At 64.9% G+C, this 54781-nt stretch carries 60 protein-coding genes and 1 tRNA gene (2 of these 61 cut by a window edge); 30 read left to right on the top strand and 31 right to left on the bottom strand.

Features of this window, described 5'->3' with window-relative positions:
- Positions 1–820 carry the 5' portion of a LysR family transcriptional regulator gene (locus tag LRX75_RS19170; RefSeq protein ID WP_231816254.1) on the bottom strand. It extends 62 nt beyond the left edge of the window, so 820 of the gene's 882 nt are visible here — the first part of the coding sequence; the start codon lies at positions 818–820; the stop codon falls past the left edge of the window.
- 118 nt (positions 821–938) lie between these two features.
- On the opposite strand from LRX75_RS19170, the gene LRX75_RS19165 reads away from it, so the two are divergent.
- Positions 939–2435, top strand: a complete 1497-nt coding sequence (locus LRX75_RS19165) for a CoA-acylating methylmalonate-semialdehyde dehydrogenase (RefSeq protein WP_231816253.1) — start codon at positions 939–941, stop codon at positions 2433–2435.
- 176 nt (positions 2436–2611) lie between these two features.
- A complete protein-coding gene (gene rirA / locus LRX75_RS19160; protein ID WP_113149105.1) occupies positions 2612–3091 on the top strand; it encodes an iron-responsive transcriptional regulator RirA in 480 nt (159 codons plus the stop codon).
- Between the two features lie 70 nt (positions 3092–3161).
- On the opposite strand, the gene LRX75_RS19155 is transcribed toward rirA, so the two are convergent.
- Both LRX75_RS19155 and LRX75_RS19150 read right to left on the bottom strand, forming a co-directional pair.
- Entirely contained in the window at positions 3162–3551 is a 390-nt protein-coding gene (locus LRX75_RS19155) for a response regulator (RefSeq protein ID WP_113149104.1), read from the bottom strand.
- Positions 3552–3635: 84 nt separating this feature from the next.
- Positions 3636–4355 (bottom strand): helix-turn-helix domain-containing protein, encoded by a 720-nt coding sequence (locus LRX75_RS19150; protein WP_231816252.1) that lies wholly within the window; start codon positions 4353–4355, stop codon positions 3636–3638.
- A gap of 436 nt (positions 4356–4791) precedes the next feature.
- Between LRX75_RS19150 and LRX75_RS19145 the strand changes: the two genes are divergently transcribed.
- The 9 genes from LRX75_RS19145 to LRX75_RS19105 all read left to right on the top strand — a co-directional run bounded on the left by LRX75_RS19145 (position 4792) and on the right by LRX75_RS19105 (position 13346).
- On the top strand, positions 4792–6387 hold the full coding sequence (locus LRX75_RS19145; RefSeq protein WP_231816251.1) for an ABC transporter substrate-binding protein: 1596 nt from the start codon (positions 4792–4794) through the stop codon (positions 6385–6387).
- A gap of 84 nt (positions 6388–6471) precedes the next feature.
- Positions 6472–7476, top strand: coding sequence for an ABC transporter permease subunit (locus LRX75_RS19140; protein WP_113149101.1), 1005 nt, complete (start codon positions 6472–6474; stop codon positions 7474–7476).
- Between the two features lie 12 nt (positions 7477–7488).
- Positions 7489–8412, top strand: coding sequence for an ABC transporter permease subunit (locus LRX75_RS19135; RefSeq protein WP_231816250.1), 924 nt, complete (start codon positions 7489–7491; stop codon positions 8410–8412).
- Positions 8412–9428, top strand: coding sequence for an ABC transporter ATP-binding protein (locus LRX75_RS19130; protein ID WP_231816249.1), 1017 nt, complete (start codon positions 8412–8414; stop codon positions 9426–9428). The genes LRX75_RS19135 and LRX75_RS19130 overlap by 1 nt, the downstream gene beginning before the upstream one ends.
- Complete coding sequence (locus tag LRX75_RS19125; protein ID WP_231816248.1) at positions 9425–10423, top strand: dipeptide ABC transporter ATP-binding protein; 999 nt, start codon at positions 9425–9427, stop codon at positions 10421–10423. Before LRX75_RS19130 ends, LRX75_RS19125 begins: the two co-directional genes overlap by 4 nt.
- A gap of 82 nt (positions 10424–10505) precedes the next feature.
- On the top strand, positions 10506–10808 hold the full coding sequence (locus LRX75_RS19120; protein ID WP_231816247.1) for a PepSY domain-containing protein: 303 nt from the start codon (positions 10506–10508) through the stop codon (positions 10806–10808).
- Positions 10809–10893: 85 nt separating this feature from the next.
- The gene (locus LRX75_RS19115; protein WP_231816246.1) at positions 10894–11568 is read left to right on the top strand and encodes a response regulator transcription factor; all 675 of its coding nucleotides are present in this window, start codon (positions 10894–10896) and stop codon (positions 11566–11568) included.
- Positions 11565–12929 carry a sensor histidine kinase gene (locus tag LRX75_RS19110; RefSeq protein ID WP_231816245.1) on the top strand — a complete coding sequence of 455 codons (1365 nt, stop codon included), beginning with the start codon at positions 11565–11567 and terminating at the stop codon, positions 12927–12929. The genes LRX75_RS19115 and LRX75_RS19110 overlap by 4 nt, the downstream gene beginning before the upstream one ends.
- Positions 12930–13001: 72 nt before the next feature.
- Positions 13002–13346 (top strand): RidA family protein, encoded by a 345-nt coding sequence (locus LRX75_RS19105; RefSeq protein WP_092932278.1) that lies wholly within the window; start codon positions 13002–13004, stop codon positions 13344–13346.
- 176 nt (positions 13347–13522) lie between these two features.
- Here LRX75_RS19105 and LRX75_RS19100 read toward each other — a convergent pair whose 3' ends face one another.
- Positions 13523–13903, bottom strand: coding sequence for a hypothetical protein (locus LRX75_RS19100; RefSeq protein WP_338110340.1), 381 nt, complete (start codon positions 13901–13903; stop codon positions 13523–13525).
- A gap of 148 nt (positions 13904–14051) precedes the next feature.
- Between LRX75_RS19100 and LRX75_RS19095 the strand changes: the two genes are divergently transcribed.
- Positions 14052–14222: a hypothetical protein gene (locus tag LRX75_RS19095; protein WP_092932282.1), complete on the top strand. Its 171-nt coding sequence runs from the start codon at positions 14052–14054 to the stop codon at positions 14220–14222.
- Between the two features lie 218 nt (positions 14223–14440).
- On the top strand, positions 14441–15568 hold the full coding sequence (locus LRX75_RS19090) for an AI-2E family transporter (protein ID WP_231816244.1): 1128 nt from the start codon (positions 14441–14443) through the stop codon (positions 15566–15568).
- Positions 15569–15576: 8 nt separating this feature from the next.
- Here LRX75_RS19090 and LRX75_RS19085 read toward each other — a convergent pair whose 3' ends face one another.
- On the bottom strand, positions 15577–16380 hold the full coding sequence (locus tag LRX75_RS19085; RefSeq protein WP_113149092.1) for a response regulator: 804 nt from the start codon (positions 16378–16380) through the stop codon (positions 15577–15579).
- A gap of 213 nt (positions 16381–16593) precedes the next feature.
- On the opposite strand from LRX75_RS19085, the gene LRX75_RS19080 reads away from it, so the two are divergent.
- Positions 16594–16779 (top strand): NepR family anti-sigma factor, encoded by a 186-nt coding sequence (locus LRX75_RS19080; RefSeq protein ID WP_231816243.1) that lies wholly within the window; start codon positions 16594–16596, stop codon positions 16777–16779.
- Between the two features lie 96 nt (positions 16780–16875).
- On the opposite strand, the gene LRX75_RS19075 is transcribed toward LRX75_RS19080, so the two are convergent.
- The 3 genes from LRX75_RS19075 to LRX75_RS19065 are packed head-to-tail and all read right to left on the bottom strand — an operon-like array spanning position 16876 to position 17590.
- A complete protein-coding gene (locus tag LRX75_RS19075; RefSeq protein WP_092986760.1) occupies positions 16876–17124 on the bottom strand; it encodes a glycine zipper domain-containing protein in 249 nt (82 codons plus the stop codon).
- Between the two features lie 55 nt (positions 17125–17179).
- Positions 17180–17335 (bottom strand): DUF3309 family protein, encoded by a 156-nt coding sequence (locus LRX75_RS19070; protein WP_082477169.1) that lies wholly within the window; start codon positions 17333–17335, stop codon positions 17180–17182.
- Positions 17336–17371: 36 nt separating this feature from the next.
- On the bottom strand, positions 17372–17590 hold the full coding sequence (locus LRX75_RS19065; protein ID WP_231816242.1) for a hypothetical protein: 219 nt from the start codon (positions 17588–17590) through the stop codon (positions 17372–17374).
- A 163-nt stretch (positions 17591–17753) separates the two neighbouring features.
- Here LRX75_RS19065 and LRX75_RS19060 point away from each other — a divergent pair, with 163 nt between their 5' ends.
- A complete protein-coding gene (locus LRX75_RS19060) occupies positions 17754–18722 on the top strand; it encodes a PRC-barrel domain-containing protein (protein WP_231816241.1) in 969 nt (322 codons plus the stop codon).
- A gap of 99 nt (positions 18723–18821) precedes the next feature.
- Here the strand turns inward: LRX75_RS19060 and LRX75_RS19055 are convergent, their stop codons facing one another.
- A complete protein-coding gene (locus LRX75_RS19055) occupies positions 18822–19022 on the bottom strand; it encodes a hypothetical protein (protein ID WP_113149089.1) in 201 nt (66 codons plus the stop codon).
- Between the two features lie 325 nt (positions 19023–19347).
- On the opposite strand from LRX75_RS19055, the gene LRX75_RS19050 reads away from it, so the two are divergent.
- From LRX75_RS19050 to LRX75_RS19040, 3 genes are all read left to right on the top strand, one after another.
- Positions 19348–19515, top strand: a complete 168-nt coding sequence (locus LRX75_RS19050; protein ID WP_113149088.1) for a DUF1328 domain-containing protein — start codon at positions 19348–19350, stop codon at positions 19513–19515.
- Between the two features lie 178 nt (positions 19516–19693).
- Positions 19694–20950: an NAD(P)/FAD-dependent oxidoreductase gene (locus LRX75_RS19045; protein ID WP_231816240.1), complete on the top strand. Its 1257-nt coding sequence runs from the start codon at positions 19694–19696 to the stop codon at positions 20948–20950.
- Positions 20951–21123: 173 nt separating this feature from the next.
- Positions 21124–21324 carry a hypothetical protein gene (locus tag LRX75_RS19040; RefSeq protein WP_231816239.1) on the top strand — a complete coding sequence of 67 codons (201 nt, stop codon included), beginning with the start codon at positions 21124–21126 and terminating at the stop codon, positions 21322–21324.
- Positions 21325–21348: 24 nt separating this feature from the next.
- Here the strand turns inward: LRX75_RS19040 and LRX75_RS19035 are convergent, their stop codons facing one another.
- From LRX75_RS19035 to LRX75_RS19010, 6 genes are all read right to left on the bottom strand, one after another.
- Entirely contained in the window at positions 21349–21756 is a 408-nt protein-coding gene (locus LRX75_RS19035; protein ID WP_231816238.1) for a TIGR02588 family protein, read from the bottom strand.
- 7 nt (positions 21757–21763) lie between these two features.
- Entirely contained in the window at positions 21764–22603 is an 840-nt protein-coding gene (locus LRX75_RS19030) for a TIGR02587 family membrane protein (RefSeq protein ID WP_231816237.1), read from the bottom strand.
- A 134-nt stretch (positions 22604–22737) separates the two neighbouring features.
- Positions 22738–23223: a BON domain-containing protein gene (locus tag LRX75_RS19025; protein WP_231816236.1), complete on the bottom strand. Its 486-nt coding sequence runs from the start codon at positions 23221–23223 to the stop codon at positions 22738–22740.
- 327 nt (positions 23224–23550) lie between these two features.
- Positions 23551–24063, bottom strand: a complete 513-nt coding sequence (locus LRX75_RS19020) for a hypothetical protein (protein ID WP_231816235.1) — start codon at positions 24061–24063, stop codon at positions 23551–23553.
- A 179-nt stretch (positions 24064–24242) separates the two neighbouring features.
- Positions 24243–24500 carry a hypothetical protein gene (locus LRX75_RS19015; RefSeq protein WP_231816234.1) on the bottom strand — a complete coding sequence of 86 codons (258 nt, stop codon included), beginning with the start codon at positions 24498–24500 and terminating at the stop codon, positions 24243–24245.
- A gap of 161 nt (positions 24501–24661) precedes the next feature.
- Positions 24662–24735, bottom strand: a tRNA-Gln gene (locus LRX75_RS19010).
- Positions 24736–25252: 517 nt separating this feature from the next.
- On the opposite strand from LRX75_RS19010, the gene LRX75_RS19005 reads away from it, so the two are divergent.
- Together LRX75_RS19005 and LRX75_RS19000 are read left to right on the top strand one after the other, a co-directional pair.
- Positions 25253–27196, top strand: coding sequence for a Ppx/GppA phosphatase family protein (locus LRX75_RS19005; protein ID WP_338110339.1), 1944 nt, complete (start codon positions 25253–25255; stop codon positions 27194–27196).
- A complete protein-coding gene (locus LRX75_RS19000; protein WP_231816233.1) occupies positions 27193–27975 on the top strand; it encodes an RlmE family RNA methyltransferase in 783 nt (260 codons plus the stop codon). Before LRX75_RS19005 ends, LRX75_RS19000 begins: the two co-directional genes overlap by 4 nt.
- Before the next feature lie 215 nt (positions 27976–28190).
- On the opposite strand, the gene LRX75_RS18995 is transcribed toward LRX75_RS19000, so the two are convergent.
- Positions 28191–29615: an MFS transporter gene (locus LRX75_RS18995; protein ID WP_231816232.1), complete on the bottom strand. Its 1425-nt coding sequence runs from the start codon at positions 29613–29615 to the stop codon at positions 28191–28193.
- Positions 29616–29990: 375 nt separating this feature from the next.
- On the opposite strand from LRX75_RS18995, the gene LRX75_RS18990 reads away from it, so the two are divergent.
- Positions 29991–30986 carry an MBL fold metallo-hydrolase gene (locus LRX75_RS18990; RefSeq protein ID WP_231816231.1) on the top strand — a complete coding sequence of 332 codons (996 nt, stop codon included), beginning with the start codon at positions 29991–29993 and terminating at the stop codon, positions 30984–30986.
- A gap of 13 nt (positions 30987–30999) precedes the next feature.
- Here the strand turns inward: LRX75_RS18990 and LRX75_RS18985 are convergent, their stop codons facing one another.
- Complete coding sequence (locus LRX75_RS18985; protein WP_231816230.1) at positions 31000–31308, bottom strand: ATPase inhibitor subunit zeta; 309 nt, start codon at positions 31306–31308, stop codon at positions 31000–31002.
- Between the two features lie 322 nt (positions 31309–31630).
- Here LRX75_RS18985 and guaB point away from each other — a divergent pair, with 322 nt between their 5' ends.
- The 3 genes from guaB to LRX75_RS18970 all read left to right on the top strand — a co-directional run bounded on the left by guaB (position 31631) and on the right by LRX75_RS18970 (position 34644).
- Positions 31631–33127, top strand: a complete 1497-nt coding sequence (guaB, locus tag LRX75_RS18980) for an IMP dehydrogenase (protein WP_113149060.1) — start codon at positions 31631–31633, stop codon at positions 33125–33127.
- Positions 33128–33350: 223 nt separating this feature from the next.
- The gene (locus LRX75_RS18975) at positions 33351–33761 is read left to right on the top strand and encodes an MAPEG family protein (RefSeq protein WP_231816229.1); all 411 of its coding nucleotides are present in this window, start codon (positions 33351–33353) and stop codon (positions 33759–33761) included.
- Between the two features lie 100 nt (positions 33762–33861).
- Positions 33862–34644 (top strand): 3-hydroxybutyrate dehydrogenase, encoded by a 783-nt coding sequence (locus tag LRX75_RS18970; RefSeq protein ID WP_231816228.1) that lies wholly within the window; start codon positions 33862–33864, stop codon positions 34642–34644.
- A gap of 13 nt (positions 34645–34657) precedes the next feature.
- Here LRX75_RS18970 and LRX75_RS18965 read toward each other — a convergent pair whose 3' ends face one another.
- Positions 34658–35557: a hydrogen peroxide-inducible genes activator gene (locus LRX75_RS18965; RefSeq protein ID WP_231816227.1), complete on the bottom strand. Its 900-nt coding sequence runs from the start codon at positions 35555–35557 to the stop codon at positions 34658–34660.
- Positions 35558–35853: 296 nt separating this feature from the next.
- Between LRX75_RS18965 and katA the strand changes: the two genes are divergently transcribed.
- The gene (katA, locus tag LRX75_RS18960; protein WP_231816226.1) at positions 35854–37350 is read left to right on the top strand and encodes a catalase KatA; all 1497 of its coding nucleotides are present in this window, start codon (positions 35854–35856) and stop codon (positions 37348–37350) included.
- Between the two features lie 339 nt (positions 37351–37689).
- Here the strand turns inward: katA and LRX75_RS18955 are convergent, their stop codons facing one another.
- Together LRX75_RS18955 and LRX75_RS18950 are read right to left on the bottom strand one after the other, a co-directional pair.
- A complete protein-coding gene (locus tag LRX75_RS18955) occupies positions 37690–39087 on the bottom strand; it encodes a nucleobase:cation symporter-2 family protein (protein ID WP_231816225.1) in 1398 nt (465 codons plus the stop codon).
- A 354-nt stretch (positions 39088–39441) separates the two neighbouring features.
- Entirely contained in the window at positions 39442–40392 is a 951-nt protein-coding gene (locus LRX75_RS18950; RefSeq protein WP_231816224.1) for a LysR substrate-binding domain-containing protein, read from the bottom strand.
- 197 nt (positions 40393–40589) lie between these two features.
- Between LRX75_RS18950 and LRX75_RS18945 the strand changes: the two genes are divergently transcribed.
- On the top strand, positions 40590–40880 hold the full coding sequence (locus LRX75_RS18945; RefSeq protein WP_231816223.1) for a DUF1127 domain-containing protein: 291 nt from the start codon (positions 40590–40592) through the stop codon (positions 40878–40880).
- Between the two features lie 173 nt (positions 40881–41053).
- Here LRX75_RS18945 and LRX75_RS18940 read toward each other — a convergent pair whose 3' ends face one another.
- From LRX75_RS18940 to LRX75_RS18905, 8 genes are all read right to left on the bottom strand, one after another.
- Positions 41054–41881: a DUF937 domain-containing protein gene (locus tag LRX75_RS18940; protein ID WP_231816222.1), complete on the bottom strand. Its 828-nt coding sequence runs from the start codon at positions 41879–41881 to the stop codon at positions 41054–41056.
- 98 nt (positions 41882–41979) lie between these two features.
- Positions 41980–43353 (bottom strand): glutamate--cysteine ligase, encoded by a 1374-nt coding sequence (locus LRX75_RS18935; RefSeq protein WP_231816221.1) that lies wholly within the window; start codon positions 43351–43353, stop codon positions 41980–41982.
- A 144-nt stretch (positions 43354–43497) separates the two neighbouring features.
- Positions 43498–44235, bottom strand: a complete 738-nt coding sequence (locus LRX75_RS18930) for a 16S rRNA (uracil(1498)-N(3))-methyltransferase (RefSeq protein WP_231816220.1) — start codon at positions 44233–44235, stop codon at positions 43498–43500.
- A gap of 9 nt (positions 44236–44244) precedes the next feature.
- Positions 44245–45750, bottom strand: a complete 1506-nt coding sequence (locus LRX75_RS18925; protein WP_231816219.1) for an inorganic phosphate transporter — start codon at positions 45748–45750, stop codon at positions 44245–44247.
- A gap of 282 nt (positions 45751–46032) precedes the next feature.
- Positions 46033–46542, bottom strand: a complete 510-nt coding sequence (locus tag LRX75_RS18920; RefSeq protein ID WP_420851236.1) for an NUDIX hydrolase — start codon at positions 46540–46542, stop codon at positions 46033–46035.
- A 295-nt stretch (positions 46543–46837) separates the two neighbouring features.
- Positions 46838–47623, bottom strand: coding sequence for a FadR/GntR family transcriptional regulator (locus LRX75_RS18915; RefSeq protein ID WP_231816218.1), 786 nt, complete (start codon positions 47621–47623; stop codon positions 46838–46840).
- Between the two features lie 130 nt (positions 47624–47753).
- Complete coding sequence (locus LRX75_RS18910; protein ID WP_420851238.1) at positions 47754–48368, bottom strand: L,D-transpeptidase; 615 nt, start codon at positions 48366–48368, stop codon at positions 47754–47756.
- 308 nt (positions 48369–48676) lie between these two features.
- Positions 48677–49483, bottom strand: a complete 807-nt coding sequence (locus LRX75_RS18905; protein WP_231816217.1) for a L,D-transpeptidase — start codon at positions 49481–49483, stop codon at positions 48677–48679.
- Between the two features lie 219 nt (positions 49484–49702).
- Here LRX75_RS18905 and LRX75_RS18900 point away from each other — a divergent pair, with 219 nt between their 5' ends.
- Positions 49703–50344, top strand: a complete 642-nt coding sequence (locus LRX75_RS18900) for a DNA-3-methyladenine glycosylase I (RefSeq protein ID WP_231816216.1) — start codon at positions 49703–49705, stop codon at positions 50342–50344.
- Between the two features lie 3 nt (positions 50345–50347).
- Here LRX75_RS18900 and LRX75_RS18895 read toward each other — a convergent pair whose 3' ends face one another.
- The 3 genes from LRX75_RS18895 to LRX75_RS18885 form a co-directional block, all read right to left on the bottom strand.
- Entirely contained in the window at positions 50348–50536 is a 189-nt protein-coding gene (locus LRX75_RS18895) for a hypothetical protein (RefSeq protein ID WP_231816215.1), read from the bottom strand.
- 96 nt (positions 50537–50632) lie between these two features.
- Complete coding sequence (copM, locus tag LRX75_RS18890) at positions 50633–51031, bottom strand: CopM family metallochaperone (protein WP_420851235.1); 399 nt, start codon at positions 51029–51031, stop codon at positions 50633–50635.
- 32 nt (positions 51032–51063) lie between these two features.
- Positions 51064–51420, bottom strand: coding sequence for a hypothetical protein (locus tag LRX75_RS18885; protein ID WP_231816213.1), 357 nt, complete (start codon positions 51418–51420; stop codon positions 51064–51066).
- Positions 51421–51587: 167 nt separating this feature from the next.
- Here LRX75_RS18885 and hisS point away from each other — a divergent pair, with 167 nt between their 5' ends.
- The 3 genes from hisS to hisG all read left to right on the top strand — a co-directional run.
- Complete coding sequence (gene hisS, locus LRX75_RS18880) at positions 51588–53072, top strand: histidine--tRNA ligase (protein ID WP_231816212.1); 1485 nt, start codon at positions 51588–51590, stop codon at positions 53070–53072.
- A 271-nt stretch (positions 53073–53343) separates the two neighbouring features.
- Positions 53344–54489 carry an ATP phosphoribosyltransferase regulatory subunit gene (locus tag LRX75_RS18875; protein WP_231816211.1) on the top strand — a complete coding sequence of 382 codons (1146 nt, stop codon included), beginning with the start codon at positions 53344–53346 and terminating at the stop codon, positions 54487–54489.
- A protein-coding gene (gene hisG / locus LRX75_RS18870; RefSeq protein ID WP_231816210.1) for an ATP phosphoribosyltransferase crosses the window boundary here: on the top strand, positions 54486–54781 show its 5' end (the start). The gene runs 406 nt beyond the window's last position; the window shows 296 of its 702 coding nt (coding positions 1–296); the start codon lies at positions 54486–54488; its stop codon lies beyond the right edge, outside the window. Before LRX75_RS18875 ends, hisG begins: the two co-directional genes overlap by 4 nt.

The raw sequence follows: 54781 nt of genomic DNA, 5'->3' as shown, positions 1-54781 counted from the left end.
CGCGCAGCAGGTCCCGCGCACTCTCGTGATAGGTCGTCCAGTAGGCCCGCCGGATCGTCGCCTCGGGCAGGATGCGGCAGAGTTCTCCATGCTGGCGCGCGATATAGTTGTGGAGGATGCCGATGCCGGCGCCGGACCGCACGGCCTCCGTCTGCCCCGTGGCACTCGAAATCTCGAAGCCTGCATCCCAGTTGCGCATCACCTCGCCGGTGAAATCGAGCGAGGCCGTCCAGAGAAGATCCTCGACATAGCCGATCCGCCGATGCCGCTTCAGCGCCTCGATGCTGTCGGGCGTGCCGTTCTCCTTTAGGTAGGCGTCGGACGCGTAGATGCCGAGCGTGTAATCGGTCAGCTTGGACGAGACGAGCCGCCCCTGCTCGGGACGCTCGAGCGTGATGGCGATATCCGCCTCGCGCTGCGACAGCGAGAAGGAGCGCGGCACCGGCACGAGCTGGATGCGCAGGGCCGGAAAACGCGCCGTCAGCCGCCCGAGGCGCGGCGCGAGGAAGGAGACGCCGAAACCGTCCGGCGCGCCGATCCGCACCGTGCCGGCGACCGCGGTATCGACCCGGCCGACATGCGCCTGCGCCGCCAGCATCTCCGTCTCCATCCGCTCGGCGGCGTGAAAGAAGACCTCGCCCTCCGCCGTCAACTCGCAGCCATTGGTCCGCCGCACGAGAAGCCGCGTCTTCAGCGCCTCCTCCAGCGCCGTCACCCGCCGGCTGAGCGTCGCATGGTTGACGCCCAGCCGCTTGGATGCCGAGAGGATCTGCCCCGTTCGGGCGACCGCGAGAAACATCCGCACATCGTCCCAGTTCACGGCATCCACCTGTCTTGTGTCGATTTCCGCACAACAGTTCCTGAATTTCGCACGTTGATTTGTGCAGACTGTAGTGCGATCGTCCTCCCAACAGCAACGACAATCTGGAGGAGACAGCATGTACGAGATCGGCCATTTCATCGGCGGCAAGACGGCTGCCGGCACGAGCGGACGCACGAGCAACATCTTCAACCCGGCAACCGGCGAGATCCAGGGCAAGGTGGCGCTGGCCAGCGACGCCGAACTGGCGGCAGCCGTCGAGAACGCCAAGGCGGCCCAGCCGAAATGGGCGGCCACCAACCCGCAGCGCCGCGCCCGCGTCTTCATGAAGTTCGTCCAGCTACTGAACGACAACATGGACAGCCTGGCCGAGACGCTTTCACGCGAGCACGGCAAGACCATCGATGACGCCAAGGGCGATATCGTCCGCGGCCTCGAGGTCTGCGAGTTCGTCATCGGCATCCCGCATCTGTCGAAAAGCGAGTTCACCGAAGGTGCCGGCCCGAACATCGATATGTATTCGATCCGCCAGCCGGTCGGCATCGGTGCGGGCATCACGCCGTTCAACTTCCCGGGCATGATCCCGATGTGGATGTTCGCCCCGGCGATCGCCTGCGGCAATGCCTTCATCCTGAAGCCGTCGGAGCGCGATCCCTCCGTGCCGATCCGCCTGGCCGAACTGATGATCGAGGCCGGCCTGCCGGCCGGCATCCTCAACGTCGTCAACGGCGACAAGGGCGCGGTCGATGCGATCCTGACGCATCCCGACATCTCCGCCGTCTCCTTCGTCGGCTCCACGCCGATCGCCCGCTACGTCTATGGCACGGCGGCGATGAACGGCAAGCGCGCCCAGTGCTTCGGCGGCGCCAAGAACCACATGATCATCATGCCGGATGCCGATCTCGACCAGGCGGCCAACGCCCTTATGGGCGCCGGCTACGGCTCGGCCGGCGAGCGCTGCATGGCGATCTCCGTTGCCGTTCCCGTCGGCGAGGAAACCGCCAACCGGCTGATCGAGAAGCTGACGCCCATGGTCGAGAGCTTGCGCATCGGCCCCTATACCGACGACAAGGCCGACCTCGGCCCGGTCGTGACCCGGGAAGCGCGCGACCGAATTCTCGGCCTCATCGACAAGGGCGTGGAAGCCGGCGCCGATCTCGTGGTCGATGGCCGCGGCTTCAAGCTGCAGGGCTACGAGGACGGCTATTTCGTCGGCGGCTGCCTGTTCGACAATGTCACGCCGGACATGGACATCTACAAGACCGAAATCTTCGGCCCCGTCCTCTCGGTCGTCCGCGCCAAGACCTACGAGGAAGCGCTCGATCTGCCGATGAAGCACGAATACGGCAACGGCGTCGCGATCTACACCCGCGACGGCGATGCGGCCCGCGACTTCGCCTCGCGCATCAATATCGGCATGGTCGGCGTCAACGTGCCGATCCCCGTTCCGCTCGCCTACCACTCCTTTGGCGGCTGGAAGTCCTCGTCCTTCGGCGACCTCAACCAGCACGGCACGGATTCGATCAAGTTCTGGACCCGCACCAAGACGATCACCAGCCGCTGGCCTTCCGGCATCAAGGACGGCGCCGAATTCGTCATGCCGACGATGAAGTAACACCGGTCTTTGCGACTGTCGTGGAAAGGGCCGTCGCAAGGGGCCCTTTTTTCATGAGCATCTTTCTCGACAATTCGTCTTTTTGGAATTGTTCCAAACTGGCAGGCGTTCTATATGTGGGCGAGACAGGGAGTGGCGATCTGGGATTCGCCTGCGTCCGAGCATCGGAGTGAAGAATGCGCCTGACCAAGCAGACCAATTACGCCGTTCGCATGCTGATGTATTGTGCCGCAAACGAGGGCCATCTGAGCCGCATTCCGGAAATCGCCAGGGCCTATGGCGTGTCCGAACTGTTCCTGTTCAAGATTCTTCAGCCGTTGAACAAGGCCGGCCTCGTGGAAACCGTGCGCGGCCGCAATGGCGGCGTGCGCCTGCCCAAGCCCGCCTCGCAGATCACGCTGTTCGATGTCGTCAAGGTGACGGAAGACAGCTTCTCGATGGCCGAATGCTTCGATGCCGGCGAAGTGGATTGCCCGCTGGTCGACAGCTGTGGCCTGAACACCGCCCTGCGCAAGGCGCTGAACGCCTTCTTCGACGTGCTCTCCCAGTATTCGATCGACGATCTGGTCAAGGCGCGCCCGCAGATCAACTTCCTGCTCGGCCTCGACCCGCTTCCCTACGTCGCTCCGGCAGCGCAGCCCCAAACGGCGGCTTGAAAGACGGCCTTCCCGGTCGATATGCTTGAATGAGGAACGACGCGTCTCCCGCAGACGCGTCGTTTCCGTTTCAGGATTTCACCAGATATTCCTGCAGCAGGAATTCGATGGCGGTGGGATCGAGTTCGGCCTTGTCGAGCCGGAAATCGACGCCGTATTCCTGGAAGGATTGGAAATAGGCGTCGTCCAGCGAGCCGGAGATCACGCCGACCGGGCCGATGAAGCCCTTCTGGCGGATCTGCGGCACCGTCTCGCGGAAATCGCCATGCGGCGGCAGCCGGTTATCGACCAGCACCATGGACACCGGCGTGCCTAGATCCATGAGGTAGAGTGCGGACTCGATCGTCTCGCAGTAATGCAGCTGGATGGCAAAGGCCTGAACCTTGCTCATCAAGCGCCGGAGGATCACATGCTCGGCGGGTTCGTCGTCGATCAGGAGAACGTGGACAGGTGTGGGCATCGGTATGAATGTTCCATTATCTTTAAATATTTAAAATAATCGCAGTTTTATGTCGTTCGGGCGTTCGATCGACGCCCAATACGGTCATTGGATAATTTGTTCCCGAATGGCTTTGGCAACCATTTGCGTCCGATTGACGACATCGAGTTTCTTCAGGATCGTCGCCGTGTGCGAGTTGATCGTGTGTTCGGAAACCGAGACGATGAGGGCAATTTCGCTCGCCGTCTTTCCATGTGAAATCCACCGGAGAATTTCCGTTTCGCGCGCCGTCAGCCCCATTCCGGCCCGTGTCGCCAGCACGAAGCGGTAGAAATAGTCGAATGCCGTGATCGAGTTGTAGCAGAGCTCGACATGGCGGGTACGATCGATGTCGTCGTTATCCCCGAAATACAACACGACGTAGCGTGTACCTACGATGCTGTGGACGGGAACGCAGGCGACGAGATCGAAGCCGATCTGCGCGAGAAAATCCGTCCCGGCATTCGCGCTCGCCGCGTCGTCCAGGGAGGCCGACCAGACGGAGGGCACGGTGGAGGCGTGGAGGCTCTTGAGCAGAAGGCACTCGGAAAGTCGGTAGCGCCGGTCGTACTCTTCCGTCAGCCCGGGCGGAAGGTCGTGCAGCACCAGCCGGTTGGTCAGAAGGGCGGGCTCCGCCTCCTGGCCGAGCTGCAACACGCCGAAGTGATCGAACCCGGCACCGAGCGCCAGCATGTGGAAGATCCGGAAGAAATCGACGCGGTTCAACGCCTTCTCGAGATCCTTCTGGAAGTCGTAGCGTCTGCAACTGTCCAGCAACGCGTCCACGTCGATGAGGCCCTCCCTGCTCCGGAATACGAGCTTAGCGGGCATTCTGCGCTTGGCAACTCCCCTAAAAAAGGTAGTTCCTGTGCAAAATCGGAAACGCAATGCGCTTTCGCGGCAAGAGGCTCCCGGCCGGTAGGGCGCTCTCCGTCGGAGCGGAAACCGGTGACGGCCGGCCGGACAGCCGTTCCGAAGCGTGAGAGATCCGAAAGCCCGTGCCGCAAAGCCCGCGCAGAACAGACGCGGAAATCCGGAATGACATAGCGTAGATGTCTTATATCTTGGATAAATTTTCCAACTGGACAAAAGAATGGAGCTGGTTATTGCATTGCCGCGGCAAATGTCGTTCCTTTCCGGTCTGACCGGTTGCGGCTGCGATCCGGATCATTTGCGAATAAGAATGTTTCAAGAGAACACAAGAAAACTGGGAAAAACGGTGATGAAAAAGCTCTCTACTCTTCTCGCGGCGACGGCTGTCGCGACGCTGATGGCCGGCAGTGCCTGGTCGAAGACGCTGGTTTATTGCTCCGAGGGCTCGCCCGAAGGTTTCGACTCCGCGCTCTACACGGCCGGCACCACGTTCGATGCCTCCTCGCGCACGGTCTACAACCGCCTCGTCGAGTTCAAGAAAGGCAGCACGGAAATCGAGCCGGGTCTGGCCGAGAGCTGGGACATGTCGGCTGACGGCACCGAATATACCTTCAAGCTGCGTCCCGGCGTCAAGTTCCAGACCACCGACTTCTTCACGCCGACCCGCGAGCTGAATGCCGACGACGTCATCTTCTCGTTCGAGCGCCAGTACAAGACCGACAATCCCTGGAACAAGTATGTCGCCGGCGGGACCTACGAATACTTCAGCGGCATGGGCTTTCCCGAGCTGATCAAGTCCATCGAGAAGGTCGACGACCTCACCGTCAAGTTCGTTCTCAACAAGTCGGAAGCCCCTTTCCTCGCCAATCTCGGCATGGACTTCGCCTCCATCTATTCCAAGGAATATGCCGACAAGCTGCAGGCCGATGGCAAGATGGAGCTGATGAACCAGCAGCCGCTCGGCACCGGGCCTTACACCTTTGTCGCCTATCAGGCCGACGCGGCCATCCGCTACAAGGCCAACCCCGACTACTGGGGCGGCAAGCAGAAGATCGACGACCTCGTCTTCGCCATCACGACGGATGCCGCCGTGCGCGCGCAGAAGCTGAAGGCCGGCGAATGCCACATCATGCCGTATCCGAACGCCGCGGACGTGGCCGAACTGCAGAAGGATGAGACCCTCACGGTCCTCAAGGAAGAAGGCCTGAACGTCTCCTACCTCGCCTACAACACGCTGGTTGCACCCTTCGACAAGCCGGAAGTGCGCAAGGCGCTCAACATGGCCGTCAACAAGCAGGCTATCGTCGACGCCGTCTTCCAGGGCGCCGCGACCGTTGCCAAGAACCCGATCCCGCCGACGATGTGGTCCTATAACGACGCCGTCGAGGACGACAAGTACGATCCGGAAGCGGCCAAGAAGATGCTGGGAGACGCCGGCGTCTCCAACCTCAAGATGAAGATCTGGGCCATGCCCGTGTCGCGTCCCTACATGCTGAACGCCCGCCGTGCGGCCGAGCTCATGCAGGCCGATCTGGCCAAGATCGGCGTCGAGGTCGAAATCGTGTCCTACGAATGGGCCGAATACCTGAAGCTCTCCTCCGACAAGGCCCGCGACGGCGCGGTCATCCTCGGCTGGACCGGCGACAACGGCGACCCGGACAACTTCCTCGACACGCTGCTCGGCTGCACCGCGGTCGGCGGCAACAATCGTGCGCAGTGGTGCAACAAGGAGTTCGACGATCTCGTCAAGAAGGCCAAGCTGACGCCGGACCAGGCAGAGCGCACCAAGCTCTACCAGCAGGCCCAGCTCGTCTTCAAGAAGGAAGCCCCCTGGAACACGATCGACCATTCCCTGGTCTTCATGCCGATGAGCAAGAAGGTCTCGGGCTTCGTTCAGGATCCGCTTGGCATCCACCGCTTCGACGGCGTTGATATCGCCGAGTAATATCGCCACACCAGCCGCATCCGCGGTGTCTCCGGCGGTCCGATTGTTTTCGGGCCGCCGGTTTTGCAATCTTACGGAACGCTCATGCTGCGCTTCATTCTCGGGCGGCTCGCCGTCCTCGTCCCCACCTTCGTCGGGGTGTCCATCATCGCCTTCTCCTTCATCCGCCTGCTTCCCGGCGATCCCGTCATGCTGCTCTCCGGAGAGCGCGTCATGGCGCCGGAGCGGCATGCGCAGATCATGGCGGAGCTCGGGCTCGACCGGCCGATGTACGTCCAGTATTTCGACTATCTGTTCGGCCTGCTGCAGGGTGATTTCGGACGTTCCATCATCTCGAAGCGACCTGTCATCGATGACTTCATGACGCTGTTTCCGGCGACCATGGAGCTGGCGATCTGTGCCATCATCCTCGCGGTCTGTCTTGGGATCCCGGCAGGCGTGGTGGCGGCGGTCAAGCGCGGCACCTGGCTCGACCAGACCATCATGGGCACGGCGCTCGTCGGCTACTCCATGCCGATCTTCTGGTGGGGCCTGCTGCTGATCATCTTCTTCTCGGGAACGCTCGGCTGGACGCCCGTCTCGGGCCGTATCTCGTTTCTCTATTTCTTCCCGCCCGTCACCGGCTTCATGCTGATCGACAGTCTCCTGTCCGGCCAGAAGGGCGCGTTCGGCTCCGCCGTCAGCCACATGATCCTGCCGACGATCGTGCTCGCCACCATTCCGCTCGCCGTCATCGCCCGCCAGACGCGGTCGGCCATGCTCGAAGTTCTCTCCGAGGACTACGTCCGCACCGCCCGCTCCAAGGGCATGTCGCCCTTCCGCATCATCGGCGTCCACGCGCTGCGCAATGCCATGATCCCGGTCATCACCACCATCGGTCTGCAGATCGGCGTGCTGCTCGGCGGCGCGATCCTGACCGAAAGCATCTTCTCCTGGCCGGGCATCGGCAAGTGGATGGTCGATAGCGTGTTCAAGCGCGACTACGCCGTCGTGCAGGGTGGCCTCATGATGATCACGCTCGTGATCATGTTCGTCAATCTGATCGTCGACCTTCTCTACGGTTGGGCGAATCCCCGCATCCGGCGATAGGAGACGCGACCGATGTCATCCGTCGAAACCAAATCCGTATCCCCCTCAGCGGCCACCGCCGCCCCGTCGGCGCCGCCCTCCGGCTTTGCCGAATTCTGGTTCTACTTTTCCAGCAATCGCGGCGCCGTGCTGGGTCTCGGCATCTTCGTGATCATTCTTCTGATGGCGATCTTCGCGCCGCTGCTGACCACGCATGATCCGATCATCCAGAACCGCGACGTTCTCCTGCTGCCGCCGGTCTTTGCCGAAGGCGGTCGCGCCGAATATCTTCTCGGCACCGATCCGGTCGGCCGGGATATCCTGACGCGTCTGATGTACGGCGCGCGCTTTTCGCTGTTCGTCGGCCTCATCGTCGTCACCCTGTCGGTGGTCGTCGGCGTGCTCGTCGGCCTCGTCGCCGGTTTTTTCCGTGGCAAGGTCGACACCATCATCATGCGGCTGATGGATATCATCCTCGCCTTTCCGTCGTTGCTGCTCGCGCTCGTTCTCGTCGCCGTGCTCGGCCCCGGTCTGGTCAACGCCATGATCGCCATCGCGCTCGTCAACCTGCCGCATTTCGTGCGCCTGACCCGCGCCTCCGTCATGACGGAGCGCAACAAGGACTATGTGATCGGCAGCCAGGTCGCCGGCGCCGGCACGCTGCGCATCATGTTCGTCACCATCCTGCCGAACTGTCTGGCGCCGCTGATCGTGCAGGCGACGCTCGCCTTCTCCGCCGCCATTCTGGATGCCGCCGCTCTCGGCTTCCTCGGCATGGGCGCCCAGCCGCCGACACCGGAATGGGGCACGATGCTCGCCGAAGCGCGCGAATTCATCCAGCGCGCCTGGTGGGTCGTGACCTTTCCCGGCCTTGCCATTCTCATCACCGTGCTCGCCATCAACCTGATGGGTGACGGCCTGCGCGATGCGCTCGATCCCAAACTGAAGAGGTCCTGATGCCGCTTCTCGATATCCAGAACCTCACCGTCGAGTTCCAGACCTCCACCGGCACCTTCCGTGCGGTGGATGGCGTCTCGCTCACCTGCGACACCGGCGAAATCCTGTCGATCGTCGGCGAAAGCGGCTCCGGCAAGTCGGTTTCCATGCTCGCCGTCATGGGTCTTCTGCCCTGGACCGCGAAGATCACCGCCGACCGCATGGCCTTCAACGGCCAGGACCTCTTGAAGCTCTCGCCGCGCAACCGGCGCAAGATCATCGGCAAGGACATGGCGATGATCTTCCAAGAACCGATGTCGAGCCTCAATCCGTGCTTCACGGTCGGCTTCCAGCTGGGCGAAAGCCTGCGCATCCACATGGGTCTCGACCGCGCGGCGCGGCGCGCGCGCTCGATCGAACTCCTGCAGCTGGTCGGCATTCCCTCGCCGGAAGACCGCCTGTCGAACTTCCCGCACCAGATGTCGGGCGGCATGAGCCAGCGCGTCATGATCGCCATGGCGCTCTCCTGCAATCCGAAGCTCCTGATTGCCGACGAGCCGACCACGGCACTCGACGTGACCATCCAGGCCCAGATCCTCGACCTGCTCGTTCGCCTGCAGAGGGAAAACGGCATGGCGCTGGTGCTGATCACCCACGACATGGGCGTGGTCGCGGAAACGGCCGAGCGCGTGCAGGTGCAGTATGCCGGCCAGAAGGTCGAGGAGCAGCCGGTCAAGGCGCTCTTCCGCGATCCGCATCACCCCTACACCGCGGCTCTTCTGGCCTCGCTGCCCGAACGCGCGCAGATCGGCGAGCGGCTTCCGTCCATTCTCGGCGTCGTGCCGGGGCAGCACGATCGCCCGCAGGGCTGTCTGTTCTCGCCGCGCTGCGCCTTCGCCACGGATCTCTGTTCGCGCTCCGTCGTCGGCCAGGGCCCGGAGCTCGGCCGCGCGCTGTGCAACTATCCGCTGATCCAAGGCATTCCGCAGAACCACCCGACGATGTCCGTCGAACTGGCAGGGGAGGGCACCCGATGAGCGAGACCGTGACGGCACAGAGGCCGGTCCTCGAAGGCCACGACCTCCAGCGCTTCTATTCCGTTTCCCGCGGCATGTTCAAACCGGCGGCGACCGTGCGGGCCTTGAACGGCGTGTCCTTCTCGCTGCATTCCGGCCGCACGCTGGCGGTGGTCGGCGAAAGCGGCTGCGGCAAGTCCACGCTCGCCCGGCTCGTCACCATGATCGAGGATCCGAGCGGCGGCGAACTGCTGATCGACGGCAAGCCGGCCCGCGTCGGCGATGCTTCGCTGCGCAGCCTCGTGCAGATCGTCTTCCAGAATCCCTATGGCTCGCTCAATTCCCGCCAGAAGGTCGGCTCCCTGCTGGAAGAGCCGCTGAAGATCAACACCGCCGACGACGCCGCAACGCGCCGCGCGAAGGTGGAGGAGATGATGCGCAAGGTCGGCCTGCGGCCCGAGCATTACGATCGCTACCCGCATATGTTCTCCGGCGGCCAGCGCCAGCGCATCGCCATCGCGCGCGCGCTGATGCTGCGGCCGAAGGTGCTGGTGCTGGACGAGCCGGTGTCGGCGCTCGATCTGTCGATCCAGGCGCAGGTGCTGAACCTGTTGATGGACCTGCAGAAGGAGATGGGTCTTGCCTATCTCTTCATCTCCCACGGCCTCTCCGTCGTGCGCCACATCGCCGACGACATCATGGTCATGTATCTCGGTCGCCCAGTGGAAACGGGAACGGCCGAGAGCGTGTTCACCAACCCGCAGCACCCCTATACCGCGGCCCTCCTGTCGGCCACCCCGGTCGCCAATCCGGAAGGCCAGCGACAGCGCATCCAGTTGCAGGGCGAGCTGCCGTCGCCGCTGAAGCCGCCGAGCGGCTGTCCGTTCAACCCGCGCTGCTGGCGCGCGACGGATCTCTGCCGCGAAAAAATGCCCGCGCTCGATGGCCCGGTGGACCATCGTTTCGCCTGCTACCACCCGCTCGATGACGCGCCGCCCTCCGCACCGGCCGCGTGACGCGCATTTCGCGCGTCGGCCGACAGCCGGATGACGGCAAGAGATCGGCATATCTCCAGGCGTCCGGCCCTGGAGATTGCTGATGCGCCGCCTGCTCTGTCTTGTGCTTCCTCTTCTGCCCCTCGCACTTCCCGCAGGGACGGCGCTTGCCGGCGGCCCGAGGGCGGAGTGCACGCGCGAGCCGCAGGCGCACTGGATGAGCCGCGAGGCGATCTCGCGCAAGGCCGTGGCCGCGGGCTATCCCGATGTCCGTCATGTCGAGGTCAACGGCTCCTGCTACGAAATCGAAGCCCTGACGGCGCGCCGCCTGCAGGCCGATGTTGTCATGGACCCGATGACCGGTGATGTCGTCGCGGCCTCCATGGGCAACGACCCGCAACGATGATGCGGCAGGCGCTGTCGTCGGCTGCAAAAGCTGATACGGTCCGCCTGTGTTCCGCTTCGCCTTTCCAACCTGTGAGACATGATGCATGCGGCTGCTGCTGGTTGAAGACAGTCCCCGGCTCGCCGAGCTACTGGGCGAAACCGTCCGCGAGGCCGGCTGGCGGCTCGATGTCGTGACGACGATCGCCGACGCCACGGTGACGCTGACCTTGCGCGAGCACGACCTCATCCTCCTCGATCTCGGCCTGCCCGACGGTAACGGGATCGAGCTGCTGCGCCAGATCCGCAAGACCTACAGGGACCTGCCGGTCCTCGTCATCACCGCGCGCGGCTCGATCGAGGAGCGGATCGAGGGGCTGGATGCGGGGGCGGACGATTATCTCGTCAAGCCGTTCCACCACCGCGAGTTTCTCGCGCGCTGCCGCGCCATGCTGCGGCGCAGCCCGACATCGCTGCAGCCGGTGCTCGAATGCGGCCACCTGCGCTATGACCCCGCCATGGCGGAGCTTTCCTGCAGCGGCACCATCGTCGCGCTGCCGCCGCGCGAGCGGGCTCTGGCCGAATTGCTGATGCGCGATGCCGGCCGGGTGGTACAGAAGCGCAAGCTTGAGCTGGCGCTGTCGGAATTCGGCGAGGAGATGACCGCCAACGCGCTGGAGCTTGCCGTGTCGCGGCTGCGCAAGAAACTGTTGCCGTTCGATGCCGGCGCCGATCTCGTCACCGTGCGTGGCGTCGGCTACATGCTGCAGGCCGCACCATGAATCCGGTGCGGGATCGCTCGCTGATTGGCATCGTCTCGCTGCGCATCGTGACCTTCACGGTGCTCGCCATGATGCTGGAGTTCGGCATCGTGCTCGCCGAATACTGGTCCAACGATGCGGATCTGGGTGGCTTCCTGATCGGTCAGGAGGCGGAGACGCTGGCCGAAGGCATCGTCGTCGCCAAGGACCGCATCTCCTTCCAGATGCCGGCGGCCTCGGCCGAACGCTATACGATGCGCGAGAATGAGACCGACGGTGACATCTTCGTCCGGGTCCGCACCTCCACCGGCGAAGTCCTCTTCTCCAACTGCGAGGCGCTCTGCCAGCGCCATTTCCTGCCGATCGAGATCAATCCGCCGACCTTCTGGCAGCGCGAGATCGCGCCGGGCAAGCCGCTCAGCGTCGCCGGCGGGCGCTCGTTCCGCTTCGGCACGCAGGAGGTGTTCGTGGAGCTTGCGGTCCTGCGCGATCCCCACGGCTTTGTCACCAGCGTGCTGCTGCACGAGCTGCGCGACCATCTGATCATCCCCATGCCGCTGATGTTCGGCCTCGTCGCCGGTGCCACCATTCTCTCCGTCCGGCGCGCTCTGAAGCCTGTGGTCGAAGCCGGCAAGGCGGCGGACCGCATCGATCCCCGCGCCGCCTTCAGCCCGCTCTCCACCGAAGGCATGCCGCGGGAGATCGCCAATTTCGCCAATGCGGTCAATCGTCTGCTGGTGCGGGTGGCGGATCTCATCCAGGCGCAGAAGATCTTCTCCACCTCCATAGCCCACGAAATCCGCACGCCCGTCGCCGTCGTGCGCATGGAGCTGGAGCGGATCGACGATCCGCGGGCGCGCAAGGCCGAGAAGGACCTCGAGGCGCTGACCCATATGCTGGAGCAGCTGACCTCGCTTGCCAAGCTCGATGTGGTCGATGCCGCCTCGTTCAAGCCGGTCTCGCTGGCGGGGCTGGCGAGCGATGTCGTCGCCCAGCTCGCGCCCTTCGTCTTCAACAGCGGCCGCACGCTCGAATTCGTGGAGGAGGGCGGCGGCGAGATCCGCGCCGTGCCGGCGCTGGTCGAAAACACCATCAGCAATCTTGTCGAGAACGCGGTCAAGCATACGCCGAAGGGAACGCGCATCTCGGTACGGACCGCGCAAACGGGCCTTCTGGAAGTGGCCGACGACGGCCCCGGCTTCGGCCGGTCCCCGAGCCACATCCTCGACGGCGGCCGGATCAAGAGTTCGGATGCGCTCGGCGTCGGCCTCAAGATCGTGGAGCGCATCGCCGAGCTGCACGATGCCGCGCTGACGGTGGACTCGCGGCCCGGGGAGGGGACGCGCGTGCGGCTCGAATTTCCCGCCGGACGGTTTTCCTGAAGCCCGTTCTCCTGTAAGCCCCGGGGCGTCTGCGCTTCGGCGTCAACGCATTCGAGCAAGAGGAATTTCACGATGGACATCACACGCTTCGAGACCGGCCCGCGCATGAGCCAGGCCGTCGTTCACAACGGCACCGTCTATCTCGCCGGCCAGGTCGGCAATGCCGGCGACGACGTCGCGACCCAGACGAGCCAGGCGCTGGCCTCGGTCGATCGCCTGCTGGAACAGGCCGGCACCGACAAGACCCGCATCCTCAACGCCACCATCTGGCTGGCCGACATGGCCGACTTCCCCAAGATGAACGCCGTCTGGGACAAATGGGCACCGCAGGGCAACACCCCGGCTCGCGCCACCGGCGAAGCCAAGCTCGCGACCCCGGAATACCTCGTCGAAGTCATCGTCATTGCCGCGCTCTAGACTTCGTCAGGGATAACGTGGAATGCGGTTATCCCGAAGAGACAAACGATGACAACGGGATCGAGAGTCTGGCTGGTTCGGAATGCACCGGACACGCCCTGAAAAAGACGCACCGGGCGACAATCGTCGCCCGGTCGCCATCGCGGCAAGCCCTTAGGTCGTCAAAAAAGGTACCGTCAGTTCCCGATCCGCGCGACGCCGCTCTCGCCATTGTCGCGCACCCACTTCACCTTGTCGGCGCCGGTCGCGGTCAGGTCGAAGCACATCTTCGCACCCTTGTACCAGGTGTTGAACTGCTGGCAGAGCTTGTCGTCGGCGATCCACCATTTGCCGGTGTCGCTCGGCTGGATCAGCTTGCCGATCCCGAGCGCCTTTCCATCCCCGTCGACCACACCCGACGTGCGATAGTTCAGCGGAAACTCGCCACCCATCGGGGCTTCGAGATAGATCGTGTGTCCGATGATCTTCTCGCGGATCTCGGCCTCGGTCATGCCGGCAGCGAATGCCGCCGTTCCGAAGCTGAAGGAGAGTGACATGGAGAGAAGCAGTCTGTGCATGGCGCGGGCTCTCGGTTCTTCGTTCGCGGAGACGTACGGCCCCAAAAATGCCCCGGATCACAAGCCTCGCGAAAGCTTGGGAACAATTCGCCGAATCGCGCCGTTGTTAGGCCAGAATTAACGTTTCCAGACATCGAAGGACGCTCCCATGCTTTACTGGCTGCCCAGGCTCGGCCTGATTCTGCTCGTCTGCGCCGCACTCGCCGTCGGCGTCGTCTCCGCTACATCCGACGACGTGGCGAACACGCTGCTCGTCGTTCTCCTCGGTCTCGGCCTCTTCTCCCTGACCCTGCGCATCTTTCCGCCGGAAAAATACTGAGCGACTCAGCGGCTCAAGACCTGTAGAAAAACACCATTTTTGGTGGAAAATGACGGGCGATCATGGCGTTACGGGAACTTTTCTTCCGCGCCCGAATTGACTGACATCCCGCCTAGCCGCTCAATGCAACGCATATGTTGCAAGACGGCGGATCGCCGGGGCGAGGCAAGATACCGCGGCAGCTTTCGGCCCGCGCTCGTTGCGAGTGGAGGTCCATCATGAATGCTGCCATACCGGAGCGAGCCCTGTTCAAGGCACGGAAGAAAGCGCAGATCGAAAACCCACCCCCATCCGAGGCGACCGCGCTCGTCGATCCGAAGACCGGCCTCGATCTCGTCGTCGCCTGGAGCATCGTCGGCACCTTCGTCATTCTGATGTCCGGCGTGATCTACACGCTCGAATCGATCCTCATGCCCGTCACGCTGGCAATCGTGGTCGGCATGGTGCTGGGTGTGGCGGCCGACCGGCTGTCGCGCTTCGGTCTGCCGCCGATGCTCGGCGGCTTGTTCTTCGGCGTCGTGTTCGTGGTGCTCGTCTTCTTCCTCGTCAACGCCCTGATCGAGCCGATCTCGACGCTGACCGCCAAGGCGCCAGCCATGCTGGAAGATGCGGTGCAGCGTTTCCTACCATTCTTTGAGCGGTTCGAATGGGTGAAGCGCGCCATCAACGGGGCGAACGAAAAGGCGATCTCGGACATGGTCATGGCCAATGCCGGCGCCATGCTGGGGCTGGTCGCCACGGGCCTTACCCCTGCCTTCGTCCAGACGCTGATCTTTCTGGCGGCGCTCGGCCTGTTTCTGATCGGCCGCACGCATCTGCGCAAGACGATCATCCTCGCCTTCGCCACGCATGAGCGCCGTCTCACGGCCATTCGCGTGATGAACGCCACGGAAAGCGCTGTCGGCTTCTACTTCTCCACCGCCAGCCTCATCTATATCTCGCTCGGCACCATCACCGCCCTGATCGCCTTTGCCGGCGGACTGTCCGGCGCCGTTCTCTGGGGCCTCTTCGCTTTCGTGTCGAGCTTCATTCCCTATCTCGGCGTGACCGCCATGACGATCGCGCTCACCTGCGCCGGCCTGATGACGCATGACAGCATGATCATGGCGCTGCTGCCAGCCGCCTGTTTCTTCCTGCTGCATCTGGTCATGGAAAATCTGGTGACGCCGGCGATCCTCGGGCATCGCCTGGAGATCAACCCGTTCCTGATCTTCATCGCCATCATCTTCTGGACATGGATGTGGGGTGCCGTCGGCGCGATGCTGGCCATGCCGCTCGCGCTCATCGGCCTCACCATCTTCAACGAGGTCCGCACCCGGCCGCCGGAACGGCAGCTGCCGGGCTGAAAACCCGCTCAGGCCTCGCCGGCGTGGGCGTTCTCATCGAAGAACAGCGCCTGGCTGATCAGCGCCTTGACCATGTCGGGGTTGAACGGCTTCGTGACGAGGAAGGCGGGCTCGGGCTTTTCGCCCGTCAGCAGGCGCTCCGGAAACGCCGTGATGAAAATCACGGGCACGGTCGTCGTCGCAAGAATTTCGTTCACCGCATCGATACCCGAACTGCCATCCGCCAGCTGGATGTCGGCCAGAACCATCTTCGGCGATGTCCGCTTGAACAGCTCGACCGCTTCGCTGTGCGTGCGGGCAATGCCCGCCACGCCGTGACCGAGGCTGCGCACCATATCCTCGATGTCCATGGCGATCAGCGGCTCGTCCTCGATGATGAGGATGTCGGTCACGACCTGCCGGGCGATGTCCGCCGACGCCTGCTGGATCAGCCCGGCGACCGCATCCGGCGTGACGTCGAGAATTTCCGCCGTCTCATCGGTGGTGAAGCCCTCGACGGAAACGAGCAGGAATGCCTTGCGCGCATCGGGCGAGATCCGCGCCAGATTGGCGGCAGCCTTCTTTTCCCATGCATAAGGCGAGTTCACCGCGTCCTCATCGATCTTGATGGTGATCGTCTCGAACAGCGAGCAGTAGAGCTTGAAGACGCTGACCCGGTCGCTCGACGCTTTGGGAAACAGGTCGATATTGGCGATCAGCGCTTCCAGCACGGCCGCCACATAGGCGTCGCCCGATGTCTGCGAGCCCGTAATGGCGCGGGAGAAGCGGCGGACATAGGGAAGGTGAGCGGCGATCCGCATGGAAAGTGACATGAAAGACGTCCTTCGATATATTGGCGCCGAAACCGGACAGTGTTTGATCGTTCGACGAGTCGAAACAGGGACGTTTGACCATGTTTCCCGTCGTGTGGAAAGTTTGATCGGCAAGAATTACAAAGCATGAGGTCGACGTGATCATTTTGAGGATGCTGACGGGTCGCGCCGGGACGCGGGCGGCCGGATTTCGGACGAAACGGACCTGACATCATGGCAGAGAGGACAGATTCCAAGCCCCGCCCGGTTCTGCAAGGTGGAGAGACCATCGACCCGAACAGCCAGATCGTTTCCAAGCTGAGAGCGTTTTACGACGCCGTCGAGCAGGAGCCTCTTCCCGACGTGTTCCTCGATCTGCTGCAGCAACTCGATAGCGTCGAGAAGACACGCAAGGGCTGACGGACGATCACGAGATCGAGCACGAGCCGGACGGTGGACACAAAAAAACGGGCCGAGGCCCGTTTTTCCGTTTTCGTCGATGACCGATCAATCCGATCAGCACGATGCCGTGTAGCGACGGCCGTTCCGGTCGCGATAGATGCAGCGGCCCGGTTCGTTTGCCTGGCCGATGAGCGCGCCGGCAAGGCCGCCGACGCCTGCGCCGATCGCTGCGCCACGGACGTTGCCTGTGGCCACGCCGCCGATGATGGCGCCCGATGCGGCACCGATGCCGGCGCCGCGTTCCGTCTGGGTGCAGGCTGCAAGCGGCATGATCAGGGCGACGGCGAGAAGAGCTTTTTTCATAATGGTATCCTCCGGTTCAACGTAGTGTGGATGGCCCTCTGGGAAAGCCGGGTTTTTAAATGCGTCCCATAAGGACCAACACAAGAAGGATAACGACCACCAGGCCCAGTCCACCGGAAGGTCCGTAGCCCCAGCTGCGGCTGTGGCCCCACGTCGGCAATGCGCCGATGAGCAGGAGTACGAGGACGATCACGAGAATGGTGCCGAGCATTGGCGGTTCCTCTTTGGGTTCATTCGGAATGCGGAGCTACAACGCGCGTTCCTCGCTTTTGTTCCAGACGGTCATCGACACCGGGTCCAAGGCCGTCGTCCCGGTCTCGCGGAACAAAAGCCGCTCTGCCTGCGTTTTTGAGGCTGTGTGGATGAAGGGATAGTGTGGTGTGGCTGCTGACGGCGCGAGACCAGCGACGTTTCCAGTGTCACGGACGGGCCGGAACGATCGGCCCTGCGACACGAAGTCGGCCATGATGGCCGCCGGTACGCGTTTTAAGATGCGTTTCGCCCTTCACACGGTCTTCCAGCTTTCAACCCGGCGAGACGCGACATCCGACATGGTGTCCTCCGCGCTTCGCAACCCCGGCCCGTCATCCGACCTTCTCCCATCTTCTCACGTTCCAAGGAGCAATCCGATGCTGAAAACTCTTCTGGCAAGCACCGTTCTTGCTGCCGCGCTCGCCGGTACCGCACTGGCGCAACAGACGCCGGCAGCACCGGCAGCCACAGCCCCGGCAGCCACGGCCCCGGCGGCTGCCGCGGCCGGAGACGATATGCTCGCCTCCAACGTCATCGGCAAGACGGTCTATACCGGTGTCGATGAGGAAGGCGAGGCGATCGGCGAGGTCAAGGATGTCGTGATCAACGCGGCCGGCGCGACCGAAGCGCTCGTCGTCGGCGTCGGCGGCTTTCTCGGCATCGGCGAAAAGGACGTGGCCGTCAATTTCGACCGCGCCTCGTGGTCGGAGCGCGATGGATCCAAGATCCTCGTGGTGTCGATGACCAAGCAGGACTTGGAAGCCGCCCCGGCCTTTCAGCGCAAGGCCGTCATGGATGGGGCCGTGACCAAGGACACGGCCGCGGCCACGCCGCCCGCCGCCGACAGCGCGACCAAGCCGCTTGCGACGCCCGAAAATACAGAAGTGCCGATGGACGCGGCCGGCGCCGACCCGGCCGTTCCGCAGACGGGCACGACTCCGGAGATGACCGATCCCGATCTGGCGCCGGATGCCGCGACCACCGCGACGGTCGAGCCCACGGACGAGCTGAAGCCGGTCGATGCCGCCATGCTGTCGGCCGACAAGCTGATCGGCACGCCGGTGAAGGTGGCCGACGACACCAAGATCGGCGAGGTCGGCGACGTGATCCTGTCGAAGGACGGCAAGCTCGAGGCCTATATCATCGATGTCGGCGGCTTCCTCGGCATCGCGCAAAAGCCGGTGGCGATGAGCGCAGCCAATATTCAGGTAATGGCCGACGCCAAGGGCGCGATGACCATCTATTCGCCCTATACCAAGGAGCAGCTGGAAACCCAGCCCGCTTACGACGCTGCCGCATACAAAGCCGATCCCGGCAGCATCGTGCTCGCCAATCCGAAACCCTGATCCCGTTGCGCCGGGCGAACGATGGTTCGCCCGCCTGGCGCCGGACACGAAAAAAGGCGGCTCGTGAGAGCCGCCTTTTTCATATCTGCCGGGATAGGGTCAGTGCCGGTCGCGGCGATCCTCCGACGAATCCAGCGCTTCCAGCAATTGCTCGAACCGTCCATCCGTCGCCGGCATGTTGCCGTTGAAGTAGAGATCCTTGAGCGTCTGGCCGATGTGAAGGTTCTTTTCATTCGAACGCGACGCAGGCCGCGCCGAGGCCGCAACGGACTTCCAGATATGTGCGTTTGGTACGGTCATGTCGGTGTCTCGCCTCGATGGATTGTGAACTCAACGCCTCTTGCACGGTGAAGTTCCGCATATCCTGTGGCGGCGGCGTGTCAAAATGAACCAGCGCTCCGATTATGGTGAAGGAATACTTAAGGTCCGGTCCGCCTCGCGTGGCGCGCAAAGCTTTGGCGACTGCACATCATAACATCGTCTTTCCAGCAGCAAGGTTAGGGCGGCTTGCCGTCAGGGCCCACCGCCCGCAGCCACCATCTGTCCTGAAGCGCTTTGCAAGCATGAAAGGAACAAACGATGTCGTGATGCGTTAATCGGCATGTGTTCATCGGAGGAAGAAGTCATGCTTTACTACGCACTTGTTTTTCTCGTCGTTGCTATCATTGCAGGTGTTCTCGGGTTCGGCGGCATTGCCGGCGCGTCGGCCGGTATCGCGCAGATCCTGTTCTTCCTGTTTCTTGCTTTCCTCGTCATCTCGCTCGTTGCCGGCCTCATGCGCCGCCGCACCTGAGCATTGATGAAACGAGGTCATGGATAAACTTGAGGAGGGAGCGGTTTGCCGCTCCCTTTTTCGTTGTGCGGGGAGGGTCGCCGAACGGGGGATTCGCGATCAGACCTGTTGCAGAACCGCTGGAAAATGCTGACATAGGCACGAAGACGCGACGCACTGGGAACATGGAGTTGAGCAGATGAAGACGGATGTGGCGGTTCTGGGTGCGGGGATTGTCGGCCTGTCCACGGCGATCCATCTCGCGCGGCGCGGAAAGTCGGTTCTGCTCGTGGATCGCCGCGGGGCCGGGGAGGAGACCTCCTTCGGCAATGCCGGCCTCATCCAGCGCGAAGGCGTCGTGCCCTACGGCTTCCCCCATGATTTCGGCGCGCTGTTTCGCTACGCCCTCAACAACACGATCGACGCCCATTACCACCTCAAGGCCCTGCCGGGCCTCGTGCCATTTCTGGTGCGCTACTGGTGGAATTCCGGCTTAACCCAACACCAGCACATCGCAAGACTCTATGCCCCGCTGATCGAGAACTCGATCACCGAACATGACGATCTCATCAAGGCATCCGGTGCCGACAACCTCATCCAGCGCGATGGCTGGATGAAGGTCTTTCGCACGGATGCCGCGCGGGATGCTGCCTACAAGGAGGCCGAGCGTCTGTCGGCGGGCTTCGGCGTCAATCACCAGAAGCTGTCGCCGAGCGACGTCAAGACGCTGGAACCCTCGATTCGCATCGACCTTGCCGGCGGCCTGCGCTGGACCGATCCCTGGTCGATCCGCGATCCCCACAGCCTGAACAAGGCCTATCTCGCCTATTTCCAGTCCCTCGGGGGGCGCCTGGTTGCGGGCGATGCGGCAACGCTCGAGCATGTTCTGGAAGGCCCCGGCTGGCGCATCGCCTCGCCGGACGGCCCGATCGAGGCGGCAGAGGTCGTCGTGGCGCTGGGTCCCTGGGCGGACACCGTCACCCGCAAGCTCGGCTACCGCTTCCCGCTCGCGGTCAAGCGCGGCTACCACATGCATTACGGCACGCAGGCGGGCGAGCAGCTCAACAACTGGGTGCTCGACGCCGAGAAGGGCTATTTCCTCGCGCCGATGCTGCGCGGAATCCGGCTCACGACCGGCGCCGAGTTCGCGACCCGCGATGCGCCGAAGACGCCTGTGCAGCTCGCCCGCGCCGAGCGCGTCGCCCGCGACTTCTTCCCGCTTGCCGAGCGCCGGGACGAGGAGCCGTGGATGGGCGCGCGGCCTTGCACGCCGGATATGATGCCCATCATCGGCAAGGCGCCGCGGCACGAAGGTCTGTGGTTCGCTTTCGGCCATGCCCATCACGGCATGACCCTCGGCCCCGTCACCGGTCGCGCGCTGGCGGAAAAGATGACCGGAGAACGCACGACGGTGGTCGATCTCGGCCCCTATCGTCCGGAACGTTTCGTCGCCTGAGCCGCGACCGCCGGTTCGGCCTCTCATCAAACGAAGCTCGCGCTGCGGACAAGTTTGTTTGATGTCGGTCGCGGAACGATAGGCCTCGCCTGCCGTTTTCCCGTCGCAGCACACGACAGACCGTCGTGGCTGCGACGAGACGGGCTGCCGGGGCACGGCGGCGGGAGAAAAACATGCATAAACAGATCGTTGAGATTGCCGGCGAAGCCGTCGGCGCTCTGATGCCGCACGCACGCGGCCTACGCTTCATGGCCGTTAAGTTCCATGTCTGGCCGCTCGATGGCAAAGTCTATGCCGATCCCGCCACGGCCCGCGAGGCCGTGACCGCGCACATTGCCGCAACCCGGAAGGCCATGGCCGACCGTGTTCACTAGTGGCGAAAGCAAAGAGAGCGTACGTCAGGGATCGCTGTAACCGGAGGCACGAAGGTCGACCCGATAGCCGCGGGGGTTGCCGGAAAACAGGAGGGTGCCTTCCACCTGCGACTGGGCGGGCACGTAGTCGATGGTCACCTCCCGCGTTTCCACCGCCTGCCCTTCGCCATCCAGCAGCCGCCCCGTCACGGGTACGCCGGCCGCCGTCTTCTTCCCGGCATTGGAGACGACGAAGGATAGCGCGAAACCCTGCATGGTCTGCCGCTGCGCCGTGACGGTGACGCTGAGATCCGGCGCGGCATCCTCGGCCGTCACGCCGTGATAGACGATCATGCCGGTCATGGTAACCACGAGCGCGGTGGAGAGAAGACCCGTGGTCCACTCGATCCAGTGCGGATGGCGGCGGACGATCTTGCGGCGGGAACGTGGCATGACAACCTCACAGGATCAGCCGCGCGGCGGCAGCGCCGATCGCGCCGGGAAAACCGAGCACGATGGTGGACATCAATGTCGGCATGGAGCCGGTGCCGTCGAGCCTGCCGAAACTCCACAGGCAGTAGACGCTGACCAGCAGCGCGATGACGTAGCCCGGCAGCGTGAACCGGATCAGCGCATGCCACCCCGGTGTATCTTCCAGCGCATGCCCGCCCTTGAACGACACGGCGTAGACGAAGGCGTGCATGACGAGGATCGACAGGCCGATGGTCGCCAGCGCGTGCCATGGCGTCATCTTGTAGGAAATCAGGATCATCTCTTCTGTGGGCGCCATGTTGAGGTTGAGAAAAAGCGCACCCACCGCCATCATGAACAGCTCCGCGCCATAGCCACTGTCCGGCGCGTCCTCCGCATCGTCCGGATCCGCGCCCAGCTGGCTACGGCCGAGAAGCGCGCCGATGCCGGCCGGAACGGCCTGCAGCGCGATCTTGCCGAGAAAATCCTGCTCCGCCGTTTCCGGCGTCAGCAGCTTGAACAAAAAGAGGATCATCGCGCTGGCGAGAATGCCGATCGCATAAGCGATCATGGCATCGCGAACATCCTCGCGCCAGGAGACCGTCTTTTCGAACCCGATGCGATGGGCGATGCCCACGAGCAGGGGAACGGTGATAACGAGGAGCAGAGCGAGCCGGAAGCGATCCATGGCAAAGCCGAGATCCCACATTTCCATCGTCATCTGCATGGGCAGGGCAAAGAGAAGGGCCCCGGCGATGCCGCGCCCGAGCCCGGTCACGAAGGCTGTCGTGTGAAACGGCGTGCCGCGCGCCGTGTCGTCGGTCTCCATCACCCCTCCCTGTCCCTCACATGCAAGGTTCTCGCACGCAAAACGGCGCGGCCCAAGGGACCGCGCAATCAGCATACTGCAAAGAGGGTTGCAAAAGGTTATCGTCTCGGAAAACCGAGCGTCGACACCCGGTATTAGTTGTCCAGCCCGCTCGGCAAGGCGGCATCGACCGCGAGCGTCGTCAGGTCGTTTCGCACCTTGGAGATGCCGGGGATACGGTAAGCCAGTGCCTCGACTGCGCGGCGATCCTCTGCCGTCTCCACTTCGCCGGACAATTCGGCAACGCCGCGCAGAACCTTGATCTCGACAGCGGAGGTGTCGATCTCGTGCTCTTCGAGCGCGTTCGACAGCGCCTCCTCCATCCCGTCATCGTCGGTGTCGGCTTCCGGATCATCGCGCAGGATATCCGGGCCACCATGGCCGATCCGAACCGTCTCGTCCGACGTCTCGAAACCGGGATTGCCGGATTCGTCGAAGCCTTCCGCCGTCTCGCCATAGGAGCGGTTGGCGACATCGGTCGGCGAACCGGAGACGTCGTCGGCATAGGGCCAGCCATCCTTCAGGTCCCGGTCCTCGTAATCACGATAGTCTTCTTCGCGGCGTGTGGTCTTCTCGATCATCGTCTGATCCTCGATCTGGTCGTTTCACCCCTCTCAACCGCTGAACGCCGCTTTGGTTCGACCAACCGGCAGAATATATCCGGCCGGGATGCCCAGCCGCGTCATCCCCTTGCCTTGCTCCGCACCTCGTACCGGCGATGTGAGGGTCAGCCGCGACTGAAGTCACCAGCTATGCTACCCTATGCCTCGCGAAGGGGCATATGACGGCGTCCCCAGCCGATCGTCAGCAAAGCTTTTGCCGCGGTCAAAGCACGCCATGAAAAAAGCGAGACCTTCCGGCCTCGCTTTCTCGGTTTCTCTGCACGGTTTCGGTGCGTCGCGCCAGCGTTAGGGTGCCGTGCCCGTTGCCGGTGCCGTGCCGGTTGCCGGAGCGGTGCCCGTAGCCGGAGCCGTGTCGGACGCGGCCGGCGGCGTTGTCGGAGCGGCAGGCGTCGTATCGGCCGGGGCCGTAGCAGCCGGCGGTGTCGCCGCTGCTGGTGCCTCGGCTGCCGGCGGCGTTGCCGTCTGGCTGGCGGGTGCCGGCTGCGTCGCGGTATCGGACGCGTCGTTCGACATTTCCGCCGGCAGCCAGACCAGCAGCGCCAGCACAAGGCCCGCGAGAAGGATGATCAGGACCGGCCAGTTGCTGCGGCGTGCCCGCGCGGCAGGTGCTGCCGGATCGAGCGGACGCTGCGACAGCGGGTCGCCCATCGGTGCTGCCGTCACCGGGTCGATCCCGGCCGTCGGCCGCATGGTCGCCGCATCGGTGCGAAGGGCCTCGTTGGCTCTCGCCGCATCATCGGCGGGCCAAGACGTCGGGTTTGCAGGGCGCTTTTCGTTCGGATCGAAACGCTGGTTCATGATGGCTTCCTCCTTCTGGTTTCGCCGGAGACCGGCACATGGAAAGAAAACGCACCGTCACGGCTTAAGTTCCTGACGGCCGACCGAGGCGCACCTCGCACTAGGCGCCCACAAAAAACGAGCGGCGAAACCCGTTTCGCCGCTCACGCCAATCACCAGAAATCGTGGTCGAGGGAACGTCAGTCCTGCTCGCGCATACCGGGCGTTGCTTCCCGCTGGTCCGCATCTTCGAGATCCGAACGCACGAGGAACACATCGCCCTTCAACCGGGCCGCCTCCCGACGCGCCGCCGCCGACATGACATCGTCGCCCTCGACATCGTCCCCGTCGTTTCCCTTCAACGCCGCCTCACTCTCGATCGGCGTCACATCCTCATCCTGAATATCGAGATTACCCTCGCTCCGCCCCGGCTTCCCACCCACATCTTTGTCGGCCATATCGGTTCTCCTTGTTATCACGCCAGAAAACGCCGGCTGCACGCCAATGTTCCGGAAGAGGAGCGACTGCTTTGGGTCGCTGGGGAAGCGCAGCAGATCGCCGTGGATGGCGAACGAGATTCGGTGCGTCAGGGATGATACGCAAAGGATGATGTGAGATTTGGCTGGGGAACCTGGATTCGAACCAGGACTAACGGAGTCAGAGTCCGTGGGTCTACCGTTAACCTATTCCCCAACGCGCGGGCTGTGCCCGTCGGTGTGCCGGGCTTATAGACAAAAGGAGGCGGGATGCAAAGGGGGTTTTTGAAAAACTTTGCGGGTTGGTCGATCGGGGGGATTTTTCGGGGAGGGTCGGGCGGCGCGCGTGTGGAGCATGCGGGTCCGGCGGGGCGGATTGTCGTTCGGGAAAAAGCAGTTGGCGAAAGGCGGGCGCGCTGGTAGAGTCGGGGCAACGAAAATCGAGAGAGCGTCTTGAGCGACCGGTTAAGGCTTCGCGCGACGCGGTGGTAAGATCAGTGAAAGACCCCGAGCACGGCGATACGCCGTATGAGAGCGGGGCGTCGGCAGCGGCCGGAAACCAGGGGCAGTCCATCCCCGGGTCCGGCAAAGCCAAGCGCAGGCGTCGTAAGGCGGCGCGCAATGGCTCTGCACATGCCAGCTCCCATCAGGCCAGCGCCCAACAGGCGAGCCCCCAAGGCCCCTCCGTCTCCGGAGCAGGCCAGTCCGGACAGACGGTTCTGGACGGCGAACCCGTGCGCAAACGCAAGCGGCGGCGGCGCACGAAGGCGGTGTCGTCTGGCGCCGCGCAGGGCCGCGGCGCTGCGCAGGGCGATGATGCGGTTCATGGTGCCGACAGCAGGGCGTCCGGCGCGGATGCGCATGTCCGCGGTGCGCGACCCCGCGATTCCCAGGCTGCTCATTCCCAAGGAGATGCTCTCGCGTCTCGCGATATCCCGGCGCGCGATCCGCGCGATGCCGCCTTCGAGGGGCCGCGTCATGCGTCCGGCCGCCGGTCGGCCGAGCGGCGGGACGATGCGGGTGCCGCGACAGGGGCCGGCGCCGCGCGCAGCCACACCGAGGGTGGATCGGCGGTGCAGGGCGCGTCCGGCGGCGGTGGGTCGAAGCCCGGGGAGGGGCGCGGGACGGAGCCGGCCGGCAAGGGTCACCGGAACCACAATCACAAGCATCGCCACCGCCGCAATGCCCAGGCGCGCCCGCTGCAGGGCACGGATGTCGTCCGGTCCGGGCGTGACCGCGTCGGGGCGACAGGTCATGACGGTCGTGCGCCCCTGGGGCAACGGCAGGGCCGCCATCCGGGCGCCCAGGCCGGTGCGGCGGCGCAGGCGGATGTACAGGGTGCGGGTGCGCAGGCCGGCATGTCCGGTCGCCCCGTGTCGCAGCAAAGCGGCCATTCGGGGCATCAGCGTTTCGAACAGGGCAGCAATCCGGGCGGCGGGCGTGGCGGGCCGCAGACGGGCGTGCCGAACAGCACGGCAGCCGGCTCCGGACGCGGTTCGCACGGCGCCGGGCCGGGCGCGCCTCACGGATCGGCTGCGGAGAGCGGCTACGCCGCGCGGCCCGGCAGCGTCCATGCGGGCAACCGCGCAGCTTCCAGCGGGCGCGTGGATCTTTTCGAGAGCGAGGATTCGGGCCCGCCGCCGCTCTATGCGGCGCTCGATCTAGGCACCAACAATTGCCGTCTCCTCATCGCGCAGCCGACGCGGCCGGGACAGTTCCGCGTCGTGGATGGCTTTTCCCGGATCGTGCGGCTCGGCGAAGGCCTTGCGGCCAGCGGCCGCCTGTCCGAGGATGCGATGAACCGCTCGGTCGAGGCGCTGAAGATCTGCGCGGCAAAGCTCGGCCATCGCAACATCCGGCGCAGCCGGCTGATCGCGACCGAGGCGGCGCGTGCTGCTGAAAACGGCGTGGTCTTCATGGAGCGCGTGTCTGCGGAAACCGGGCTCGAGCTCGAGATCATCGATCGGGAGACGGAAGCGCGGCTGGCCGTGTCCGGCTGCGCATCGCTGGTCGGGCGCGAGGCGCGCTCCGTCGTGCTGTTCGACATCGGTGGCGGCTCGTCGGAAATCGCGGTGCTGCACATCGGCGACAATCGATCGAGCCGGCTTGCCAATCACATCACCCACTGGACGTCGCTGCCGGTCGGCGTCGTCACCCTGTCGGAGCGCCATGGCGGCCGCGACGTCACGCCGGAAAGCTTCGAGGGCATGATCCGCGAAGTCTCCGGCATGCTCGATCGCTTCGACTGCCCGGCGATCGAGGCCGTTCGCGCAGCGGATGATTTTCATCTCATCGGCACCTCCGGCACGGTCACCACGCTGGCCGGGGTGCATCTCGACCTGCCGCGCTACGATCGCCGCCGGGTGGATGGGCTCTGGCTGTCGGACGACGAGGTCTCCGCCATGCAGGCGCGTCTGCTATCCTGGGATTTCGCGGCGCGCGCCGCCAATCCCTGCATCGGGCCGGATCGGGCGGATCTCGTTCTCGCCGGCTGTGCCATTCTGGAGGCCATCCGCCGCCGCTGGCCGTCGACCCGCATGCGGGTTGCCGATCGCGGGCTGCGCGAAGGCCTTTTGACGGATATGATGGCCGATGACGGCGTCTGGCGCCGCGGCCGAGGCCGCCGCCCGTCGCGTCCCGGCCCGCAAACTGGCTCCGAGGAGGGCCGAAGCTCATGACCAAGCCCCCCATCGGCGGCAATCGTACCGGGCGTAAACTCGGGCAGAAGGTGAAGAAGGGCAAGCTGAAGGCGTCGTCGCGGCGCTGGATCGAGCGCCACATCAACGATCCCTATGTGCAGCGCGCCCAGCTGGAAGGCTATCGCGCCCGCGCGGCCTTCAAGCTTTTGGAGATCGACGAGAAGCACAAGATCCTCACGGGCGCCAAGCGCATCATCGATCTCGGCGCGGCCCCCGGCAGCTGGTCGCAGATCGCCGCCAAGGTCACGAGCTCGACGGATACGGATCCGCGCGTGGTCGCGATCGATTTTCTCGATGTCGATCCGCTGCCCGGCGTCGTCATTCTGAAGCTCGACTTCCTCGATCCGTCTGCCCCCGATGCCCTGATGGATGCGCTGGGCGGCACGCCGGATCTCGTGCTTTCCGACATGGCGGCGCCCACCACGGGCCACCGCCAGACGGACCATATCCGCACCATGCATCTCTGCGAGGTCGCCGCCCACTTCGCCATCGACGTGCTCGGCCCCGGCGGCCACTTCCTCGCCAAGACCTTCCAGGGCGGCACGGAGCGCGAGCTTCTCAACCTTCTGAAGCAGAACTTCCGCCAGGTCCTCCACATCAAGCCGGCCTCGTCCCGCGCCGAATCGGTCGAGATGTTCCTGCTGGCAAAGGACTTCAAGGGCCGGCGCGAGGGCATCTCCGATCACGCCGATCTGCGCGCGGAAGGCCAGGATTTCCGCGACGAGCGCGAGGATGTGACGGAACACGACGAGGAGTGAGCGGCCCCAACGCTCTGTCATTCCGGGCTTGACCGGGAATAGAGCGACCTGACGTCTGTCAGGTCAAAAAAACGCTCCTCAGCCCAAGTCCTTGGGCTGGATGGATTCCGGGTCATGCTCGGAATAACGGAGAGCAAGGTGTCCCATCCTGCAAGATAGACCGTCGCGGCGAGACCTTTACGGTTCTTGTCTTTCCGGGAAGCGGCCCGCCTTAATTACTTCCCCCCAAGCGATTCCAGCTGGGCCTCGCCCTTTTCCCGCGGCGCAGCGCCGTGGCCGGACACTTCGGCGCCGGCGGTCTTCGCCATGCAGATGAAGGGGATGACGGAGGTGAGGGTGATGGCGGAAATGAGCATGAAGGCGAGCTGGAAATCGCCGAGTTCCAGCTGCGTCCCGGTCCAGCGGTTTTCCACTTCCAGAATGGCGCCGGCCACGGCGACGCCGAGCGCCAGGCTCATCTGTTGCAGCACCGCGCTCATCGCGGTCGCCTTGCTGGCCATGGCGTCGGGAATGTCGGCGAAGGAGAGGGCGTTGATGCTGGTGAAGAAGAAGGAGCGGGCAAAGCCCGCGACCAGCAGCACGAGGCACATGACGAGATAGGGCGTGGCCGGCGTGAAGAGGCCGTTGACGAAGGTCAGGACCGTGCCGATCAGCGCCGCGATGATCAGCGTCGTGCGGAAGCCGGCAAAAACGAGCACCCGCTTGGCAAAGAATTTCGTCGTCAGCGCGCCGATGGCGCCGACGAAGGTGATCATGCCCGACTGGAACGGCGACAGGCCGAAGCCCACCTGCAGCATCAGCGGCATGAGGAAGGGAATGGCGCCGATGGAAATGCGGAAGAGCGTGCCGCCGATGGCCGCGGCGCGAAAGGCGCTATCCTTGAAAAGGTTAAGATCAAGCAGCGGTGCCGGGTGGTGCCGGGCATGGCGGACGTAGAGGATGCCGCAGAGAATGCCGATACCGGCCGCGATGGCGCCGACGCTCGGCGGCAGGGCCGGCAGGCTCATGACCGAGAGGCCGAACATGGTGCCGGAGGCGGCGATGGCGCTGAGGAAGAAGCCGGTCACGTCGATCGGCGGCGGCCGGTCGCTGACGACCTCCGGCAGGTAGATGCCGGAAAGAATGTAGCCGAGAATGCCCACCGGCACGTTGATGATGAAGATCCAGTGCCAGGAAAAGAAGGTCGTGATGAAGCCGCCGAGCGGCGGGCCGGCCAGCGGGCCGGTCAGCGCGGGAATGCTCAGGAGCGCCATGGCGCTCACCAGTTCGCTGCGCTGCGTGCTGCGCACGAGCACCAGCCGCGCCACGGGCGTCATCATCGCCCCGCCCATGCCCTGCAGGAAGCGCGCGCCGACGAAGGAGAGAAGGTCGCCGGAGATGGCGCAGAGAATGGAGCCGGCGACGAAGACGAGGATGGCCGAGCGGAAGATGCGCTTGGCGCCGAACCTGTCCGCCATCCAGCCGCTTAAGGGAATGAAGATCGCGAGCGACACCATGTAGGAGGTCAGCGCCAGCTTGAGCGTGATCGGGCCGACGCCGAGATCACGCGCGATGGCGGGCAGGGAGGTCGCAATCACGGTGGAGTCCATCTGCTCCATGAAGAGAGCGACGGCAAGGATCAGCGGAACGATGCGGTTCATGCGAAGGCAAGCCTTTTCGACGGCCTCTCAGGCGCCCGGCCTGTTCCTGCCGGGGACGGCCGTCATGGTGGGGAGCAGATGCCGCTGCGCGGCGGCAGGCGGTCTTGCAGGGTTGTATGGCGAGGGAGATAGAAACGGAACCGCGAAAGTCCCGCATCCGGTCTCACGCGGCAGTCAACTTCCTGTGAAGGTCGGACGGGCGTTCTGTCAATGCGTGCGTCTTGCGCTACCTTCGACGCTCTTGCCAGCGCGATAGGCACCCTGTTCCGGGCGGCGCCTCCGGATCGCGTATCCTGGGCCGCGCTTCCGTTTCAAAGAGGCGCGCGCCGCCCTCGGCGACCGGACCATGAGGTCCGACGACAAAGGAAACGATCGATGCACGGATTTCCCCTCGGCCGACGCACCCTCTTCGCTGCGACCGCCCTCGGCGCCCTGGCCGCGCCCATGCTCATGAAGCGCGCCGCTTTCGCGCAGGATGCCGCGGGGACAAAGGAAACGCCGAAGGCGTCGCCGGGCGGCAAGAGCGCGAGTGTCAAGCTCGGCGATTTCACCGTTACCGTCATCAGCGACGGCCTGCGGTTCGCCGACAAGCCGGGCGAGACCTTCGGCATCGACCAGCCGCCGGAGGCCGTTGCGGCGCTTCTGGACAGGAATTTTCTGCCGACCGACCGCTTCGTCAACGGCTTTTCGCCTGTGGTCGTAGAGACCGGGTCCGATGTGGTGCTGTTCGACACCGGCAATGGCGAGGCGGGGCGTGCCGCCGGCACCGGCCTGCTCCTGGAGGGTCTTCGGGCCGCGGGCTATCCGCCGGAAAGCATCACGCTCGTGGTTCTCACCCACATGCATGGCGATCATATCAACGGCCTGATGGAAGGCGGCAAGCCGGCCTTCCCCAATGCCCGCTACGTCATCGGCGAGACGGAACTCGCCTTCTGGAAGGATCCGGCCCGCATGGGAACGCCCGCCGAGGGCGGCCACAAGGCCGTGCTGAAGAATGTCGTGCCGCTGGTGGAAAAGGCGACGCTGATCGGCGATGGCGCCGATGTCGCATCGGGAATCACCGCCATGGCCGCCTTCGGCCATTCGCCCGGTCACATGGTCTTCCGCCTCTCCTCGCAGGGCAAGGATCTCATGCTCACGGCCGATACGGCCAACCACTACGTCCTGTCGCTTCAGCAGCCGGACTGGCAGGTGAAGTTCGACATGGACAAGGAGAAGGCCGCGGCGTCGCGCCGAAAGGTGTTCGACATGGTCGCGTCCGAGCGGCTGCCCTTCATCGGCTACCACATGCCGTTTCCGGCCATCGGCTATGCCGAGACGCTGGACGCCGGCTATCGCTTCGTGCCGGCGTCGTATCAGCTGTATCTCTGAGCCGAGCGGCCGGTCAGGCCGCGTACATCTCGTCGCGCAGCGAGCGCAGCATGCCGGTCATGCGCTCGCGAATGTCGTCTTCCAGGAAGATCACGCCGGCGGCTTCGAAGTCGGTTTGCAGCCGGTCGAGGATGCCGTTCGGGTTCTCGACGCCGGCCTCCACGATCCCGCGGGCATAGGCGTCGGCATCCGGCCGGTCGATCATGGCGGCGGCCCACAGGCCGATCAGCGCGTTGCGGCGCGCCTCCGCCCGGAAGGCCAGTTCTTCTTCACGTACAAAACGCGTTTCCTGAGCGTGGGCTCGTTTGCGCAGTGCGGTCATCCTGTCAGTCCCCGTTTCTCTCTGTTTCGCCGGCTGCCCTTCTTTCGAGGCGCCGTGAGGAGAGGTGTAGCGGACGCAGCTTAATTCCGTTCCAAAACGCACGGCTAATAAAAGCTGAAAATGCTTCTCCACCGGTCATAGGCCGCAGCGCCGGGGTCTCCCGGCTTTTTCTGTTTCCATCCCGTCACATCCGTGTTACGTGCCCTCGCCAACTTCCATGAAACACTTGCCGCCATTCCCCTCCCAGAATGCCCGGCAGGCGACGCTCCCGCCGGAACCCCGTCCGTCCGGGCGCCTTGCACATTTTTAAAGGAATTGGCCCATGGCGCGCATCATCGAAACGGCTACCGGTCTGGAGGCTCTGACCTTCGACGACGTCCTCCTGCAGCCCGGTCATTCCGAGGTCATGCCGGGCCAGACGAACATCGCCACCCGCATCGCCCAGGATATCGAGCTCAACCTGCCGATTCTCTCCTCCGCCATGGATACGGTCACCGAGGGCCGCCTCGCCATCGCCATGGCCCAGGCGGGCGGCATCGGCGTCATCCACCGCAATCTCTCGCCGGTCGAACAGGCCGAGCAGGTGCGGCAGGTCAAGAAGTTCGAGAGCGGCATGGTCGTCAACCCCGTGACGATCGGCCCGGAAGCAACGCTCGCCGACGCGCTCGGCCTGATGAAGACCTACGGCATCTCCGGCATTCCGGTCGTCGAGAATGCCGGCAAGGGCAACAAGCCCGGCCGCCTCGTCGGCATCGTCACCAATCGCGACGTCCGCTTCGCCTCCGATCCCGGCCAGCGCATCTATGAGCTGATGACGCGCGAAAACCTCATCACGGTGAAGGAAAACGTCGATCAGCAGGAAGCCAAGCGCCTGCTGCACACGCACCGCATCGAGAAGCTGCTGGTGGTGGACGCCGACGGCCGCTGCGTTGGCCTGATCACCGTCAAGGACATCGAGAAGTCGCAGCTGAACCCCAATGCGTCGAAGGATGCGCAGGGCCGCCTGCGGGCCGCAGCCGCCATCTCGGTTGGCGATGACGGGGTCGAGCGCGCCGAGCGCCTGATCGACGCCGGCATCGACCTCATCGTCATCGACACGGCGCATGGCCACTCCCAGCGCGTTCTCGATGCCGTCACGCGCGTCAAGACCATGTCGAATTCGGTCCGCATCATGGCCGGCAACGTGGCGACCGCCGATGGCACCAAGGCGCTGATCGACGCGGGCGCAGACGCCGTCAAGGTCGGCATCGGTCCGGGCTCCATCTGCACCACGCGCATCGTCGCCGGCGTCGGCGTGCCGCAGCTCGCCGCCATCATGTCGGCCGTCGAGGCCGCCCGCGCAGCCGATATCCCCGTCATCGCCGATGGTGGCATCAAGTTCTCGGGCGACCTTGCCAAGGCCATCGCGGCCGGCGCCTCCGCCGTCATGATCGGCTCGCTTCTCGCCGGCACGGATGAAAGCCCGGGCGAAGTCTTCCTGCACCAGGGCCGCTCCTTCAAGGCCTATCGCGGCATGGGCTCCGTCGGCGCCATGGCGCGCGGTTCCGCGGATCGCTACTTCCAGGCGGAAGTGCGCGACACGCTGAAGCTCGTGCCGGAGGGCATCGAGGGCCAGGTGCCGTACAAGGGCCCGGTCTCCGGCGTCCTCCACCAGCTCGCCGGCGGTCTCAAGGCCTCCATGGGCTATGTCGGCGGCAAGACGCTGAAGGATTTCCAGGAGCGCGCCACCTTCGTCCGTATCTCCGGCGCGGGCTTGCGCGAAAGCCATGCCCACGACGTGACGATCACCCGCGAAAGCCCCAACTATCCCGGCGCGTGATCGTTAGAGTTTGTCAGGGATAAGTGGAATCCGGTTATCCCGAAGAGACAAACGTCAACAAGGGAATCCAGAGAATGGCTGGTTCAGAATGAACCTGACAGACTCTGGAATGACCTGAACTCGGGAGGGAGCCGCACGCACGCCGCGCGGCTCCCTTTCCTTTAGCAGAACCTCACCTATGTCTCCGGATATATCGGATGACCGGGCGAGGAGACCAAGCTGCATGACCAATACCGCCATGATCTGGCCCGTGATCGCGCAGGTTCTGCTCGTCTACATCGTCTATGGCCTGATGGGGAAACGGCGCTTCGGCGCCGTACGGCAGGGAACCGCCCGCGCCCGCGATTTTCTGATCCCGTCGGTCGAGCCGGAAACGAGCGCCACGGTGGCGCGAAACCTCACCAACCAGTTCGAGCTTCCCGTCCTCTTCACGCTCGTCTGCACGCTTCTCTATGTCACCGATGGCGTGTCCATCCTGACCGTCTCCGTGGCATGGCTCTTCGTCCTCTCCCGCTATGGCCATGCCTTCGTGCATGTCACTTCCAACCGGCTGATGCTGCGCCACCGGCTGTTCGTCGCCGGTTTTTTCCTGAATGCGCTGCTCTGGCTGCTGCTCGCGATCCACATCGTCTGATCGTTCGGCACATTTCCGCGACCCGTCGGCTTTACCCGGCGCGCGAAGCGATTATCGTCCGGGCCGTGGCCACGCGCACCGGGTATCGAGGGAGAGCATCATGAAACTGAAAGACAAGGTCTGCATCGTCACCGGCTCCGCCAGCGGCATCGGCCGGGCTATCGCGGCGCGATACGTGGCCGAAGGCGCCCGCGTCGCTATTGCCGACCTCAAGCTCGACGCGTCGCACGCCACCGCGGCGGAGCTCTCGGCCTCCGGCCCCGGCGAGGCCATCGGCCTTGCGATGGACGTCACGTCGGAGGATGCGGTGAATGCCGGCGTTGCCGCTGTCGTGGAAAAATGGGGCCGTGTCGATGTGCTCGTCTCCAACGCCGGCGTCCAGATCGTCCACAGAATCGAGGATTTCCCGTTCGAGGACTGGAAGAAGATGCTGTCCATCCACCTCGACGGCGCTTTTCTCACCACCAAGGCCTGCATGCCGCACATGAAGCGCCAGGGCGGCGGCGCGCTGATCTACATGGGCTCGGTGCACTCGCATGAGGCGTCGCCGCTGAAATCGGCCTATGTCACCGCCAAGCACGGCCTGCTCGGCCTTGCGCGCGTGGTCGCCAAGGAGGGCGGGCCGCATGGCGTGCGCTCCAACGTCATCTGCCCCGGCTTCGTGAAGACGCCGCTGGTGGAAAAGCAGATCCCGGAACAGGCGAAAGCCCTCGGCATTCCGGAGGAGGAGGTCGTCAAGCGCCTCATGCTGGGCGGCACGGTTGATACCGAGTTCACCACCATCGAGGATGTGGCCGCGGTCGCGCTGTTCCTCGCCGGCTTCGAAACCAATGCCCTGACCGGCCAGTCGCTGATGGTCAGCCACGGCTGGGGCATGCGATAGAGCCGATCCGGGCCTAGGCGAGCAGCTTCGCCGAGGCGTCGATGACGACCTCGGCCAGCGCCCGGTGATCGGCGGTCCTGCGCGACCGGCCGCGCCAGACGAGCCCGATCTGCCGCGATGGCTGCGGTTCGGCAAAGGGCACGATGCGCATGCGGCTGCGGCCGCGCTCCTCTTTCACCGCAATCTCCGGAATGAGCGTGATGCCCATGCCATGGCTCACCATCTGCAAAAGCGTCGCCATGGAGGTCGCGCCATAATTCGCCACCCGGCGCCCGGCCGACGCGCCGCAGACGGCCAGCGCCTGGTCGCGCAGGCAGTGGCCTTCCTCGAGCAGCAGCAACCGGTCGATGTCCACCTGCGCCTCCGTCATCGGCGACATCAGCACGGTGCTCTCGTCCTCCGCCGTGGCGATCAGGAACCGATCCTGGAACAGCAGCAGCGTCTCCAGCGTCTCCTCGTTCTGCGGCAGCGCCACGATGGCGCAGTCGAGCCGCCCGGCCTTCACATCGTCGACGCACCCCGAGGTGAGCAGCTCGCGCAGCTCGATCTCGAGCTTGGGAAACCGCTCGCGCAGCATGGGAATCAGCACCGGCACCAGATAGGGCGCGACCGTGGGAATGATGCCGAGCCGCAACCGCCCTTCCAGAATGCCCGTGACCTGCCGCGCCCGGTCATACAGCGCATCGACCGACCGCAGGATCGCCTGCACCTCCGGCAGCAGCGCCTCGCCCTGCCGCGTCAGCAGCGCGCCCGCGCGGTTGCGCTCGAACAAGGCGACGCCCAGGTCCTTCTCCATCTCCGCGATCTGCGCGGAGAGCGCCGGCTGGCTGACATTGACCATCTCGGCCGCGCGGCCGAAATGGCGCGTGGTGGCGAGGGCATCGAAATAGCGCATCTGTCGAACGGTCAGCATGATCGGAATTTCCTATCGAACATTACAAGAAATACAATTGGAAATTATCGGAGCCGGATGCGAGAAGAAGGTCGGGCTTCTGATATCTGACGCATGTCGCATTTTTGGCATGTTGGAAGATCAGGATGAGCCTCGGGCCCGAGGGCCAGGGAGGCTCCAGAGGCCTTGCAAGCGGAATTGGGTAAGCAAGCTCGAGACGAGACCTGCAAGCCGACGTGCCGGAGCCCTCTGGGATCCGGCGATGAACGAGCGGGACCGGCATGACCGGACCCGACATGTCCAGACAGGAGGACGAAATGACTGATCGCCCGACAATGACGACGACCGCCGGCGCGCCCGTGCCGGACAACCAGAACTCGCTGACGGCCGGCCCCAAGGGCGGCATCATGCTGCAGGACTACCAGCTGATCGAAAAGCTGGCCCACCAGAACCGCGAGCGCATTCCGGAACGCGCCGTGCACGCCAAGGGCTGGGGTGCCTATGGCACGCTGAAGATCACCGGCGACATTTCCAAATACACCAAGGCCGCCGTGCTGCAGCCGGGTGCGGAAACCCCGATGCTCGCCCGCTTCTCCACCGTTGCCGGTGAGCAGGGTGCCGCCGACGCCGAGCGCGACGTGCGCGGCTTCGCACTGAAGTTCTACACGTCGGAAGGCAACTGGGACCTCGTCGGCAACAACACGCCCGTGTTCTTCGTCCGCGACCCCTACAAGTTCCCGGACTTCATCCACACGCAGAAGCGCCACCCGAAGACCAATCTGCGCTCGGCAACCGCCATGTGGGACTTCTGGTCGCTCTCGCCGGAAAGCCTGCACCAGGTCACGATCCTGATGTCCGACCGCGGCTGTCCGACCTCGCCGTTGCACATGAACGGCTACGGCTCGCACACCTTCTCGTTCTGGAACGATGCCGGCGAGCGCTACTGGGTGAAGTTCCACTTCAAGACCCAGCACGGCCACAAGTTCTACACGAATGAGGAGTCCGAGCAGGTCATCGGCAAGACGCGCGAATCCTATCAGGAAGCGCTGTTCGGTTCGATCGAGGAAGGCAACTATCCGCGCTGGACCGTTCAGGTTCAGATCATGCCGGAACTGGACGCCGAGAAGACCTCGTACAATCCGTTCGACCTGACCAAGGTCTGGCCGCACAGCGAATATCCGCCGATCGAGATCGGCACGATGGAGCTGAACCGCAATCCGGAAAACTATTTCGCGGAAGTCGAGAACGCCGCTTTCTCGCCGTCGAACATCGTTCCCGGCATCGCGTTCTCGCCGGACAAGATGCTGCAGGCCCGCGTATTCTCCTATGCCGACGCACACCGTCATCGCCTCGGCACGCATTACGAGCACATCCCGGTCAACCAGCCGAAGAACCCGGTCCATCACTACCATCGCGATGGCCAGATGAACACGTTCGGCGGGATCCGCACCGGTAACCCGGATGCCTATTACGAGCCCAACTCGTTCAACGGCCCGGTCGAGCAGCCCGCAGCCGTCGAACCGCCGCTGCGGATCGATGGCGACATGGCCCGCTTCAACCACCGCGACGGCAACAACGACTACGTCCAGGTCACGGCCCTGTTCAACCTGTTCGATGCCGACCAGAAGGCCCGCCTGTTCTCCAACATCGCGGCCGCGATGGGCGGCGTTCCCGGCGAGATCGTCGAGCGCCAGCTCGCCCACTTCAAGCTGGTTCACCCCGACTACGAAGTCGGCGTCCGCGCCGCGCTGAACAAGGCGCACGGCTACCAGGCCGACACCATCAGCGCCGACCAGCCCGCCGCCGCCGAGTAATCGGCGTCAAGGTTTCGGTATCGAGAAACCGGGAGCGGAAACGCTTCCGGTTTTTCGCTGTGGGGGAGGGGCAGGAAGTAGGAAGTAGGAAGTAGGAAGTAGGAAGTAGGAAGTAGGAAGTAGGAAGTAGGAAGAAAGACCCTCTCTGGCCTGCCGTCCATCTCCCCCAAAAGGGGGAAGAAGACTTGGGGCGGCCCCCCTTTCCCTCTGCAGGTGTTTCATTGTGGCGTGGTGTGCGGACCACAAGTCTTCTCCCCCTTTGTGGGGAAGATGCCCGGCAGGGCAGAGAGGGCCTTCCTCTCTTTCTTCCTTTTTTCTATCTCAACACCTCAAACGTCCTCAGCCATGCTCCACCGCCGCCGCCGCCTGCGCGGCTTCCGCGCTGGCCTCCGCCTCGCTCTTCACCCCGTTGAAGAACGCATTCAGCGACACCGAAGCGATCGCCGCCAGCAGGATGCCGGATTCGAGCAGCGGGTGGAGATCGTGCGGCAGGGCCTTGAAGAAGGTGGGCGCGACGATGGGGATCATGCCGAAGCCGACGGAGATGGCCACGACGAAGAGGTTGTTGGCATTGGTGCGGAAATCGACGGTCGCGAGGATGCGGGCGCCCGTGGCCGCCACCATGCCGAACATCACGAGGCCGGCGCCGCCGAGCACCACCTGCGGCACGGCTTCCACCAGCGCCGCCATTTTCGGCAGCAGCCCCAGCACGATGAGGATGCCGCCGCCCGCCACCGTCACCCAGCGGCTGCGCACGCCGGTGACGCCGACGAGGCCGACATTCTGCGAAAAGGACGTATAGGGAAAGGTGTTGAAGAGCCCGCCGATCAGCGTGCCCAGCCCATCGGCACGCAGGCCGCGCGTCAGCGCCTCGCGCGTCACCGTCCGGCCGGTGATGTCGCCCAGCGCCAGGAACATGCCGAGCGATTCGATCATCACCACGATCATGACGATGCACATGGTGATCGAGGGCACGAGGTGAAATTGCGGGATGCCGAAATGGAACGGCAGGATGATGCCGACCCAGGCGGCCTGGCCGACCTTGTCGAAATGCATCATGCCGAGCGCGCCGGCCAGCACGCAGCCGGCGACGATGCCGAGGAGCACCGCGATGTTGCGGGCGAAACCCGTCGTCCAGCGCAACAGGGCGAGGATGACGAGGAGCACGAAGAAGGCGACGCCGAGCCCCGGCAGCTGCGCATAGTTCGGGTTCGGAAAGGCGCCGGGCACGCCGTCGACCACCTTCATCATCGTCGGCTGGCCCCCGCCGGCCCAGTTGATGCCGACCCGCATGAGCGAGAGCCCGATGACGAGGATGATGGTGCCGGTGACGACCGGAGGAAACAGCGGCAGCAGCCGCGAGATGAACGGCGCGACGAGAATGCCGAAGAGGCCGGCGACGATGACCGAGCCGAAAATGCCGAGCAGCCCCACATCCGGCGCGTTCGCCATCGACAGCATCGGCCCGAGCGACGCGAAGGTCACGCCCATCATCACCGGCAGGCGGATCCCCACGCCGGGAAAGCCGAAGCACTGGATGAGCGTGGCGATGCCGCAGGCGAAGAGATCCGCGCTGATGAGGAAGGCGACCTCCTCCGGCGCGAGATTGAGCGCCCGCCCGACGATCAGCGGCACGGCGACCGCGCCCGCATACATCACGAGCACATGCTGCAGCGCCAGCGGCGCGAGAAGAGTGGGGGCAAGCGTCTGGTCGACGGGATGGACTGAGGCGGTCATGGATCGCTCCGCTACGGCATCGCCCGCTCGCAAGCACTCGTTCGCGCGCCGCGAGAAAGCCATGCACCGGTTTCAAGGTCCGCGGCCCGAATGCCCGTGGAAGAGGCAAGACGGGGATGCGGGCAGGCTCGAAGATGCGATCAGGGTTCGACTGTCCGGCTTGCCCGCGCCCGCGCCGCCCCTCGGCCACGCAGAGACCCGAAAACCGTCACTCCCGTCTTCCCGATTCCATGTTGCCGGAGGCGCGGTGTCAGGCTGCCGGCCCCGATGGCGGTCAGTATGGCGCAGGCGAAACAATGCGTCCAGAGGTTGATGTCCGGATGTGGATATCTTTGAAACGAGGCTGCGATCGGACTACCAGCCGGAGAGAAGCTGGTTCTGCCGGGCACGCGGAATGCGCGCCAGGCCCTTGAGGTCGCCGTCGAGATCGTCGCCCGTCACCTGCGGCGTGATGTTGTCGAGGCAGGCGGTGATGTGGTTGCTGATCGCGGTGGACAACGAGGGCGAAAGGCCCGGCCGCTTCATGATGCCGATCTGCACCGGGGCAAGCGCGGGAAAACCGTCGGCCTGCGTCAGCACCTTCATGCCGCTGCGCAGGGCGGATTCCGGCAGCACGGAAACGGCCATGCCGGCGAGCACGGCAGCGGCGACCACGGTCGAGGACCAGCTGGTGAAGAGGATGTTATACTCCTTGCCGGTTGCATCGAGCGCTGAGCAGGCGGCCTGCCGCCAGCCGCAGTCGCGCTTGCCCACGGCCAGCGGCACCGAGGCGTTTTCCGGCAGGGGGTGGTTGGCGGAGCTGACCCAGCAGAGCGGCTCGGTTCGCACGACGTCGGATGCGCGAATGCGCGGATTGTGGGTCACGAGCGCGATATCGAGCTCGCCGCGCGCCATCTTCTCGGCAAGGTCCACCGACGGTTCGCAGACGATGAACAGCTCGACATTCGGATGGGTTTTGGCAAAGCGGACGATGATTTCCGGCATGTAGCGGTCGGCATAGTCGTCGGGCGTGCCGATGCGCAGCGTGCCTTCCAGCCGGTTGTCGTCAAAGGCGGCGACGGCCTCGTTGTTGAGGCGGATCATGCGGCGGGCATAGTTGAGCAGCTTTTCACCCTCGCTGGTCAGCCGGTTGCCGCGCCCGTCCTTGGCAAACAGCGCCTTGCCGATTCGCTCTTCCAGGCGGCGCATCTGCATCGACACAGCCGATTGCGTCTTGAACACACGCTCCGCCGCTCGGGTAAAGCTTCCCGTATCGGCGATCGCGACGAATGTCTGGAGCTGGTCGAGGTCGAGAGGAGCGGCCATGGCGGTGCCTATAAGTTTGTTTGATCAATACCATTAGAAACATTCGTTGGACTGATCAATATCGATTTGCGACTGTCGGGCTGCAAACAACGTCCTCCCAACCTCCGCGGCGCGAATGCTCCGGTCAACATCCATCCAGCCTGCGCCCGCTCAAGGACGTGGGATGACCTACCCGTGCCTTTTCAGGAGCAAAGCCCATGCGCACGCCACAGACCGCCCTTGATGTCACCTTTGCCGGCAAGCCGGCCGCGCTGCGCGTCTTCGCGCTGGCGCAGGGTCTCGTGACGGTTTGGCGCCTCCTGAAGAATCGCCGCGCCACAGGCCATCTGCACGAGCTTGACGACCGGCAGCTTGCCGATATCGGCTTGACCCGGAACGATGTGCGCGATGCCAGCATGTCGTCCTTCTTCGAGGATCCGAGCCGCCATCTCACCCGGGCCGCCCGCGAGCGCGCCAACCGCTATTACCGGGATGTGCGCAGCCGCTGATCCCTGATCCGTCTCTTTGGCGTCGCGTGCTCTCCCCGGGCCTGCGGCGCCCGGATGATGCGGCCGCTCGCATCATCCACGTTCCCCGCAGGGTGAGAGCCAACGACCCTGCCGCTTGCCCGGCGCTCCGACACGTTCGGCGCCGGGCTTTTTTCTGCGCGAATGCCGGGCTCTCAGCTTTTGGGCTGGAACGGCTTGAAAAGCCCGTCGATCGCCTTCTGATATTCCTTCTGCGCCTCGATGCCGCTGTCGAACATGGTGTTGAACATATCCACGACCGGAGCCTTCGGTGCCGGTGGGGCCTCGGCGGGCTTTGCCTGGCCTTGCGGGGATGCCATGCTCATCATGTCCTGAAAGGCCTTCATGAACGGGTTTCCGGCAAACATGTCCGGTGCCGCCTGCGGCTTCTCCGGTGTCTTCGGCGGCGTGAAGAACGCCTGCATCGTCTGCGTGAACGGGTTGTCGAAGGGGTTCGGCATGGCCGGCGTCTCCTTCTTGCGGGCAAGGCCGACAGCCTCCAGCCAGGTCTGCATCGCCGGGCCGAACGGGTTGTCGCCAAAGGTCGTCGGCGTGCCCATCTGCCCGGTCGCCTGCTTGAACAGCCCGCCCATGATGGCGCTCGCCACCACCGGCAGCATCTGCCGGTAGATGTCCTGCCCGATCCCGGTCAGCTGCGCGGCCTGTGCCGCCACGGCGCCCGACATATCCTTCGAGCCGAAGATCTGCCCGAGCGCCGCCTGCCCGTCGGCCAGTCCCTGGGGGGTGAAGGCCTTGGTCATGTCCTCGAAATATTTGGCATAGCCGCCGCTGCTCATGGAGGCGAGAAACGTGCCGAAGTCATAGGGGTTGGCGGCGTTGGTCTTCAGCCCGACGGAAAAGGCGGGCATCAGCGCCGCCGTCGCCTTGGCCATCTGCTCCTGCGCCAGCCCGAACTGCTGCGCCATGACATCCATGGCACGCCCGTTCTGTGCCTGCATCATCATGTCGAATAGGGGGATCATCGTCTCATCCTTGTTGCAGGCAGCGCGTCAGCCTGCACTATAACGGGAAAAAGACGTTAGGAAATTGCTTTCTAAGGCAAGGGGCGCCGATACCCGGCTCAGTAGGCGTAATCCTTGAACACCGGCTCGACCGAGCCGTTCCACCGGCCCTTGTAGAGCGACAGCATCTCCTGCGCGAGCGTCGTGCCGCGGGCGACGACCTCGTCCAGCGGCGCGAGGAAATGGGTTTCGTCGATGCCTTCGCCGTTCAGCCGGTTGCGCGCTTTCAGGCCCGCACGCGAGACGGAGAGCACGTCGCGGGCAATCTCGCCGAGCTTGCGGCCGCGCACGGTCGCATCGAGCCCTTGCGCTGGCACGGCGTCGCGCAGCGCGATCACGTCCTCATAGGTCCAGTCCTTCACCAGTTCGGCAGCGCTCGCAAGGGCGGCATCGTCATAGAGCAGGCCGACCCAGAAGGCGGGCAGGGCACAGATGCGCCGCCAGGGGCCGCCATCCGCGCCGCGCATTTCGAGAAACCGTTTCAGCCGCACATCGGGAAACAGCGTCGAGAGATGGTTGGTCCAGTCGCCCATATTGGGCTCCCAGTCGGCAAGCTCGCCCTTGAGCGCGCCGGCCATGAACTGGCGGAAGGTCACATGGGTACAGTCGTGATAGCGCCCGTCGCGCACCACGAAATACATCGGCGCATCCAGCGCCCATTCGACATATTCCTCGAAGCGGAAATGGCCGGTCAGGGCCGCGGGCAGCACGCCGGCGCGCTGGTTGTCGGTATCCCGCCAGATCTCGCCGCGCCAGGATTGCAGCCCGTTCGGCTTGCCCTCCGTGAAGGGCGAGCTGGCGAACAGGGCGGTCGCCAGCGGCTGCAGCTTCAGCGACACCTGCATCTTGGCGGCCATGTCGGCTTCCGACGAGAAATCCAGATTCACCTGGATCGTGCAGGTCCGGTACATCATGTCGAGCCCCTGTGTGCCGACCTTCGGCATGTAGCGGGTCATGATGTCGTAGCGCGACTTCGGCATGCGCGGCGTTTCCGCCAGCGTCCATGTCGGGCTGCCGCCGATGCCCAGGAAGCGGATGCCAAGCGGCTCGGCGATATCGCGCAGCACGGCCAGATGCGTGTTGGATTCCTTGCACGTCTCGTGCAGCGTCTCGACCGGCGCGCCCGACAGCTCGAACTGCCCGCCCGGCTCCAGCGAGATCGCGCCGCGGCCGCTCGGCTCCACGAGGCCGATCAGATGACCGGCATCGATGATCGGTTCCCAGCCGGTCTTCTGCTGCATACCCTCCAGAAGCGTCAGGATGCCGGCATCGCCGGCATAGGGCACGGGGCTGTCGTCGGCGGTGTAGAACACGAATTTTTCGTGCTCGGTGCCGATGCGGAAGGCCTCTTTTGGCTTGTTGCCGCCTGCCAGATATTCGGTCAACTCGGAAACGGAGGTCACCGGGGTCTGGTCGGTGGTATCGCGGGCCATGGGCATCGTCTCGGTAACGGAGAAACCCGGCCGGAGAGCAGGGCATGAGAGCAGCTGTGAAGGGCTGATTGAACCGCTTTCAGATGCGGTGCAAGCAAAAATATTTCAAGCCCGGTTCCAAAATCAAGCCGTTCCTGTGGCGTTTCAGCGCCAGTCGCCGAGCGTGGCCTGAATGATCGCCATGGCGGCGACGGCCGCCGTGTCGGCCCGCAGGATGCGCGGCCCGAGCGGGATCGCCGTGACGCTGTCGAGGCTGCGCAGAAGGGTGCGCTCCGCCTCGGAAAACCCGCCCTCCGGCCCGACGAGCAGCGCGAACCGCTCGTCCGTCAGCCCGCGCAGCACCGGCACCGGATTGTCGCCGGCATCGCCCTCGTCGCAAAAGAGGATGCGACGGTCGCGCGGCCATGTCTCCAGCAGCGCCTCCAGCCGCACCGGCGCGCGCACCTGCGGCACCGCCAGCACGCCGCATTGCTCGGCCGCCTCGATGACATTGGCCTGCAGCCGCTCCAGACTGGTGATGCGCCCCTGCACATGCTGCGTCATCACGGGCTGCAGGAGCCCCGCGCCCATCTCGACCGCCTTCTGCACCAGATAGTCGAGCCGTCCCACCTTCAGCGGGGCGAAGAGATAGTGGAGATCGGGCAGGGGAGACTGCGGCCGCGTCTGCTCCCGCGGGGTCAGCGCCATGCGTTTGCGGGTGGGCATGGAAATCTCCGCCCGCCACTCGCCGTCGCGCCCGTTGAAGAGGAGGAGATCGCGGCCGTCCTCCATGCGCAGCACGTTGGCGAGATAGTTGAACTGGTCCTTGGTCGTCTCGACCGCAAGTCCCGAAACGAGATCCGGCTCGACGAACAGGCGCTGCATGCGGAAATTGGCTCTCATGATGCGCTTCTACAGAAAAATCGCGGCGAGGAGAATGTAGAGAAGGGCCGAGAGCAGCGCGGAGGCCGGAACGGTGATGACCCAGGCGCCGACGATGGTCATGAAATGCGACCGCCGCACCAGTTGCCGGCGCCGCGTCTCGTCCGCGCCATGTTCGGCCCGCAGCTGGAACTCGGACTGGCCGGTCTTGCGCCGCACATATTCCAGCCGCAGCTTGGAGTTGCGCGTGTACCATTCGCGGAAGAAGCCGATGCCGAACACCGCGCCGACGGCGATATGCGTCGTGCTGACCGGCAGGCCGAAGGTCGAGGCGAAGATGACCGTGATGGCGGTGGCGAGCGCGACGCAGAAGGCGCGAACCGGATTGAGCTTGGTAATCTCCTCGCCCACCACGCGGATGAGCTTCGGCCCGTAGAGCAGCAGCCCGGCGGAGATGCCGAGCGCACCGATCAGCAGCACCCAGAAGGCCACGTCCGCGGTTTCGGCCGGCACCATGGTGCCGACATTGGCGACGATGGCCGAGAGCGGCCCGACGGCGTTGGAGACGTCGTTGGAGCCGTGCGCGAAGGAGAGGAGTGCGGCCGACACGACGAGCGGCAGGTGGAACAGCGGCCGCAGCGACTGGTTGCGGTTCTCGAGACCCACCGCCTGGCGCGCCACGGAGCGACGCGAGGCGAGATAGATCAGCAGTCCGACGACAAGGCCGATCCCCAGCCCTTCGCCGAGCGCGATCTCATAGACCCGCTCCAGACCGATCAGCGCGAAATAGGCGGTGAAGGTCCCGCCCATCACGGCCAGCAGGATCGGGATCCAGAACACCGCCGCGGAGATCTTGTCCTCCCGGTAGATGATGAACGTCTTGATGAAGAAGAGGAGGCCCGCCGCCACCCCGCCGCCGATGAACGGCGACAGCATCCAGCTGAGCGTGATGCCGCCGAGCGACAGCCATTCGACCGACGACAGCCCGACAGCCGCGATGCCGCCGCCCAGAATGCTGCCGACGATGGCATGCGTGGTGGAAATCGGCGCGCTGCACCAGGTGGCGATGTTGATCCAGACGGCAGCCGAGATCAGCGCGGCCATCATCACCCAGACCAGCGTCGGACTGTCCGTGAAGGCCGCGGCATCGACGAGCCCGCCCTCGATGGTGGAGGCGACCCGCCCGCCGGCAAACAGGGCGCCGGCGATCTCGAAGATCGCGGCGATCACGAGCGCGCCGGTCATCGTCATCGCCCGCGCGCCGACGGCCGCGCCGACATTGTTCGTCACGTCGTTGGCGCCGATGTTCATGGCCATATAGCCGGCGATCGCCGCGGCCGCCACGACGATGATCGCCCCGGGTTCCGCGGACACGGCGCTCGCCGCGATGATCATGACGAAGACGAGAAAGATGAAGCCGAGCCCGAGACCGACGGAGCCTCTCAGGACGAAATGCGACGCCTCCTCGTTCAGCGTCAGCTTGTCGAGGTCCTTGTCGAGCGTCGATTTTTCAAGAGCGGGTGTCGTCTTCCCCATGTCATTCCTCGTCGTAACGGCGCGCTGCCGCGCAGGCCCCGCGTGATGGTTACGTCACGCGGCAGGGCAGGCGCCGTCAATATCGTGTCGTTGTCTTACAGGGAAAATCTCGCACGACGCTTGCCGGGGCAAACCTCGCGCCGGTCCCGCAGCGGGCTTTCCCTCGGGTTTCACGCGACGCCATATCCCTGACCGTCTCGTGATCCGCTGCATGCCGCCCGAAAGCGGCCAAAAGCAGGCCGATGGATCGTGCCGGGAGATCCGCGCGGGATGCGCGTCCCGCTATTGTGCGGCGCTGCGGGGCTCGTCCGGCTGCATGGTGGCCAGAAGCTGGGTCTGGAAATCGAGGATCAGCTTGCGCAGGCCCGGTTCCGCCACGCGGCCGGCGGCCTCAGTGAAGGTCACCCATTCCAGCGTGCGCGAGCCCTTCTCGGGAAAGCGCTTGGCCATGTCGAACACCACGACCGGATAGACGTGAACCCGGCAGGTGATCTTCAGGCCTTTGCTCATGCCCTTTTCATAGATGAAGCTGCCGATCGAATCGGAGGTCGGCTCGCCCTTGACGCCCGCCTCTTCCCAGGCCTCGCGGGCTGCGACCTCATGCGAGGCCTTGCCCTCCATCGGCCATCCCTTCGGAATCACCCAGCGCCCGGTGTCGCGGCTGGTGATCAGCAGCATTTCCGGCACGGCGCTTTTCTTCCGGAACCGATAGCACAGGGCAGCGAACTGCATGCGCTCGGGACGGCGGAACATCAGGCGGACTTCGGAAACGATGCTATCGAGGATGGTCAATGACGTCAGGCCCTTTCAACGGAATCAGCATCCGGGAGAATAGTCGCGTTTGCCGCAAGCGGTGGTGGTCATGCCCGGCCTAACTCCAACGAGGGGAGGTCGATCCATATTCTTAATAAAAAATGATACGGCTCCAGCCATATCCGAAAAAATGAATATTCGAATGGACGCGGACGCTGTCACAGTCCATAGAAATCTATGGCAAGTGGGTGATTCTTACTATGCCTGCAATCTTGCGCAGACATGGTCGTGCACCGCCATCGCCTATCGCGGATGCGACAGCCCATGGCGCAATTCAATCCGGACGACGTTCCTGCAGGCGCAGGCGCGCAATGCGGGCGCGGTCCTCCGCCCGATGGGCGTCGAGGCTCGCGCCGATCACGAAATCGATATGGGTCTCGGCGGCGCGACGCGCGGCACCGGCATCGGCGGCGAGGATCGCCGCATGGATGGCCTCGTGCTGCTCCAGCAGCCGGTCGGCCGCCCCCGGTGCCGAAAAGACCGTGGTGCGACTGAAGAAGATGTCCTGTTCCAGCAGCCGGTAGCAGGAGCGCAGCGTGTGCAGCAGGATGATGTTGTGCGCACTTTCCCCCACCGTCATGTGAAAATCGATATCGGCGCGCAAGCCGCCGTCGCGGTCGTCCGCGTCCCGCGCGGCCCGCATCCGCGCCACGATCCGCGTCAGACTTTCCCGGTCGGCCTCCGTCGCATGACGCGCGGCCCGCTCGGCGGTCAGGCCCTCGATCTCGCGGCGATAGTCGAGATAGTCCCGTGCCGCCTTCTCGTGGCGGACGATCAGTGCGCGCATCGGCTCGGAAAAGATCTCGCCGATGATATCCGCGACGAAGGTCCCGCCGCCGTGCCGGCTGACGAGCAGTCTGCGCGCTTCCAGTTCTTTCAGCGCCTCCCGCAGGATCGGTCGCGAGACGTCGAAGCGTGCGGCAAGGTCGCGTTCTCCCGGCAGTCGGTCGCCGTCGCGCAGCACGCCGTCGAGAATGAGCGTCTCGATCCGCAGCACGATTTCGTCGGCCGCCCGGCTCTGGGGGATGGCGGAGAACAGTTCGACAGGCTCGTTCGCCACGCGCTTCCCCTCATGCAGAAAGCCGAAGCGGGATCGCTTCGGCGTCGGATGATGCGACAAAAACAAGAAACGCAAAAGGACCGGTCCGCCACATCGGGCCGGCCGGTCCTGAAACGTCGCGCCGAAACGGTCAGCCGCCGAAGATGGTGCGCAGCAGATCGATGCCGCGATCGTCGTAGGAGACCTCGCCCTGCCTGTTGCCGGGGCCGACCACGATCACCTTGGCGCCGATCGAGGCGCGGTCGTAAAGGTGTTCGACATCCTGGTTCATCATGCGGATGCAGCCGGACGACATGTTCTGCCCGATGGTCCAGGGCTGGTTGGTGCCGTGGATGCGGAAGCCGCTGTCGCTCTTGCCCTTGTAGAGATAGAGGGCGCGCGCGCCGAGCGGGTTGTTGATGCCGCCTTCCATGTAGGCCGGCAGAATATGCCCGTTCTTGCGCTCGCGCGCGATCATTTCGGCGGGCGGCGTCCAGCCGGGCCATTCGGCCTTGCGCTGCACCTTGACCACGCCCGACCAGCCGAAGCCCTCGCGCCCGACGCCGATGCCGTAGCGCGTCGCCTTGTTGTTGCCCTCGACGTAGTAGAGATATTTGTGGTTGGTATCGACGATGATGGTGCCCGGCGCCTCATCGGTGCGCAGCCGCACCTTGGTGCGCCAGAACTCACGCGCCGGCTTGCGCTGCGAGGCGGCAACGGTCGTCACGTCGCTCTGCCCTATGGTCGCGGCCGGCCGCTCGATCATCGTCGCCGATGCCAGACCGGCGCCGCCGATGAAGAGCGCTGCCGACAGCGCAGCGCCGGCCAGTGTTCCCAGTTTCCTCGTCATGTCGTGTCTCTCCCTCGCAAGGCCCGTGTTGCGCCGTCCGGCCGTGCGGACCGACCCCGTGCAACGCATCGGGGAAACGCTATTCGATCGCACGCATCCCGCAAGATCATCGGGCGCAACATAAGCCGAATGTTGCCGTTCCCGCCGTCACCTCGGGCGTGGCTGTTGCCGAAAAAGCACGATGCTGCGTCAGAAAAGGCCGACGCAGTTGCCGGTCTCCGCCCTTACATCACGATGACGCGCGTGCCCACGTTCACCCGTTCGTAGAGGTCCGTCACGTCCTCGTTGCGCATGCGGATGCAGCCGGAGGAGACGGCATAGCCGATCGTCCAGGGCGCATTGGTGCCGTGGATGCGGTAGAGCGTGGAGCCGAGATACATGGCGCGTGCGCCGAGCGGGTTGGCGGGGCCGCCCTCCATGCTGGCGGGAAGATAATGCCCTTTGGCGGCCTCGCGGGCGATCATTTCGGAGGGCGGGCGCCATGTCGGCCATTCCGCCTTGCGCGTCACCTTGTGCTCGCCGGCCCATTCGAAGCCCGGCTTGCCCACGCCGACGCCATAGCGCCGCGCTTCGCCATTGCCGGTGACGAGATAGAGGAAGCGGCTATTGGTATCGATGACGATCGTGCCGGGCCGCTCGCGGGTCTCGTAGGCCACCATTTGCGGCAGGAACTGCGGGTCGATCGGCCGCACGGGCCGCTGCGGCGCCACCATGCCGGCCGAGCGCACCAGCGGTGCCGCGCGCTGCAGGGCAGGCCGCTGGTAGATCACCTGCTGGCGCGGGGCGAGTGCGGCCGGGCGCTCGCGATAAACGATGCGCGGCTGGTCGATCGCGGCCCGCTGCCGGCGCACGGCTCTCTGGTCCACGCGCGCATTGCCGGCGCCGAGCTGCATCAGCCAGGGGGCGGTGAGATCCGGGCTGACGATGACCGGCGGGCGGTTGCCGTAGCGCTCGGCGGCCTGCGCCATGCCGGCCCGGACATCGGTAATGGCGACGGACAGGAGGGTGGTGAGGATCAATAATGTCTTCATGACGGGCTCGTTCTCGATCTGGCGGTCGGCGAAGGCTCAGCCGGTGCATCCGGCAGGTGAGAGAGAGCCTGACACCGCAGCGGGATAGGAAGCGTAAACGGCCCTTGCGGAACGGGTGGCGAAGACGTGAAAGTGTTCGGTAGGGTTATTGCGTGCTTTCGAGAAATGGTTGACGAAGCATGAAACGTCGAAATCTGTGATGTCGGAAGGGCGAATGCGATGAGCGAGACCGAGGCACCCAAGGGCCTGATCACCGGCACCGACGGTCTGACCCGCTGCTTCTGGCCGGGCCAGCTGCCGGATTACCTGCGCTACCACGACGAGGAATGGGGCCGCCCCGTGACCGACGACATCAGGCTGTTCGAAAAGATCTGCCTCGAAGGCTTCCAGTCCGGCCTTTCCTGGCTGACGATCCTCAGAAAGCGCGACTCTTTCCGCGCCGCCTTTGCCGGCTTCGACATCGATGCCGTCGCGGCCTTCGGCGAGGAGGATATCGCCCGCTGCGTCGCCGACGCCGGCATCGTGCGCCATCGCGGCAAGATCGTCTCGACCATCAACAATGCGCGGCGCGCGCAGGATCTCCGCGCCGAATTCGGCTCGCTCGCCCGCTATTTCTGGAGCTTTGAACCGGGTCTGCACGAGCGACCGGACACCGTCACCTTCGCGGCGATCGCCGCCAATCCGACGACGCCCGTCTCCGTGCGGATCTCCAAGGACCTCAAGAAGCGCGGCTGGACCTTCGTCGGCCCGACGACCGTCTACGCCTTCATGCAGGCCATGGGCCTCGTCAACGACCATATCGAGGGATGCGTCTGCCGGCAGCCGATCGAGGAGCTTCGCGCCCGTTTCGTGCGGCCGTAACCGTTACAGCGTGCGGCCCCGCCGCCCGCTCGCCAGAAGCACCACGCCGATGACGGCGACGATCAGGCCGATGACGAGCCAGTGCGTCTGCCCGGTCATGAAGCTCCCGCCCATCAGATTGGCGCCCTGCAGCGTCCAGATCAGCCCCACCAGCAGGCAGAGCACGCCTGCAATCGTCTTGAAACGCTTCATCCCGGTCTCCTCCTGGCTGTCTTTCGCACATCGTCTCGCCGTGGGGCGTGGGGCAAGCCATGCCCGCCCCACGCCCCACGCTTCTGTGTCTCAGGCTCAGCCGCCGTTCTTGGCAAGCCAGTCCTTCATGCGCGTGATCTCGGTTTCCTGCGCCGCGATCACCTCCTGCGCCAGCGCGCGCAGGTTCGGGTCGGTGCCGAATTCCAGTTCCACCTTCGCCATGTCGATCGCGCCCTGATGATGGGCGATCATGCCTTTGGCGAAGTCCACATCGGCCTTCCCCGTATAGGTGATGGCCATGCCCGCATGCATCCGGGCATTGGCCTTCGCGAAGGCCTGGCTCGAGGGGCTCTGGTCGCCCTTGGGCTTCGTCATGCTCTCATGGGTCATCTTGCTGTGATCCATGGGTTTGGCCGCGTCCTGCGCCACGGCGAACGGGGCCGGGAGTAAGAGAAGGGCGAGGGTGGCGGCGCATGCGGCCGTATGTCGAAACATGGTCTTTCCTTTCGAAATGATGATGAACGTGATCAGCTCGAAAGACCGCCTCTGGGCGGCGGCGCGGCCGGTTGCGGGACGGAGGCGACCAGGGGACGCTCCACTGCCGGCCGCAGGCGCGGCACCGGGAGGGCCAGCCGGCCGAGATCGCCGGCGGCGACTTCCAGCGCGAAGCAGGCCGAGCAGAGCATCGGATGCGCGCCTTTTGCCGGATGAGGGCAGCCGCCGGCGCAGTCGGACGCGTCGGCAGTGTTGTGCACCTCTCCATGCGCGGCATGGGCGATGGCGAGGCTATCCCGATGTGCGAGCCCTTGCGCCTGCGCCACGGCCGAGGTCCATCCCGACAGGATGGCGCAGAGCACGGCGAGGGCGAGGATAAAGGGGCGCATTCCCCCAACATAAGCCGGTTGCGCGCGAAGGGAAGCCCGCTCGCGCCGTGCCGTTGCGCCCGCCCGGCCTTGCCGCCCAGCCTTGCCGCTCTGGCCGCGATCGGATAGGGAAGGCGCCACGCCAGTGAACCAGCCCTTCCAGCCGCAAACGAGACGGTCGAGACGCCATGAACGACAAGAAGAAGAAGCCTCAGAAGCTGAAGGCCCGCCTGCCGCGCGGCTTCGTCGATCGCTCTGCCGCCGACATCCGCGCCGTCGATGGCATGGTCGCGAAAATCCGCGAGGTCTACGAGCGTTACGGCTTCGATCCCGTGGAAACGCCGCTGTTCGAATATACCGACGCGCTCGGCAAGTTCCTGCCCGACAGCGACCGCCCGAACGAAGGCGTCTTCTCGCTGAAGGACGACGACGATCAGTGGATGTCGTTGCGCTACGACCTCACCGCGCCGCTCGCCCGCCACGTCGCGGAAAATTTCAACGAGATCCAGCTTCCCTACCGCACCTTCCGCGCCGGCTGGGTCTTCCGCAACGAAAAGCCCGGCCCCGGCCGCTTCCGCCAGTTCATGCAGTTCGACGCCGACACGGTGGGCGCCGCCGGCGTGCAGGCCGATGCCGAGATGTGCATGATGATGGCGGATACGATGGAGGCGCTGGGCCTCAAGGGCCAGTTCGTCGTGCGGGTGAACAACCGCAAGGTCTTCGACGGCGTCCTCGACGGCATCGGCCTTGCCGGCGACGACAATGCCGGACGCCGCCTGACGGTGCTCCGCGCCATCGACAAGCTGGACAAGTTTGGCCTCGACGGTGTGAAGCTTCTGCTCGGCGAAGGCCGCAAGGACGAGAGCGGCGACTTTACCAAGGGCGCCGGCCTCGGCTCCGACCAGATCGCCAGCGTGCTCGCCTATCTCGCGCAGGACGGCTACGAGCCGACCAGCGATCTCTACACGCAGGGCATGAGCGAACTCGACCAGATCGAAGCGCTGGTGCGCGCAGCAGGCTACGCCGAAGACCGCATCAAGATCGACCCCTCCGTCATCCGCGGCCTCGAATACTATACCGGCCCCGTCTTCGAAGCCGAACTGACCTTCCCCGTCACCAACGAAAAGGGCGAAAGCGTCGTCTTCGGCTCGGTCGGCGGCGGCGGTCGTTACGATGGGCTCGTCTCGCGCTTCATGGGCCAGCCCGTGCCCGCCACCGGCTTTTCCATCGGCGTCTCCCGCCTGATGACGGCGCTCAAGAATCTCGGCAAGCTCGGCGACGACGAGGTTCTTGCCCCGGTCGTCGTCTGCGTCATGGATCGCGACGTCGAAGCGCTCGGACGCTACCAGCGCTTCACCCAGACGCTGCGCCACGCCGGCATCCGCGCCGAAATGTATCAGGGCAACAAGAAGAACTTCGGCGACCAGCTGAAATACGCCGACCGCAGAAGTGCGCCGCTGGCCATCATCCAGGGCGGCGACGAGCGCGCGCAGGGCCTCGTGCAGATCAAGGACCTCATCGAAGGCAAGCGCCTTTCCGGCGAGATCGAGGACAACGCCGCCTGGCGCGAAGCCCGCGTGGCGCAGGTCTCCGTGCCCGAAGCCGAGCTGGTGGACAAGGTCCGCGAGATGCTGGACGCCCAGAGGCAGGACCGCGACCGGGCGGCAGGCTGACGGGCGTGTCTTCGATATCGCCGACCGCGCAGCCCCTCACCCTGACCCTCTCCCCGCTTGCGGGGAGAGGGGACGTGCCTTGTGCGCCCTCCGAAATACAGGCAAACGCCCGTCACATCCCGTCTCCGTTTGGGAAGCCGAGCGGTCGCCACACCCCTCCTTCGCCCCGCAAGCGGGGAGAAGGTGCTGGCAGGCGGATGAGGGGCAGCCTCCTCACGATGGTGTCGGTCCTCCGCACGCCCGCGCACACCCCCTCGGGAAACCCCCGCCGATGACCCGCTACGACCTCCCCGATTTCGCCCCGGACCTTCTCGCGGCCTTCGCCACACGCCGGGCCGAGCGGGTGCATACGCCCGTCATCCAGCCGGCCGATCCGTTTCTCGACATGGCCGGCGAGGACCTGCGCCGGCGGATCTTCCTCACCGCGAGCGAAACCGGGACCAGCCTCTGCCTGCGGCCGGAGTTCACCATTCCCGTCTGCCTGCGCCACATCGAGACCGCCACCGGCACGCCGAAGCGCTATGCCTATCTCGGCGAGGTCTTCCGCCAGCGCCGCGGCGGCGCGGAGGAGTTCTATCAGGCGGGCATCGAGGATCTGGGAGAGCGGGACGTGGCGAGCGCCGATGCGCGCGCCATTGTGGACGCGATGGACACGCTGCGCCTCGTGCTGCCGGGCCGGAGCCTGTCTCTGACGCTGGGCGACCAGGCCGTGTTCGAGGCCGTGGTCGCAGCCCTCGGCCTGCCGGCCGGCTGGCAGAAGCGGCTGATCCATGCCTTCGGCGATGTCGGCCATCTCGAAGCCCTGCTCGACCGCCTGGCCCGCCCCCAGCCCGTGACCGGCCTTGCCCCCGAGATCGAGGCCCTGCTGTCGGCAGACCGTCAGGACGATCTGATCGCCCGTCTGGAACGCCGCATGGAAGAGACCGGCTATTCCACCAATGCCAGCCGCTCGCCGGCCGAGATCGCCCGTCGCCTGACGGAAAAGCGCGCGCTTGCCGAAACCCGCCTCGACGGTTCGGCGCTCCTGCTGCTGCGCGAATTCCTGACGCTGCGCCTGCCGCTGGCGGAGGCGTCTGCCGCCCTTGCCGGTTTCGCCGACGCCGCCGACCTGAAGCTCGGCCCGGCCATCGCCGCCTTCGATGCGCGTCTCGCCGCGCTCGCCAATGCCGGCGCCGATCTTTCCGCCATGACCTACCGCGCCGCCTTCGGCCGCCCGCTCGACTATTACACCGGCATGGTCTTCGAGATCGTCGCCTCCGGCGGTGCCGAGGTGCTGGCCGGCGGCGGCCGCTTCGACCGGCTGATGACGCTGCTGGGCGCGCAGAGCCACATTCCGGCCGTCGGCTTCTCGCTCTGGCTCGATCGCATCGAGGCGCTGCGCGAGGCCGCAGAGGGTAGAACGGGAGAGCCGGCATGACCATCACCATCGCGCTTCCCTCCAAGGGCCGCATGAAGGACGAGGCTTCGGCCATCTTCGAACGCGCCGGCCTGAAGATTTCCACCGTCGGCAACGACCGCTCCTATCGCGGTCGCGTCGAGGGCATCGACGATGTCGAGATCGCCTTCCTGTCGGCCTCCGAGATCTCGCGGGAGATCGGCGCCGGTTCCGTCGATTTCGGCGTCACGGGCGAAGACCTCGTGCGCGAAGGCCTGAGCGATGCCGACGGCCGTGTCGAATTCTGCGCGCGCCTCGGCTTCGGCCATGCCGA

Origin of the sequence: Rhizobium quercicola, assembly GCF_021168455.1 — a bacterium.
GTDB lineage: Bacteria > Pseudomonadota > Alphaproteobacteria > Rhizobiales > Rhizobiaceae > Ferranicluibacter > Ferranicluibacter quercicola.
Note: the sequence above shows the minus strand (reverse complement) of the source record. Positions and strands in the feature narration are given on the sequence as shown.

Coding starts and splice junctions, on each gene's coding strand:
- LRX75_RS18875 (WP_231816211.1), top strand. CDS start 53,344: ATGACCCGCTACGACCTCCCCGATTTCGCCCCGGACCTTCTCGCGGCC.
- LRX75_RS19040 (WP_231816239.1), top strand. CDS start 21,124: ATGCATAAACAGATCGTTGAGATTGCCGGCGAAGCCGTCGGCGCTCTG.
- LRX75_RS19140 (WP_113149101.1), top strand. CDS start 6,472: ATGCTGCGCTTCATTCTCGGGCGGCTCGCCGTCCTCGTCCCCACCTTC.
- LRX75_RS19015 (WP_231816234.1), bottom strand. CDS start 24,500: ATGGCCGACAAAGATGTGGGTGGGAAGCCGGGGCGGAGCGAGGGTAAT.
- hisS (WP_231816212.1), top strand. CDS start 51,588: ATGAACGACAAGAAGAAGAAGCCTCAGAAGCTGAAGGCCCGCCTGCCG.
- LRX75_RS19095 (WP_092932282.1), top strand. CDS start 14,052: ATGCTTTACTGGCTGCCCAGGCTCGGCCTGATTCTGCTCGTCTGCGCC.
- LRX75_RS19090 (WP_231816244.1), top strand. CDS start 14,441: ATGAATGCTGCCATACCGGAGCGAGCCCTGTTCAAGGCACGGAAGAAA.
- copM (WP_420851235.1), bottom strand. CDS start 51,031: ATGTTTCGACATACGGCCGCATGCGCCGCCACCCTCGCCCTTCTCTTA.
- LRX75_RS19130 (WP_231816249.1), top strand. CDS start 8,412: ATGCCGCTTCTCGATATCCAGAACCTCACCGTCGAGTTCCAGACCTCC.
- LRX75_RS19025 (WP_231816236.1), bottom strand. CDS start 23,223: ATGATCGAGAAGACCACACGCCGCGAAGAAGACTATCGTGATTACGAG.
- LRX75_RS18930 (WP_231816220.1), bottom strand. CDS start 44,235: ATGAGAGCCAATTTCCGCATGCAGCGCCTGTTCGTCGAGCCGGATCTC.
- LRX75_RS19165 (WP_231816253.1), top strand. CDS start 939: ATGTACGAGATCGGCCATTTCATCGGCGGCAAGACGGCTGCCGGCACG.
- LRX75_RS19110 (WP_231816245.1), top strand. CDS start 11,565: ATGAATCCGGTGCGGGATCGCTCGCTGATTGGCATCGTCTCGCTGCGC.
- LRX75_RS18995 (WP_231816232.1), bottom strand. CDS start 29,615: ATGAACCGCATCGTTCCGCTGATCCTTGCCGTCGCTCTCTTCATGGAG.
- LRX75_RS18935 (WP_231816221.1), bottom strand. CDS start 43,353: ATGGCCCGCGATACCACCGACCAGACCCCGGTGACCTCCGTTTCCGAG.
- LRX75_RS19035 (WP_231816238.1), bottom strand. CDS start 21,756: ATGCCACGTTCCCGCCGCAAGATCGTCCGCCGCCATCCGCACTGGATC.
- LRX75_RS19100 (WP_338110340.1), bottom strand. CDS start 13,903: ATGCACAGACTGCTTCTCTCCATGTCACTCTCCTTCAGCTTCGGAACG.
- LRX75_RS18975 (WP_231816229.1), top strand. CDS start 33,351: ATGACCAATACCGCCATGATCTGGCCCGTGATCGCGCAGGTTCTGCTC.
- LRX75_RS19000 (WP_231816233.1), top strand. CDS start 27,193: ATGACCAAGCCCCCCATCGGCGGCAATCGTACCGGGCGTAAACTCGGG.
- LRX75_RS18885 (WP_231816213.1), bottom strand. CDS start 51,420: ATGCGCCCCTTTATCCTCGCCCTCGCCGTGCTCTGCGCCATCCTGTCG.
- LRX75_RS19145 (WP_231816251.1), top strand. CDS start 4,792: ATGAAAAAGCTCTCTACTCTTCTCGCGGCGACGGCTGTCGCGACGCTG.
- LRX75_RS19070 (WP_082477169.1), bottom strand. CDS start 17,335: ATGCTCGGCACCATTCTCGTGATCGTCCTCGTACTCCTGCTCATCGGC.
- LRX75_RS18950 (WP_231816224.1), bottom strand. CDS start 40,392: ATGGCCGCTCCTCTCGACCTCGACCAGCTCCAGACATTCGTCGCGATC.
- LRX75_RS18895 (WP_231816215.1), bottom strand. CDS start 50,536: ATGAAGCGTTTCAAGACGATTGCAGGCGTGCTCTGCCTGCTGGTGGGG.
- LRX75_RS19120 (WP_231816247.1), top strand. CDS start 10,506: ATGCGCCGCCTGCTCTGTCTTGTGCTTCCTCTTCTGCCCCTCGCACTT.
- LRX75_RS18985 (WP_231816230.1), bottom strand. CDS start 31,308: ATGACCGCACTGCGCAAACGAGCCCACGCTCAGGAAACGCGTTTTGTA.
- guaB (WP_113149060.1), top strand. CDS start 31,631: ATGGCGCGCATCATCGAAACGGCTACCGGTCTGGAGGCTCTGACCTTC.
- LRX75_RS18955 (WP_231816225.1), bottom strand. CDS start 39,087: ATGACCGCCTCAGTCCATCCCGTCGACCAGACGCTTGCCCCCACTCTT.
- LRX75_RS19050 (WP_113149088.1), top strand. CDS start 19,348: ATGCTTTACTACGCACTTGTTTTTCTCGTCGTTGCTATCATTGCAGGT.
- LRX75_RS18940 (WP_231816222.1), bottom strand. CDS start 41,881: ATGATCCCCCTATTCGACATGATGATGCAGGCACAGAACGGGCGTGCC.
- LRX75_RS19155 (WP_113149104.1), bottom strand. CDS start 3,551: ATGCCCACACCTGTCCACGTTCTCCTGATCGACGACGAACCCGCCGAG.
- katA (WP_231816226.1), top strand. CDS start 35,854: ATGACTGATCGCCCGACAATGACGACGACCGCCGGCGCGCCCGTGCCG.
- LRX75_RS18965 (WP_231816227.1), bottom strand. CDS start 35,557: ATGCTGACCGTTCGACAGATGCGCTATTTCGATGCCCTCGCCACCACG.
- LRX75_RS18970 (WP_231816228.1), top strand. CDS start 33,862: ATGAAACTGAAAGACAAGGTCTGCATCGTCACCGGCTCCGCCAGCGGC.
- LRX75_RS19105 (WP_092932278.1), top strand. CDS start 13,002: ATGGACATCACACGCTTCGAGACCGGCCCGCGCATGAGCCAGGCCGTC.
- LRX75_RS19080 (WP_231816243.1), top strand. CDS start 16,594: ATGGCAGAGAGGACAGATTCCAAGCCCCGCCCGGTTCTGCAAGGTGGA.
- LRX75_RS18900 (WP_231816216.1), top strand. CDS start 49,703: ATGAGCGAGACCGAGGCACCCAAGGGCCTGATCACCGGCACCGACGGT.
- LRX75_RS19135 (WP_231816250.1), top strand. CDS start 7,489: ATGTCATCCGTCGAAACCAAATCCGTATCCCCCTCAGCGGCCACCGCC.
- LRX75_RS19065 (WP_231816242.1), bottom strand. CDS start 17,590: ATGGCCGACTTCGTGTCGCAGGGCCGATCGTTCCGGCCCGTCCGTGAC.
- LRX75_RS19030 (WP_231816237.1), bottom strand. CDS start 22,603: ATGGAGACCGACGACACGGCGCGCGGCACGCCGTTTCACACGACAGCC.
- LRX75_RS19055 (WP_113149089.1), bottom strand. CDS start 19,022: ATGACCGTACCAAACGCACATATCTGGAAGTCCGTTGCGGCCTCGGCG.
- LRX75_RS19045 (WP_231816240.1), top strand. CDS start 19,694: ATGAAGACGGATGTGGCGGTTCTGGGTGCGGGGATTGTCGGCCTGTCC.
- LRX75_RS19085 (WP_113149092.1), bottom strand. CDS start 16,380: ATGTCACTTTCCATGCGGATCGCCGCTCACCTTCCCTATGTCCGCCGC.
- LRX75_RS18910 (WP_420851238.1), bottom strand. CDS start 48,368: ATGATCGAGCGGCCGGCCGCGACCATAGGGCAGAGCGACGTGACGACC.
- LRX75_RS19020 (WP_231816235.1), bottom strand. CDS start 24,063: ATGAACCAGCGTTTCGATCCGAACGAAAAGCGCCCTGCAAACCCGACG.
- LRX75_RS19060 (WP_231816241.1), top strand. CDS start 17,754: ATGCTGAAAACTCTTCTGGCAAGCACCGTTCTTGCTGCCGCGCTCGCC.
- LRX75_RS18905 (WP_231816217.1), bottom strand. CDS start 49,483: ATGAAGACATTATTGATCCTCACCACCCTCCTGTCCGTCGCCATTACC.
- LRX75_RS18945 (WP_231816223.1), top strand. CDS start 40,590: ATGCGCACGCCACAGACCGCCCTTGATGTCACCTTTGCCGGCAAGCCG.
- rirA (WP_113149105.1), top strand. CDS start 2,612: ATGCGCCTGACCAAGCAGACCAATTACGCCGTTCGCATGCTGATGTAT.
- LRX75_RS18990 (WP_231816231.1), top strand. CDS start 29,991: ATGCACGGATTTCCCCTCGGCCGACGCACCCTCTTCGCTGCGACCGCC.
- LRX75_RS19125 (WP_231816248.1), top strand. CDS start 9,425: ATGAGCGAGACCGTGACGGCACAGAGGCCGGTCCTCGAAGGCCACGAC.
- LRX75_RS18925 (WP_231816219.1), bottom strand. CDS start 45,750: ATGGGGAAGACGACACCCGCTCTTGAAAAATCGACGCTCGACAAGGAC.
- LRX75_RS19115 (WP_231816246.1), top strand. CDS start 10,894: ATGCGGCTGCTGCTGGTTGAAGACAGTCCCCGGCTCGCCGAGCTACTG.
- LRX75_RS19075 (WP_092986760.1), bottom strand. CDS start 17,124: ATGAAAAAAGCTCTTCTCGCCGTCGCCCTGATCATGCCGCTTGCAGCC.